39 protein-coding genes and 2 tRNA genes are annotated in these 46,115 nt (G+C 63.5%); 21 read left to right on the top strand and 20 right to left on the bottom strand.

The features are described from left to right. Positions 1 to 936: tyrosine-type recombinase/integrase (locus tag ACTXPP_RS11490; protein ID WP_443342192.1), on the top strand; the 936-nt coding region annotated here is incomplete at its 5' end. Between the two features lie 13 nt (positions 937 to 949). Here the strand turns inward: ACTXPP_RS11490 and ACTXPP_RS11485 are convergent. Next, on the bottom strand, positions 950 to 1,600 hold the full coding sequence (locus ACTXPP_RS11485) for a mycothiol-dependent nitroreductase Rv2466c family protein (RefSeq protein ID WP_301498118.1): 651 nt from the start codon (positions 1,598 to 1,600) through the stop codon (positions 950 to 952). 156 nt (positions 1,601 to 1,756) lie between these two features. Between ACTXPP_RS11485 and pepN the strand changes: the two genes are divergently transcribed. From pepN to ACTXPP_RS11470, 3 genes are all read left to right on the top strand, one after another. After that, positions 1,757 to 4,459 (top strand): aminopeptidase N, encoded by a 2,703-nt coding sequence (gene pepN / locus ACTXPP_RS11480; protein ID WP_301498116.1) that lies wholly within the window; start codon positions 1,757 to 1,759, stop codon positions 4,457 to 4,459. Positions 4,460 to 4,461: 2 nt separating this feature from the next. Beyond that, positions 4,462 to 4,857 (top strand): globin, encoded by a 396-nt coding sequence (locus ACTXPP_RS11475; RefSeq protein ID WP_301498114.1) that lies wholly within the window; start codon positions 4,462 to 4,464, stop codon positions 4,855 to 4,857. Positions 4,858 to 4,945: 88 nt separating this feature from the next. Continuing rightward, entirely contained in the window at positions 4,946 to 5,689 is a 744-nt protein-coding gene (locus ACTXPP_RS11470) for a TSUP family transporter (protein ID WP_443342194.1), read from the top strand. A gap of 59 nt (positions 5,690 to 5,748) precedes the next feature. Here the strand turns inward: ACTXPP_RS11470 and ACTXPP_RS11465 are convergent, their stop codons facing one another. The 6 genes from ACTXPP_RS11465 to ACTXPP_RS11440 form a co-directional block, all read right to left on the bottom strand. Beyond that, positions 5,749 to 6,504: a DUF8185 domain-containing protein gene (locus ACTXPP_RS11465; RefSeq protein WP_443342191.1), complete on the bottom strand. Its 756-nt coding sequence runs from the start codon at positions 6,502 to 6,504 to the stop codon at positions 5,749 to 5,751. Positions 6,505 to 6,567: 63 nt separating this feature from the next. After that, complete coding sequence (locus ACTXPP_RS11460) at positions 6,568 to 7,068, bottom strand: acyl-CoA thioesterase (protein ID WP_301499047.1); 501 nt, start codon at positions 7,066 to 7,068, stop codon at positions 6,568 to 6,570. 168 nt (positions 7,069 to 7,236) lie between these two features. Then, on the bottom strand, positions 7,237 to 8,907 hold the full coding sequence (gene ettA, locus ACTXPP_RS11455; protein WP_301524852.1) for an energy-dependent translational throttle protein EttA: 1,671 nt from the start codon (positions 8,905 to 8,907) through the stop codon (positions 7,237 to 7,239). 318 nt (positions 8,908 to 9,225) lie between these two features. After that, on the bottom strand, positions 9,226 to 10,122 hold the full coding sequence (locus tag ACTXPP_RS11450) for a hypothetical protein (protein WP_443342190.1): 897 nt from the start codon (positions 10,120 to 10,122) through the stop codon (positions 9,226 to 9,228). 159 nt (positions 10,123 to 10,281) lie between these two features. Then, entirely contained in the window at positions 10,282 to 10,812 is a 531-nt protein-coding gene (locus ACTXPP_RS11445; protein WP_301525324.1) for a single-stranded DNA-binding protein, read from the bottom strand. Positions 10,813 to 11,004: 192 nt separating this feature from the next. Continuing rightward, entirely contained in the window at positions 11,005 to 13,308 is a 2,304-nt protein-coding gene (locus tag ACTXPP_RS11440) for a bifunctional copper resistance protein CopD/cytochrome c oxidase assembly protein (RefSeq protein ID WP_443342189.1), read from the bottom strand. Positions 13,309 to 13,402: 94 nt separating this feature from the next. On the opposite strand from ACTXPP_RS11440, the gene ACTXPP_RS11435 reads away from it, so the two are divergent. Further along, positions 13,403 to 13,476: transfer RNA gene (locus ACTXPP_RS11435), tRNA-Arg, on the top strand. A gap of 100 nt (positions 13,477 to 13,576) precedes the next feature. On the opposite strand, the gene ACTXPP_RS11430 is transcribed toward ACTXPP_RS11435, so the two are convergent. Further along, positions 13,577 to 14,977, bottom strand: coding sequence for a tyrosine-type recombinase/integrase (locus ACTXPP_RS11430; RefSeq protein ID WP_443342188.1), 1,401 nt, complete (start codon positions 14,975 to 14,977; stop codon positions 13,577 to 13,579). A 321-nt stretch (positions 14,978 to 15,298) separates the two neighbouring features. Between ACTXPP_RS11430 and ACTXPP_RS11425 the strand changes: the two genes are divergently transcribed. The 6 genes from ACTXPP_RS11425 (at position 15,299) to ACTXPP_RS11400 (ending at position 21,852) form a co-directional block, all read left to right on the top strand. After that, positions 15,299 to 15,526, top strand: a complete 228-nt coding sequence (locus ACTXPP_RS11425; RefSeq protein WP_443342193.1) for a helix-turn-helix transcriptional regulator — start codon at positions 15,299 to 15,301, stop codon at positions 15,524 to 15,526. A gap of 353 nt (positions 15,527 to 15,879) precedes the next feature. Further along, positions 15,880 to 18,504: a hypothetical protein gene (locus tag ACTXPP_RS11420; protein ID WP_443342187.1), complete on the top strand. Its 2,625-nt coding sequence runs from the start codon at positions 15,880 to 15,882 to the stop codon at positions 18,502 to 18,504. A 103-nt stretch (positions 18,505 to 18,607) separates the two neighbouring features. Continuing rightward, positions 18,608 to 19,000, top strand: coding sequence for a hypothetical protein (locus tag ACTXPP_RS11415; RefSeq protein ID WP_443342186.1), 393 nt, complete (start codon positions 18,608 to 18,610; stop codon positions 18,998 to 19,000). After that, positions 18,997 to 19,332 carry a hypothetical protein gene (locus ACTXPP_RS11410; protein ID WP_443342185.1) on the top strand — a complete coding sequence of 112 codons (336 nt, stop codon included), beginning with the start codon at positions 18,997 to 18,999 and terminating at the stop codon, positions 19,330 to 19,332. The genes ACTXPP_RS11415 and ACTXPP_RS11410 overlap by 4 nt, the downstream gene beginning before the upstream one ends. A 301-nt stretch (positions 19,333 to 19,633) precedes the next feature. Continuing rightward, entirely contained in the window at positions 19,634 to 20,047 is a 414-nt protein-coding gene (gene mobC / locus ACTXPP_RS11405) for a plasmid mobilization relaxosome protein MobC (protein WP_443342184.1), read from the top strand. Beyond that, complete coding sequence (locus ACTXPP_RS11400; protein ID WP_443342183.1) at positions 20,044 to 21,852, top strand: relaxase/mobilization nuclease domain-containing protein; 1,809 nt, start codon at positions 20,044 to 20,046, stop codon at positions 21,850 to 21,852. The genes mobC and ACTXPP_RS11400 overlap by 4 nt, the downstream gene beginning before the upstream one ends. 53 nt (positions 21,853 to 21,905) lie before the next feature. On the opposite strand, the gene ACTXPP_RS11395 is transcribed toward ACTXPP_RS11400, so the two are convergent. Both ACTXPP_RS11395 and ACTXPP_RS11390 read right to left on the bottom strand, forming a co-directional pair. Further along, on the bottom strand, positions 21,906 to 22,628 hold the full coding sequence (locus tag ACTXPP_RS11395) for a hypothetical protein (protein ID WP_443342181.1): 723 nt from the start codon (positions 22,626 to 22,628) through the stop codon (positions 21,906 to 21,908). 53 nt (positions 22,629 to 22,681) lie between these two features. Beyond that, complete coding sequence (locus ACTXPP_RS11390; protein WP_443342180.1) at positions 22,682 to 23,884, bottom strand: hypothetical protein; 1,203 nt, start codon at positions 23,882 to 23,884, stop codon at positions 22,682 to 22,684. Positions 23,885 to 24,109: 225 nt separating this feature from the next. Between ACTXPP_RS11390 and ACTXPP_RS11385 the strand changes: the two genes are divergently transcribed. Next, positions 24,110 to 24,349 (top strand): helix-turn-helix domain-containing protein, encoded by a 240-nt coding sequence (locus ACTXPP_RS11385; RefSeq protein ID WP_443342178.1) that lies wholly within the window; start codon positions 24,110 to 24,112, stop codon positions 24,347 to 24,349. A gap of 251 nt (positions 24,350 to 24,600) precedes the next feature. Here the strand turns inward: ACTXPP_RS11385 and ACTXPP_RS11380 are convergent, their stop codons facing one another. Then, the gene (locus ACTXPP_RS11380; RefSeq protein WP_443342177.1) at positions 24,601 to 25,146 is read right to left on the bottom strand and encodes an antirestriction protein ArdA; all 546 of its coding nucleotides are present in this window, start codon (positions 25,144 to 25,146) and stop codon (positions 24,601 to 24,603) included. A 158-nt stretch (positions 25,147 to 25,304) separates the two neighbouring features. Beyond that, positions 25,305 to 26,189: a hypothetical protein gene (locus ACTXPP_RS11375; RefSeq protein WP_443342176.1), complete on the bottom strand. Its 885-nt coding sequence runs from the start codon at positions 26,187 to 26,189 to the stop codon at positions 25,305 to 25,307. A gap of 204 nt (positions 26,190 to 26,393) precedes the next feature. On the opposite strand from ACTXPP_RS11375, the gene ACTXPP_RS11370 reads away from it, so the two are divergent. Both ACTXPP_RS11370 and ACTXPP_RS11365 read left to right on the top strand, forming a co-directional pair. Further along, positions 26,394 to 27,011 carry an SOS response-associated peptidase family protein gene (locus ACTXPP_RS11370; RefSeq protein WP_443342175.1) on the top strand — a complete coding sequence of 206 codons (618 nt, stop codon included), beginning with the start codon at positions 26,394 to 26,396 and terminating at the stop codon, positions 27,009 to 27,011. Positions 27,012 to 27,139: 128 nt separating this feature from the next. Then, entirely contained in the window at positions 27,140 to 28,549 is a 1,410-nt protein-coding gene (locus ACTXPP_RS11365; protein WP_443342174.1) for an alpha/beta hydrolase, read from the top strand. Between the two features lie 67 nt (positions 28,550 to 28,616). Here the strand turns inward: ACTXPP_RS11365 and ACTXPP_RS11360 are convergent, their stop codons facing one another. Genes ACTXPP_RS11360 through ACTXPP_RS11350 form a run of 3 tightly spaced genes read right to left on the bottom strand, consistent with a single transcriptional unit; the run spans position 28,617 to position 34,713 of the window. After that, positions 28,617 to 31,778, bottom strand: a complete 3,162-nt coding sequence (locus tag ACTXPP_RS11360) for a type I restriction endonuclease subunit R (protein WP_443342173.1) — start codon at positions 31,776 to 31,778, stop codon at positions 28,617 to 28,619. Beyond that, positions 31,775 to 32,980, bottom strand: coding sequence for a restriction endonuclease subunit S (locus tag ACTXPP_RS11355; RefSeq protein ID WP_443342172.1), 1,206 nt, complete (start codon positions 32,978 to 32,980; stop codon positions 31,775 to 31,777). The genes ACTXPP_RS11360 and ACTXPP_RS11355 overlap by 4 nt, the downstream gene beginning before the upstream one ends. Next, positions 32,980 to 34,713, bottom strand: a complete 1,734-nt coding sequence (locus ACTXPP_RS11350; RefSeq protein WP_443342171.1) for a type I restriction-modification system subunit M — start codon at positions 34,711 to 34,713, stop codon at positions 32,980 to 32,982. Before ACTXPP_RS11350 ends, ACTXPP_RS11355 begins: the two co-directional genes overlap by 1 nt. 771 nt (positions 34,714 to 35,484) lie before the next feature. Between ACTXPP_RS11350 and ACTXPP_RS11345 the strand changes: the two genes are divergently transcribed. Continuing rightward, positions 35,485 to 36,894, top strand: coding sequence for an alkaline phosphatase (locus tag ACTXPP_RS11345; RefSeq protein WP_301520819.1), 1,410 nt, complete (start codon positions 35,485 to 35,487; stop codon positions 36,892 to 36,894). On the opposite strand, the gene ACTXPP_RS11340 is transcribed toward ACTXPP_RS11345, so the two are convergent. Beyond that, positions 36,891 to 38,549, bottom strand: a complete 1,659-nt coding sequence (locus tag ACTXPP_RS11340; RefSeq protein WP_301520818.1) for an SLC13 family permease — start codon at positions 38,547 to 38,549, stop codon at positions 36,891 to 36,893. The two genes, ACTXPP_RS11345 and ACTXPP_RS11340, sit on opposite strands and share 4 nt — an antisense overlap. Positions 38,550 to 38,898: 349 nt before the next feature. On the opposite strand from ACTXPP_RS11340, the gene cmrA reads away from it, so the two are divergent. The 3 genes from cmrA to ACTXPP_RS11325 all read left to right on the top strand — a co-directional run bounded on the left by cmrA (position 38,899) and on the right by ACTXPP_RS11325 (position 40,565). Next, positions 38,899 to 39,732, top strand: a complete 834-nt coding sequence (gene cmrA, locus ACTXPP_RS11335) for a mycolate reductase (RefSeq protein ID WP_443342170.1) — start codon at positions 38,899 to 38,901, stop codon at positions 39,730 to 39,732. Positions 39,733 to 39,759: 27 nt separating this feature from the next. Beyond that, positions 39,760 to 40,389, top strand: coding sequence for an oligoribonuclease (orn, locus tag ACTXPP_RS11330; protein WP_301520816.1), 630 nt, complete (start codon positions 39,760 to 39,762; stop codon positions 40,387 to 40,389). A gap of 100 nt (positions 40,390 to 40,489) precedes the next feature. Then, a tRNA-His gene (locus ACTXPP_RS11325) sits at positions 40,490 to 40,565 on the top strand. A 74-nt stretch (positions 40,566 to 40,639) separates the two neighbouring features. Here the strand turns inward: ACTXPP_RS11325 and ACTXPP_RS11320 are convergent. Beyond that, positions 40,640 to 41,236, bottom strand: a complete 597-nt coding sequence (locus ACTXPP_RS11320) for a DinB family protein (protein ID WP_301520815.1) — start codon at positions 41,234 to 41,236, stop codon at positions 40,640 to 40,642. Positions 41,237 to 41,346: 110 nt separating this feature from the next. On the opposite strand from ACTXPP_RS11320, the gene ACTXPP_RS11315 reads away from it, so the two are divergent. Continuing rightward, positions 41,347 to 42,345: a helix-turn-helix transcriptional regulator gene (locus ACTXPP_RS11315; protein WP_443342169.1), complete on the top strand. Its 999-nt coding sequence runs from the start codon at positions 41,347 to 41,349 to the stop codon at positions 42,343 to 42,345. Positions 42,346 to 42,373: 28 nt separating this feature from the next. Here ACTXPP_RS11315 and ACTXPP_RS11310 read toward each other — a convergent pair whose 3' ends face one another. Genes ACTXPP_RS11310 through ACTXPP_RS11300 form a run of 3 tightly spaced genes read right to left on the bottom strand, consistent with a single transcriptional unit; the run spans position 42,374 to position 43,477 of the window. Continuing rightward, positions 42,374 to 42,820 (bottom strand): MmcQ/YjbR family DNA-binding protein, encoded by a 447-nt coding sequence (locus tag ACTXPP_RS11310; protein WP_443342168.1) that lies wholly within the window; start codon positions 42,818 to 42,820, stop codon positions 42,374 to 42,376. After that, complete coding sequence (locus ACTXPP_RS11305; RefSeq protein WP_443342166.1) at positions 42,786 to 43,190, bottom strand: VOC family protein; 405 nt, start codon at positions 43,188 to 43,190, stop codon at positions 42,786 to 42,788. Before ACTXPP_RS11305 ends, ACTXPP_RS11310 begins: the two co-directional genes overlap by 35 nt. Then, positions 43,187 to 43,477, bottom strand: coding sequence for an ArsR/SmtB family transcription factor (locus tag ACTXPP_RS11300; RefSeq protein WP_301498809.1), 291 nt, complete (start codon positions 43,475 to 43,477; stop codon positions 43,187 to 43,189). Before ACTXPP_RS11300 ends, ACTXPP_RS11305 begins: the two co-directional genes overlap by 4 nt. Positions 43,478 to 43,575: 98 nt before the next feature. Between ACTXPP_RS11300 and cmtR the strand changes: the two genes are divergently transcribed. Continuing rightward, complete coding sequence (cmtR, locus tag ACTXPP_RS11295; RefSeq protein WP_301498807.1) at positions 43,576 to 43,974, top strand: Cd(II)/Pb(II)-sensing metalloregulatory transcriptional regulator CmtR; 399 nt, start codon at positions 43,576 to 43,578, stop codon at positions 43,972 to 43,974. Beyond that, positions 43,971 to 46,034 carry a heavy metal translocating P-type ATPase gene (locus ACTXPP_RS11290; RefSeq protein WP_443342165.1) on the top strand — a complete coding sequence of 688 codons (2,064 nt, stop codon included), beginning with the start codon at positions 43,971 to 43,973 and terminating at the stop codon, positions 46,032 to 46,034. The genes cmtR and ACTXPP_RS11290 overlap by 4 nt, the downstream gene beginning before the upstream one ends. Positions 46,035 to 46,115 lie beyond the last annotated feature (81 nt).

Here is a 46,115-nt window from a genome sequence, read left to right as displayed (position 1 = left end):
AACATCACCGCGTGGCGCAACATCCTGCTTGAGTGGCGTCCGTGGAAGAAGAACAAGCCGCTGTCCGAGTCCACTGTCGGGAATATGGTCGGCCAGGTGTGCGGGCTGCTGAAGCGCGCACACAATGACGGAATGATCGGGCGGGTCCCGGTCGTGAAGATCCCGAAGACCGCTCCCATGACGTCACCAACGCGCCAGGACCTCCTCACGGTCGAGGAGGTCGCCGAGATGATCTCAGCCATGCGTGACGGGCACCGCGCACCCCGGGACAAGAGCGGTAAGCGCAAGCCCGGCGCGAAAGACTACCCGCCCCGTCCTGATATCTCCCGGATGATCGAGGTCGTCGCTGGGGTTGGCTTACGTGTGTCGGAGGTGTGCGGCCTGCGGGTGTGTGACGTCGATACGATGCGGCTGACGATCACGGTGAACGGTCAGGTGAAGCCCGGTGGAAGGGAGTGGCTGCCGGTGCCGAAGTCGGAGAAGTCGCAGCGGGATATCCCCGTGCCGCAGGGCGTGATTGACGTGATCGTGCAGCAACTCCAGGAGTCACCACAGAGGGACCGGACTGGTCCGATCTTCCCGTACACGGGAGACGCCCGTGGGGAGGAGAAGCGCCTGTTGCACGACCGGGCAGATAAGGGAAATTACATGCGGCGCTTACACGACGTGCACGGTTTCAGGGAGGTCGGCATGCACGACTTCCGGCACTTCTACGCCAGCGCGCTGATTGCCGGCGGTGCGACCGTGGCAGAGGTTCAGGAGGCCCTGGGGCACGCGAGGCCGATGACGACGCTGGAGACCTACACCCACCTTTGGCCAAAGCGGGACTCGAAGCTGCGGGATGCTGCAGGAGTGCTGTTCGATCTGGTGGCGGCAGAACGGCGGCAAGGAGCCGCTGCGCCGCAACCTACCGGCGACGGCTTGAAGGCTTTGTAGCAGGTCAGCGCCACTATTCCGCGCTGGGGTCCTCGGTCCGGCTCTTCTTGATCTCGAAGAAGTGCTCGTAGCTGCCGAGGGTCACCGCGGCGTCGAACAGGACACCGGCCTGCTCGCCACGGGGCACCCGGGTCAGCACCGGGCCGAAGAAGGCACGACCATCCAGCTCGATGACCGGGGTACCCACGTCATCGCCGACCTTGGCGATCGCCGTGGACTGGTAGCTGCGCAGCGCCGGCTCCCAGGAGTCCTGTCCGTCACCACGGGAGTGGGCGGCCGCCGCGTAGTCGGCGGACAACCCGACCTCCTCGAGCGCCTCGGCGATGAGGTCGTCGTAGCCGCCCTCGCCCTTGCGTCCTCCCTGCCCGTGGTCGTGGATACGGGTGCCCAGGGCGGTGTAGAGCGCATCGACCTTCTCCGGCTCCTGGGTGGCCACCGCGGCGGCGACCAGGGCCGGGCCCCACGCCGCCTCCATGCCTGCCGCGTACTCCTCCGGCAACTCACGACCCTCATTGAGCACCGCGAGGCTCATCGGGGCGAAGGTCACCGTGATGTCTCGCACCACCTCGACCTCCTTGATCCAGCGGCTGGTGACCCAGGCGAACGGGCACGTCGCATCGAAGTACAGGGTGACGGGCGTCGGGGTTGCGGTGGATTCAGTCATGGCGGAGTCCTCTCTCAGAGACGGTTTGTCGCAGTCTTGTCGCGGTCTGGAAATTCTGTTTCCACCAGCGTACTCCGCGTGTCGGACCGGCTTCATGTGACAAGACTCTCCTCCCGAAACAACTACGTGTCCGGTGCGACCGCTAACCTGTCAACTATGAGCTCAACCAATCTGACCCGATCCGAGGCCGCCGAACGGTCGAACCTGATCACCGACACCCACTACGTCGTCGATCTCGACCTCACCGAAGGCGGCGACCTGGACCACAGGACATTCTCCTCGGTGACCACCGTGACCTTCACGGCCACCACCGCGGGCTCAACCTTCATCGACCTGCGCGCCGAGGAAATCACCAGCGTCACGCTGGACGGGGAGGACATCCTGTCCTCCGCCGTTCCCGGCGATGGGGAGGGACGCTACGACGAGACCCACGGCCTGCAGCTCACCGACCTTTCGGCAGGACGCCACGAGCTGACCATCGTCGCCGAGTCCCTGTACTCCACCACCGGCGAGGGCCTGCACCGCTTCCAGGACCCGGTGGACGACGAGGTGTACATGTACACCCAGTTCGAGGCCGCCGACGCCAAGCGTGTCTTCGCCTGCTTCGACCAACCGGACATCAAGGCCACCTACGATCTCGCCGTCCACACCCCGCCGAACTGGACGGTGGTCACCAACAACACCGTGGACACCGCGTCCGGCGCGGACCACCACGCCGGGGCGACCACCCACCGCGCGATCGTCGACTACCCGCTGTCGACCTACCTCATCGCCTTCTGCATCGGCCCATGGCACCACGTCACCGATCAGTGGACCGGCTCGCTCACCCCCACCGCCGAAACCGCGGACGTCACCGACACCCGCCTGGTCCCCGGCGGTGAGATGACCGTTCCGCTGGGCATCTTCGTCCGACAGTCGCTGGCCGAGTACCTCGACGCCGACGTCATCTTCGACGTCACCAAGCGCGGCTTCGACTACTACGCCGAGCACTTCGGGGTGGCCTACCCCTTCTACAAGTACGACCAGATCTTCTGCCCCGAGTACAACATGGGTGCCATGGAGAACGCCGGCTGCGTCACCATCCGCGACGAGTATGTCTTCCGGTCCGCCGCCAGCCACTACGAGTACGAGCGTCGCGCGGACACCATCCTCCACGAGCTGGCCCACATGTGGTTCGGCGACCTGGTGACCATGCAGTGGTGGGACGACCTGTGGCTCAACGAGTCCTTCGCCACCTGGTCCTCGGCCATGGCGCAGACCCACGCCACCGAGTACGAGACCGCCTGGGTCACCTTCAACAACAAGGAGAAGGCCTGGGCCTACGGCCAGGACCAGTTGCCGTCCACCCACCCGGTGTTCTCCGGGGCCAACGACCTCGTCGAGGTCGACGCCAACTTCGACGGCATCACCTACGCCAAGGGCGCCTCCCTGCTCAAGCAGCTGGCCGCCTACGTCGGCCTGGAGCCCTTCTTCGCCGGCATCCGCGCCCACTTCGTCAACCACGCCTTCGCCAACGCCACCTTCGACGACCTGCTCGGAGCCCTGGAGAAGGCGTCCGGACGCGACCTGTCGGACTGGGCCGCCCAGTGGCTCAAAACCACCGGCATCAACACCCTGGCCGCAGACACCGTGATCACCACCGCCGCCGACGGCGCCGACATCTACTCCGACTTCGCCATCGCCCAGTCCGGCGCACAGCCCGGTGAGGATGACACCCGCACCCACCGCCTCGCCGTGGGCCTCTACGGCCTGGACGGCGAGGAGGTCACCCTGCGCCGCCGGGTGGAGCTCGACGTCGCCGGGGAGTCGACCGACGTCCCCGACCTCGTCGGCGAGCGCACTGCCGACCTGGTGCTGGTCAATGACAATGACCTCACCTACGGTTTCATCGCCCTGGACCCGGTGTCGCTGACCACCGCGGTCGAGCACATCGCCGGGATCACCGACCCGATGGCCCGGTCGCTGATCTGGTCGGCGACCTGGCAGATGACCCGCAACGCCCAGATGCGCGCCCGTGACTTCGTGTCCCTGGTCGTCCGCGGTGCCCACGCCGAGACCCAGCTCGGTGTGCTCGAGCAGATCCTCGCCCAGGCGATCGGCGCGGTGGAGAACTACAGCGATCCGGCCTGGCGCGCCGAGGGTCGTACCCAGCTGCTCGCCGGTTTCCGCGATGGTGCCGAGTGCACCGAGGGCCAGGCCCGGCTGGCGTTCGTCCGTGCCTACGCCAACGCCGCACAGGACGCCGAGTCCACCGAGTGGATCCGCGGCCTGCTCGACCTTGATGGTGCTGCGAGCGCCGCCGAGCTGCTGCCCGGCTTCACCGTCGACCAGGACCTGCGGTGGCGACTGCTCACCGCGCTGGTCGGAGCGTCCGACACCGGTGAGGGCACCACCCTCACCGCCGAGCAGGCCGAGGAGCTCATCGCCGCCGAGGAGGCCGCCGACAAGTCGTCCTCCGGCAAGATGAACGCCGTCCAGGCCCGGGTCGCCCGACCAGACGCCGACGCCAAGCGCGCCGCCTGGGACGAGATCACCCTGCGCGGGTCCAAAATGTCCAACCTGGCGCTGCGCTACACCATGGCCGGGATCACCCACGTCGGACAGGACGCCCTGCTGGAGCCGTTCGGCGCAGAGTACGTCGAACGGGCCACCGACATGTGGGAGGCACTGAGCTCCGAAATGGCGCTGCGCACCCTCGGCGGACTGTTCCCCGCCTGGGACGGCTACGATGCGCTGGCTGGACCGCTGAAGGACCTGGCGGACGCCGAGTCCACCCCGGCCGGCCTGCGCCGTGTGCTCAGTGAGGGCATCTCGCGGGCAGACCGTGCCGTCGCCGCCCGGGCCTTCGACGCGAGCTGACAATGACCGAGCAACCTTCGAGCCTGTTCGAGGCCATTGGCGGCGAGCCGATGTTCGACCGTATCGTCACCGAGTTCTACCGCCAGATCCCTGAGGACCCGATCCTCGGCCCGATGTACCCGGCCGAGGACATGGCCGGTGCCGAGGACCGGCTGCGGTGGTTCCTCATGCAGTACTGGGGTGGACCGCAGACCTTCAATGAGCAGCGTGGTCACCCGCGTCTGCGCATGCGGCACATGCACTTCCACATCAACCCGGCCGCCCGTGAGCGCTGGCTGGTGCTGATGGGAAACGCCCTGGCGACCATTCCCGAGGACGACCTGCCGGAACCCGCCCGCGCCGCCCTCTGGGACCACATGGTGCGCGTGGCGGACATGCTGGTCAACCGACTCGACTGACGAAAGCCACCGCAGGCCAACCGTGGACGACCTGCTGAGTACCCTGGCGCCCGGCGCCGACCTGTCGACGACCGGCCTGGCCGTGCTCATGATGGGGGCACTGGTCGCCGGCGGGGTCGACGCGATCATCGGCGGCGGTGGCCTGGTGCTGATCCCCCTCATCCTCGCCGTGGCCCCGGGCATGCCAGCGCAGGTAGCCCTGGGAACCAACAAGCTGACCGCCATGGTCGGCACCGCCAGCGCGGGCTTACGCATGATCCGCACCGTGTCCGTCAACTGGCGACTCGTCCGGGTCGCCGCCCCACTGGCAGCCCTGTGTTCCGCCGGTGGTGCCGGGCTGGCCACCGCGGTGACCAGCGACGTCCTGCGTCCGATCGTGATCGTCCTGATGCTGGTCATCGGGGTCTACGTTGCACTGCGACCACAGTTCGGACGCACCGGCGACACCGGTGAGCACCCTGTCAGCCGCGGACGCCACCTCCTCGCCCTGGCCCTGGCCGGGGTGATCGGCATCTACGACGGTTTCTTCGGCCCCGGCACCGGGATGTTCCTGATCATGGTCTTCACCTCGGTGATGTCCCGGTCGCTGATCCAGTCACTGGCGACGACGAAACTCGTCAACACCGCCACCAACTTCGGCGGGCTGGTCGTCTTCGCCCTCGGCGGTCATGTGCTGTGGCTGCTGGGCATCCTGCTGGCGGTGTTCAACGTCATTGGCGCCCAGGCCGGTGCCCGACTGGTCCTGAACCGTGGGACCGGGTTCATCCGCATCGCACTGCTGGTGCTGATCGTGGTGATGTCGACGAAGCTCGTCATCGACATGGTGGGCTGAGCGCGATGTTCAGTCCTTCTACCCGGCTCAGTTCGGTGACGCCCAATTCAGTGACGGGCTCAGTTCGGGGACGGGATCCGCGCCAACCCACCCGGACGCGGCAGGTACACCGTGCCGAACAGAGCGTCCATCCTGATCCAGGAACCGGTCGTGCTGATCCGCACCATGTCGTAGTCGGACATCTCGGCCTGCTTCGGCTCCGCCGCCAACCCCAACGCCCCCACCGCGGCGACGACCCGGCCGGTGATCTCCACGATGCCGGACTCATGGCGGCTCGTCAGCCGCAGCAACGGCTGGTCCAGCAAGGACGGAGGCAGTCCGGCTGGCCCGGAGTGTGCGTCCGCCTCCTTCTCCATCTCGGCGAACAACGACCGGACGTCCGCCCCGGGCACGGTGTCGACCACGGTGAAGCCCGTGGCGGGCGGCGGCGTGCCGGTCCACAGCATGTCGGCGCGTCCGGTGAATGTCAGGACCTCCGCCCCGGCAGCAGCGTCCCCGGCAGCGGCGAGGACACCAGGCACCCCGTCGGCGAGTACCACCGCGCCGTCCTGCGACGGCACCGCGTGGACCCGCTCGGCGACGATACAGCCCAGCGGGGTCGAGAAGATGATGTCGGTCGCCTGCTCCCCCACGGCGACGAATCGTGCCATCGCCCCACTGTCCATCCGCAACACCCGGGTCGCCACCGTGGCGGTCCGATGCAGCGTCGCAGCCTGCGCCCTGGCCGGGCGGGTCAAGGTCAGAGTCACGGTATCAGCAGTGGCCCCGGGCCCGGACGTGGACGCAGGATCGCCACCAGTAAGGTTGAAAAGCATGTCCCCCAGAGTAACCGCGAAAGAGTAACCCCGAAGAAGCAGCCCTGAAGATCCGGTGGGGCTCTACAGGCCGGTGTCGGCCTGGTCGTCCTTCTTGGCCTGGGCGGCCGGACTGTTGTCCTCGTCCTCGATGGGGATCATGAACATGTTGATGACCTTCAGGTCACTGTCCGACCACTCGCGGGTCTTCCCGGAGATCGGATCCACACCGACGTTGACCGTGTCGACGACAGCGACTTCACGGTGCTGGGCATTGCGGATGACCTGGCGCATCTTGAAGGACTTCTTGCCCACCTCGTACATGAAGGACTCGACGACGACAGCAACTTCGCTGGAGGAGAGAGCCTTCTTGTAGTCCACCGAGGCCCAGCGGACGACAAACGCGGGCACGGCCATATCGATCTCGGTGACGACATCACGGACGAAGTCGATCCGGGCGTCCTGGGAGAACTCCAGGTACGCCGCATTGTTGACGTGCTGGAACTGGTCGAAATCCGCCCACCGCAGGTTGATCCTGGTGCTGTGGTACCGGTTTCCCGATTCCTCGTGGTCAACAAATGTCATCGCATACTCTCCTCACAACGGGGCCGGGCCCCAGCGTTTCGGCGCTGAGGCCCGTGCCCCCGGCGCAGCCCCTCCGGAGCTCCGGAGCTCCGGAGCTCCGGACATCCGGGCACCCGGACATCCGCGAAGCGACCACACACCTAGAATTTTTGTCTGGTAACAGACATACTATCGCGAAAGTCGGCGATGCGTTACCCGGGACGGCTTCGCGGCCTCGGCGCCGAGACGCTCGACCTTGTTCTTCTCGTAGTCCTCGAAGTTGCCCTCGAACCAGAACCACTGGCCCTCGGCGACGTTGCCCTCCCACGCCAGGATGTGGGTACAGGTGCGGTCCAGGAACCAGCGGTCGTGCGAAATGACCACCGCGCAACCCGGGAACTGCTGCAGGGCGTTCTCCAGGGAACCGAGGGTCTCGACGTCGAGGTCGTTGGTCGGCTCATCGAGCAGGATCAGGTTGCCGCCCTGCTTGAGCGTCAGCGCCAGGTTCAGGCGGTTGCGCTCACCACCGGAGAGCACCTTCGCCGGCTTCTGCTGGTCAGCGCCCTTGAAGCCGAAGGCCGAGAGGTATGCACGCGACGGCATCTCGTTCTGGCCGACGATGATGTAGTCCAGGCCGTCGGAGACGACCTCCCACACCGTCTTCTCCGGGTCGATGTTCGCGCGGTTCTGGTCGACGTAGCTCAGCTGCACGGTCTTGCCGACCTGCACCTCGCCGGCATCCGGCTCCTCCAGACCGACAATGGTCTTGAACAGCGTGGTCTTACCGACACCGTTCGGGCCGATGACACCGACGATGCCGTTACGCGGCAGGGTGAAGGACAGGTCCTTGATCAAGGTACGGCCGTCGAAGCCCTTGGTGAGGTTCTTGACGTCGACCACCTGGTTACCCAGACGCGGCGGGGTCGGGATCTGGATCTCCTCGAAGTCGAGCTTCTTGTACTGCTCGGCTTCGGCGGCCATCTCCTCGTAGCGCTGCAGACGGGCCTTGTTCTTGGCCTGACGGGCCTTGGCACCGGAACGCACCCAGGCCAGCTCCTCCTTCAGGCGCTTCTGCAGCTTCTGGTCCTTCTTGCCGGCGACTGCGAGGCGCTCGGCCTTGGTCTCCAGGTAGACGGAGTAGTTGCCCTCGTAGGCGTGCAGCTTGCCGCGGTCGACCTCACAGATCCACTGGGCCACGTGGTCCAGGAAGTAACGGTCGTGGGTGACGGCCAGGACGGCACCCGGGTAGTTGGCCAGGTGCTTCTCCAGCCACAGGACGCTCTCCGCGTCCAGGTGGTTGGTGGGCTCATCGAGCAGCAGCAGGTCGGGCTCGCTGAGCAGCAGCTTCGCCATCGCCACGCGGCGACGCTCACCACCGGAGAGGTGGGTGACCATCTCCTCCGGCGGCGGGCAACGCAGGGCGTCCATCGCCTGCTCGATCTTGGAGTCGATCTCCCAGGCGTCGGCGGCGTCGATCTTCTCCTGGAGTTCGGTCATCTCCTCCATGAGCTCATCGGTGTAGTTCGTGGCCATCTCCTCGGCGATGGCCTCGTAACGGGTCTTGACCTCGAATATCTCGCCGAGCCCCTCCTCGACGTTGCCGCGGACGGTCTTCTCCTCGTTCAGCGGCGGCTCCTGCAGCAGGATGCCGACGGTGGCGCCCGGGTCGATGAAGGCCTCGCCGTTGGACGGCTGGTCGATGCCTGCCATGATCTTCAGCAGCGAGGACTTGCCGGCACCGTTGGGCCCCACGACGCCGATCTTGGCGCCCGGGTAGAAGGCCATGGTGACGTTGTCGAGGACAACCTTCTCGCCATGTGCCTTACGAACGTTCTTCATCGTGTAGATGAACTCGGCCAATGTGTTCCCTCCGGGTAGCTCGGCTGCGTCAGCGACGGTGCGCAGCCCTAGACATATTCGACTGACGAGCCTACCCCACTGCGGGCGCGCCGCCAGAAGCCGCCGCGTCCTGCCCGCCCCCCCCCGGCGCGCGCGGCGGCGGTGCGCTGCTGCCGGAGTCAGCGGCGCCGGTGCGTCCTGAAAGACAACCGCGGCGCCGGTGCGTCCTGAACAATTGCGACAACTGCGAACAACCACTCTCGATCGAGAATCTCGTGAAGCGCTTCGCTCGCAGGATTCTCGATCGAGAGTGGTTGTTCGCGGCACGCAGCTCTCACGCTACAACGCAGGGTGCCGCGCCCAGATGCCCTTCCCCTGTGGCCCGGGGACACTGACATTCTGCCGACTCATCCTGGACAGCACGACAGCACGAAGGTCCTCGGCGATCAGGTGCGGCGCCTGCTCCACGCAATCACCGGTGTAGGTCCTCAGTACCCACTCCAGGTGAGTCAGGTCGTCACGTTTCCAGGTGTCCTTGATGAAGTTGCCACGGCGCGAACCCGATCCGCCGGGGGCATGGTAGGTGTAACTGTCGATCTCCACCGCGACCTTGGCCTCCGGTATCACCAGGTCATAGCAGTAGTCGCCGACCTTCACATTGGTCAGCAGGGTCACCGGCAGGTCGGCCAGCGCCTCCCGGATGATGTGGAACGCCTGTTTCTCCAAGGCACTTGCGACACCAACACCCGCCCCGGCGATCAGTTCTCTCGCCCGTTCCCGTCCCGAGTTCAGCGCCGCCACATCGCGTTCAAGTTCTTCACCGACACCAATTCCGGCATACATGCCGCCCAGGAACTCCCCGAGTTCCGCTGTTGAAACGTCTGCGTCCACAGCCGCTTGGATCGGAGTGACCAGTGCAAACTCTTGCCGGTATCTGAGCAGATCAGGCACTCCCGCAATGACGATGGATTCTGCGGTCCGTCGGCTTCCCGTGCGGTGTCGGGCATGTACCGGCCACTGCACCTCCCGGCTCTCGTAGATCTGCACCGCCGTCGCTCCGGTGTAGACCAGCCCTCGAACTGTCGCCAACGCTTTCAGTCGCAACTCACTGTCGGGTTCAGTGCCGCTGTAGATTCCCCAAGCCAACTGGAAGAGTTCGCGTTTGTCGACTCGTGTGCGGACTTGTGCCCGGGTGCAGTCCCGTAGCAGCTCCTTCGAGGTCCACATTCTTGCCATGTTTCCCCTCCTTACCGGCGGTGATGGTGCGGTGCGACGCATACTGTGGACTCACGGCCGTCCCTGAACAACCACTTTCGATCGAGCATCCCGTGAAGCGCTTCGCTCGCAGGATTCTCGATCGAAAGTGGTTGTACGACGGTGGCTGTGTGGCCCCGCTCAGAACGGGGCGAGGGCGTCCTCGTTGTCGGACGCACCGTTGGACGCCGCGGCACCGTCAGTGCCGACGCTGTCGAAGCCGCCGATGTTCGCGGACGCCTCGGTGTTTTCGGCGCCGTCAGCAGCGTCGGCATCGGCGGCGTCGACCTCCTTCACCGGACGCTGCCACTTCGACTGCGAGTGGCTGAGGTCCAGGCCGACGTTGGTCGCCCGGACCCGCCAGATTTCCTCGAAGTACGGCTCCCCCTTCGCGTTCTTCCGCGGGTTGTCGGGCTTGAAGCTGTAGCTGGTCATCCGACCGGCGATGACCAGCGGCGCCCCTTTGACGACGCAGGACAGGACGTTGTCACCGAGCTTGCCCCAGCACTGGACGTTGATGAACAGGGGCGACCCCTCCTTCCAGACACCGTTGCTGTTCCAGCTTGGCGTGGACGCCATGCGGAACGTCACCAAATCCTCGGTACCATCGCTGCGGCTCGGGTGTGATGCGGCGAATCCCGTCATCGTGACGGACATCTGCTGCTGTGCCATGTGAAATCCTCCCCCCAGGTTCCCCCGGGACTCATCCCCGGCGATCGGTGGAGATGGTCCCCACCTCATGTCTCCCCCGGGTCCACCTATCGTCCCCCGCCCTGAACGTGCAGGTCAACACCCCTGTTTCCAATGTGGACAACCCTGGCGAAACTCGCTGCCGGTTATCCACACGACGCGCTGACCTGCGGTCTACGACTCCTCGTCGGTCGTTTCCGTGGGATTCGACGTTTCCGCACCTTCCGCACCGTCGGCACCGTCGGCACCTTCCGCACCGTCAGCGGCATCCGTGGGGCCCTGCGACTTCGCGCGCTGCCGCTGGCTACGGTGCGCCTGCTGCTTGGACCGCTCCGAGTGGAGGTACCCCTGCACCTCACCCTCCCGGTACTCGGCGCCGTAGTACGCCTCGGCGGCGTCGTCGCGTCCTACCTCCAGGCCGGCGAGCATCGCATTGTAGGACGCCAGGTCGGCGTCGTCATCGCGCTCCGCCTTGCGGTCGAAACGGGCGGCCTCCTTGCGGTCCTGCCGCAGCCACTGCACCGCATGCGCGGTACTGACCAGGAGCAGCGGCAGCTCACTGAGCCCCCAGGCAACCGCACCACCGGTGTGCTGCTGCTCCATGAGGTCCACCTCGAACGGCAGCTGCAGCGACAGGTAGTAGTCCTCGGCAAGCGGGGCCTGCATCTGCATCATCGCGATGCCGAACCAGGCGTGGAACGCCATCGCCGCCAAGGTCATCAGCAGCTTCATGAACGGACTGAGCTGGCGCGGGGCGGCGTCCACACCGATGACCACCCAGTAGAAGATGTAACCGGAGATCAGGAAGTGCAGGATCATGAACACGTGCCCGGCGTGGTTCGACGCCAGGTCACTGAACAAGTCCGACAGGTAGAAGGCGTAGAAACCGAGGACGAACTGCAGCGCGGCGACGATCGGGTTCGTCAGGAACCGTGACAACGGGTTGTTGATGAACACCACCAGCCACTCGCGCGGGCCGGGCAGGCCGTTGCGTCCTGCCGGTTTGAAGGCGCGCAGCAGCAACGTCATCGGCCCACCGAGCACCCAGAACACCGGGATGAGCATGGTCAACGCCATATGCTGCAGCATGTGCGGGGTGAACATCGCCATCGCGTACATGCCCAGCCCGGAGCTGGTGACGAAGATCAGCGTAAGGTTACCGACTGTCCACCACACCAGCCGGGAGGTCTTCCACTCCACGCCGCGGCGTTTCACGGAGAAGAACGCCCACATGTACACCGCCTGCAGCAGCAGGGCGATGGTGCCGAAGACCAGGTCGAAACGCCAGTTCGTCAGGACGGCGACCAGGCTGAAGGGTTCGGAGATGTCGAAGCCCATGATCAACTCCGCCTGGCTGATGTCGGCGACGGCCTCCACCGGTGGCGGGATACGGGTCAGCGACAGCGCCACGCCCACCGTCGCCGCCATGACGAACACCTCGACCAGGGCGATCCGGATGAACGGTCGACGCCACCAGGCGTCCTGTCCCCCAGCGTCGAGCTTCGGGATCGTCCAGCGGCGGTGGGCGAAACCGAACCACGCCAGGATCAGGGTGAGCACCGTCTTGACCACGATGATCCGGCCGTAGTCGGTGGTGAACCACTCGGTGAACGACAGTCGGATTCCGGCGTTGATCAGCCCGGAGACCGCAATCCCGATGATCGAGCACAATGCCAGGAAACTGTAGCGTCGGGTGATCCCCGCCAGGTGCGGGCCGCGGCGGGCGGCGTGGGCGACCAGGGCCATCAGGCCGCCGATCCACAGGCAGGCGAGGATGATGTGCCACAGCAGCGAGTTCACACCGTAGTCGTGGTTGCCGCCGGACGCCGAGTGCCCCTCGAGCGCAATCGGCACCAGCGACGCCACCGAGATGGCGAAGAACACCGGCTGCCAGATCCACTTGCGGGTCAGCAGCGATGCCAGGCCGGCGAGTCCCGCGATGATGGCGATCCACATCATCGCCTTCGCCACGGAGACCTGCTGGACCGCCACGCTCCACATGTCCGGTGCCAGGGCGTCCCGCAGCGGGTAGCCCGAGACGTCCGACAGGTACAGCGGGATCAGCAGCAGGGCGCAGACGGCCCAGGCGAGCATCGCCCAGGTTCCGGTGCGGGACGCCCGGAAGCCGTCGAGGTCCAGGTAGCCGTCCTTGCGGGGAGCCGCGCCGAAGGCGCTCATCAGGAAGGAACCGATGCCGAGGCAGGCCAGAATCGTGCCGATGCCGCGGACCAGCGGCACGCCCCAGGTCGTGGCCTTGCCGGGGTCGGGCACGCCGAGGGCGGCGAGGGAGTCGCCGCGGTAGGCGTCGCCGATGAGTGCGGCGATCAGACCCGCCATCACTGCGGCGATCAGGTAGATCCCGACCGGGGATCCGAGACGCCGGCGGGATTGCGCGGCATCCCGGGGGGACGGGTCAGACGGGTCGTTCGGGGACGGGGAGGACGGTGAAACTGGCGTGTCTACAGCCGCATCGGACATGCACGTCACCCTACCCGCCGGTGGCCTGTTACCCCGATTCGTTCCCCCGCCCAGGTGGTGCACTACGATGAATGACCGCACACCATGCGTGCATGCCTCCGTAGCTCAGTGGATGAGAGCAACCGGTTTCTACCCGGTCGGTCGCGGGTTCGAATCCTGCCGGGGGCACCGAGAAAGCCATCTACCAGGCCCTACACTGTCGGAGATGACCTTCACCACTCCCAAATGCGGGCATCTTGTACTTGAACTTGTATTTGGAGTTCAGGAATCACTTCACTGCGCGGGGCCGGGGGCGCTCGATACGAGCGCTCGCGGCCTTGGAGGTCAACTGCGAGTAGTCGGTGTAGTGCTTCGCCGCGACTGCCGCGCCGTGACCGAGTTGTGCAGTACGGGTCTCAACGTCCATCCCTGCGAGGATCATCATCGTCTCCCGAGTGCGCCGCCACAGATGCAGTCCATGGTCGTCCAACTTGCGGATGCCGGTGGCTGTCGCGGCTCGGTCATAGAGATCACGGACAACCTTGGCGGAGTTCGATGCATCCCAGATACGCGTCGGATTGGCGGGGGCACCGATGACATAGTCGTTCGGGTCAGGGGTGCGCTCGAGATGAAGTTCCGCGAGGTAGTCCTCGACGCGATAATCGCTCACGAGGACGTCACGCGGGATCATCTGTCCGGCGACGCGCTTCGTGTGGGCCAGGTGCACCACCGTGCCGTCGTCGGTGTCGGTGATGTCCGCCCACCGGAGGTGCTGCAACTCAGTCTTACGGGCACCCGTGCCAGCGGCGAGGACGGTGAGGGTGATGGCGTTGCGAATCTTGGCGATACGATCGGCAGCACGGTACGGGCCGCGCTTCGGCTCCTTGACTCCCTCCTTGGGATCGAGGGCCAGGAACCAGGCCAGGGCCGTCTCGTACTCATCGCGAGTCAGGGCCTCCTGGGACTTGCCCCGATCAACGCGCTTGTGCCCGGTGATCTTGAGCTGACGGGTGAAGGTCTTCGAGTCCATCGGATTCGGGTAGCCGCGCAACTCGAGAGGTCCGTAGACGTGGTTCATCAACGCGTTCTTGGTCTGGCGGGCCCGCTCCGAGCCGTGGAGCCGTGCAACCTCTTCGAGGCAGTCCTTCAGGGTCACACGGGCACCGATCTCCGGCGAGACATCGGTGATGTCGCGGATGTTGAGGCCGTCGAGACTATTCGGGTGCCCTGGACAGGCCTTGTCATTGCAGGCGCCGAGGGCGAGGTTCAAGACGTCCGAGTAGGTGCGCACCGTGCTGGGTGCATAGTCCTCAGCTTCAACCTTTGGGATCGAGACGGACTCGATGAAATCAGCGACTGGGTCGTCAGGCTTCCAGCGTCCCGTGACCTTACCGGGGCGTGTGGCCTGCTGCTTCGCCGCCGTGATCGCTTCACGAGCGTCGGCGATACGCCGCTCTGCCTCCTTGGCGGCGTTGAAGTGCGCCTCCGACTTCGTGCGCCCGGTCTTGACGATCCGGATGGCTTGCCCCTGATCCTTGGGCAGCTTCTCATCGTCGTCAGCCAGCGGGACCTTCGCCTTGCAGGCGACCTGCCAGGTGCCGGATGCGGTGCGAGTCTCCCCCACCCGGTACGCGGTGTGTTCTCCAACGGGGATCGGTGCTCGGGATGCGGTCTTCTTATGCTCTGCCATACACAAATACTAGTTGGTATCAGGTTTGAATGCCACCGACCAGCAGGATTGAGCTGCTGCAGGGCTTGACGGGCTTCAATGAGCTGCTATAGTTGCATGCAGATGGCCTCCCGTTACGATGCGAGTCTCGTTTGTCGGCAACCTCGTTGTCGGCGATGATCCCGCATCGGCAGCCACCATCGCATAGGGAAATGCGCTGGGTGGCGAAATCGAATCCCGGGGGATACACCGGCGGTACAGATTACCGTGCGGACGAAGGTAACGCGCCACGATGAAGATCCCTTCCCAGGGAGATTTGTCGTGCGTAAAACGCGTACCGCAATGCGGGAAGCCCGCACCACCATCATGTCCTCCGATGGTCTTGAGCGACTGTCGCTGAGGCCCAGCGAGGCAGCACGCGTAATCGGGGTGACGCCGAAAACCCTGAGCAATTGGCGCGGACGAGGTAAAGGCCCCTCCTACGTCAGAGTCGGTCAACGCGGGATCTTCTACCGCATTGAAGACCTCGACGCATGGCTGTCATCTCAGGTCGTCGGGGGTGCAGCATGAGTCGCCGTCGCTGGCCGTTCACCGCCCAGATCGGCCAGCCCGCACCGGACCCGACGGAACATCCCGGGTGGGACAGCAGGCTCGTCGACGACAACCCTCGCGGGACCGAACGGGCTGAGTTTGTCGTCCTGGATCGACGGGTCTGCAGGAGCACCAAAACGGCCCCACAGGCCCCGAAATCTGGGACGCTAGGAAATAGCGTCCCAACAATCTGCGACGTTTCCGCAGGTCAGGATACGGGGTCAAGTTCCACCTGGGGAACCCCAGAATGCGATCTTGACCCCGACCCCGCCGAGACGGGTGCGTCAGCACCCGTCGTGGGTGGGTCGGGTGCCTCTGGTGTCGGTGCTGTCGTGTTCTCAGAGCTGCCCTCGGTCGCGGCGATGGTGTCGGGTCGTCGGGTCCCGATGGTGGGGTTCGACACGGAGTTCGCCACGGTCAACGGTGAGCGCGTCATCGCCAGCTATCAGTTCTGCGTGGTCGATCCCGAGGACCGGGACCTCATGGTCCAGATCGTGATCCTGCCGCTCTCGGGACGACGCATCCGGTTGAGCACTGCCCTCCACCAGGTGTGGCTGTCGGCGCGTCTGTGGGAGCATCCGGCAGTGAAGGCCAAGGGGGTCGGTGTCGATGGTGTGCCGGTCTCGCCCGTCAGTGGTCCTGGTGACACGGTTGGTCAGGCGTTCCTCGACAAGATCTACAGTCACGGCAGCGTCCCGTTCGTGCTGGTCAGTCATTACGGCAGCGCTGACATGACGACGTTCTGGGACGGCCGCAACGAGCAGGACATCCTGACTCGCTTGACCAGCGCTGCGGGTGGTCTGGTCACCCTGCAGCCCGTGCGGGTTCCCCGCTACGACGCAAAGCGTCGCAAGTGCGTGCCTTTCACGCTCTCTGTCATCGACACGATGGCTCAGGCTCCCGCAGGTCAGAAGTCTCTGGCGGCGTTGGGAATGAACTGCGGTGTGCCAAAGCTGGAGGTACCGGGTGACTGGATCTCCCGGATGCACGAGTACAGGTCGGAGAACCTGGCCGCCTTCCTCGACTACGGCATCAACGATGCGGTGATCTGTGTGGAGTACCTGGCGCGTGTCTACGGTGATGATGTCCTTCCGCCGGTGACGCTGTCCTCCGGCGGGGCCAAGGCGATGGTCGCCTCTGCCAGCGAGTACTGGGGCATCACGAAACAGGAGTTCAAGCTGCGGTTCGGTGGTCTGGTCAAGACCGAGGAAGCCTCTGAGGTCGTTGACGTTGGTGAGGGGTTGTCGTACTACGTCAAGCGTGGTCTGCAACCCGTCGACGGTCAGGCGAGCTCGTACTTGAATTACGCTGCTCAGGCGTACCACGGTGGGTTGAACAGTTGCCCGACGCCGGGGTACTACACCGGGCACACCGTCGACGTTGATGCACAGAACGCCTACCCGACCGCGATGGGCGCTGTGCTCGACCTGGACTTCTCCCCCGGTAATGGGCTGGGTGTCGTTGAGGAGGTCTGGAAGGACCGTGAGTTGACCCTGGCTGACGTGCCGGACCCGACGGTGCCAGTCACCGCGTACGTGCGATGGGAGTTCCCCGACGACGTGGTGTACCCGTGCATCCCGGTGCTGGCTGACTCGACGATCCTGTATCCCCGCACCTCAGAAGGCATCAATGGTGCATACGTCATGGGACCGGAGTTGTGGCTGGCGCTGAAGCTCGGTGCCACGGTGTACTGCTCGATGGGGTACAAGGCACGCGTGCTCGCCGGACCCACCGGCGGGGCGTCCCGGGTGCTGCGTCACGGCGTCGCCCAGCTGATCACCGACCGCAACCTGGCGAAGAAGGTGTTCGGGAAGAAGTCTCTGGAGGAGACAACGCTGAAGAACGTCGTGAACAGCATCTACGGCAAGACCGCGCAGGACATCAGCGAGCACGCCGGGTGGAACGCCATGGCGCAGGTGATGGAGTCTGTGGGCGGTTCCTCGATCTCATCGCCGCACCACGCTGCCACGACGACGTCGCTGGTCCGGGCACAGCTGCACGCCGTGATGAACCAGATCACCAACGCCGGGTGCCGGGTGTTCTCGGTGACCACCGACGGCTTCATCACGGACATGCCTGTCGACCAGGTCGAGGGCTTGGACCTGTACGGGCTGGCTCCGGTGCTCCGCGACTCCCGCGTCGCGTTGACGGGTGACCCGACGATCTGGGAGGCGAAGCATGAGCAGGAACGTCTGCTGAACTTCACGACCCGCGGGAACACCAGCCTCGATCCGACCGGGGTCAACGCCCACAACGGGTACAAGATCCCTCGTGATGTGGTCGAGGACTCGATGGCGGACCGTCAGCTCATGCATGACCTGGTCGTCACCCGCGAGGGTCGCATCCCGAATCCGGGCACACAGTTTCCGAGCTTCCAGCAGCTCAGCGACCGGTACGACCGGCGCGACTTCCTGCCCTTCCCCCGGGGCCGCAACCTGTCGATGGACTACGACTTGAAGCGCCGGCCAGCGATGGCGTCGATGGCGGGCGTGGTCGTGGCCGACAGTGACGGCGACGGCCAGTACGAGGTGGCGTCCTTCGACACCGAGCCGTGGAGGACAGTCGCTGAGGCCACTCGCGGACGTGAGGTCGGTAAAGAGATCGGTCGTGAAGGATGCCTGCGGACGGTCGAGCAGTGGGAGCACTGGGACCTCCAGCGGCGACACGGTGCCCGTGGCCGGTCGCTCAGGCACCCGGCGCAGGCTATCCTGCGCTCGATCCTGATCGGGTACCGGCACGGGATGATCGACATCCCCGCGCTCGACCGGCTCGGGACCGTCGCTGAGCGTTGTGCATGGCTGTCTGGCTGGGGACTGGGCCGGGTTACCGAGAGCCAGTGGAAGAACGCCCGGCGGCCTGAGCGGGTTTCCACGATGCTCCCCATTGAGGATCTCGGGGACTGGCCTGAGCGTCTCCGCAGTGCGCCAGTCGACTACGACACACAGGACGTCGCATGAGCGCCGTGGCTGGTTTGCCCCGTGGGCCGCCGAGCGGCCCTGCAAGACCAGAGACACAACATCAAGACGTGCGGATGCTCCGCACAGAGAGGATCGCAGAGACATGCTGCGTAACACGATTAACACCGACGTCGACCACGAGTCCGACGAGGCGAGCTGCGTCAACTGCGGACACCCCGCCGGTGATCACGCAAACGGCGACTTCGGCAGCCTGCCCGTTGCCGCCGGGGAAGTTCAGTGCAGTCAGTGTAGGAGCACGACTGACAACGCTGTGGAACTGTGGGGTGGTGAGTGGGTCGACGGTGATCCTGACGCGTGGCTTGAGGGGTACGCGTGCAGTCCCGAGTGCTTCGTCGCGCTGTTGTCAAATGCCGTCGATCCCGGCTATAGAAGGGCCCGTCTGGCCCTCTTGAAGGGCTGCAAGGCTGACGGAGATGACGGTCTCCCGCGCCCGTTCGGATTGACCAACAACACAACCGAGAAGGAGAAGTCATGACGAAGAAGTTGACCAAAAAGCAGCGCATCAAGGCGCTGACCGACAGTGGCATGACCCGCGTTGAGGCGGAGTTTCAGATCGCTGAGGAGGATCTTGCAGAGCAGAACCAGCGGATCGAAGATACAGCGCTCGGCATCATCAAGCGCGACCACGCAGAGGTCTGGGAGCTGGTTGTTGAAGAAGCCCGTGATGTCGTCGTGAGGCCTTCTCGGCGCCGCAAGAAGGAGTCGGAGGGTGCCTCACACGACACTGCAACCGGTGCCTCGGTACCGGTGTCAACGGATGCTGAAACCTCTCCGACGTACCCGCAGCAGAGCGATTTCAGCATGTAGACGTAGCGCATAAAACAAACCCCGCGGTCATCGCCGCGGGGTCTTTTTGTGCGCCCAGACGAGGCTGCGAGGCGGGGTCCAGGGGCGCAGGACGCCGAGCGCAGCGAGGTGTCCGAGAGCCCTTGGCCGGGGTCTCCAGGGGGCGGAGCCCCTTGGGCCAGATGCCGAAGTGAGCGTCAGCGAGCGAGGGAACCTACTTGGCTCGAAACGAAGTGTAGAGACAAGTAGGCAGCTGGCCCTGTCGTTGTTGGTGTGATAGCGTGGAACACAGCACCAACAATGACAGGTAGGGGGCGCCGAGATGGCCGACGCGAAGCGGCGGACACCGCGCAAGCGCAAGGCTGAATCTGACGTGCGGAGCACGACGGTTCAGACGCGCTGGAGCGAGGCGGAACTGGGGCAGCTCGACCGCGTCTGCGGGCGACTGAACCAGGGCCGATCCTCGGTGATTCGTCGTGCTGTGGACGCGCTCGACGCGTCCGCAGATGGACGCCGTGAAGCGGTGTTCGGGAGCGGCGATGCGGCGCTAGTAAACGCGCTCGCGAGAGTGCGGGGAGAGCTGAATCGCATCGGCGTGAATGTGAACCAACTCGCCCGCCGTGCGAACGCTGGAGACCACGTCGACAGCGCGGATTTGATCGGTATTGAACTCGGCCTCGAAGAGATTCGAGAGGTTCTGCACCAGCGTCTCGGTCCGACCGGACAGACGCTGTGAGTACGCTTGTCGGTTCGCACCTGCGACGCCCCGGCGTGCCTGGATGGGTGCGCTACTGCGGTCGTCTTGAGCTTCCCGCGGACGAGCGAAAACGAGCCGTGCCGGTCACGATCTCCGACATGGGCGAACCGTGGGACGCCGCCCGTAACATCGAGACGTTGCTTAAGGGGACACCGCGAACCAACGGTGGTGAGTCGTTGGTGATGTCGTTCCCTGAGTACGAGATGGACGTCAACAATCCGGAGCACCAGCAATGGGTGGGGCAGCTCGCGTACGAGCACGCGAAGCGTGCTGCGCCCCACTCCCCTGCCATGGTTTTCGTCCACACTGACAGCCATGGGAAGAAGCTGCACGCCCACGTCCTGATCGTCAATCACGACGTGGAAACCGGACTGAGCAATCAGTCCAAGATGGACATCAAGCACCTGCGCAAGATCAACGACGGCCTCATGCGCGAAGAGGGTCTGGAGGTCTGCAGCGAGCGTGATCTGTCGGTCTCGCGGTCCTGGGCGGAGATCATCGCGAACCGAGAAGCTGAGCTAGATGGTGCCGATGAATTGGTCAAAGCGAACCCGTCTGCGAAGGTCGACAAGAACGCCACGCCGCTCACTGTTGACGATGCACTGACCCGCGAAACGACGCGTCAGTACCTCGCTCAGGAGATCAACGCAGAACTTACCGATCAGGCTTCGCAGAGCGCGAATGTCACGCCCGAGACGCTGTCGAAGGGTCTTTACGAGAATCGCCACGTCAGCATGACAATCCTGCCGGATAACGGTTACGGGCACACCATCACATATGGTGCCGTCGACGAGGACGGAAAGACAGTACGCAACAGCACCGTGAGCAAGACGGGCAAGACCCGCAGCATGAAGGTGGCGGCCAAAGACAAGCAAATGGGTGCCGCGTATTCCTACGAGGGCATGGAGAAGCTGATCTCGCAGCGTGTTGAGTATTACGACCGCGTCCGTGAAGAGGAAGCCACGAAGGCGGCGCCGAAGCTCCGCATGCCGGAGACCACGGCGGAGCAGCGAGCTCGTGCTCAGCGTGTCAGGGACGCGCTTGCTGAGAAGCGCGGGGCGACGCCGCAGCGCAAGAGTTCACAGCAGTTGTTGGACGCACAGCGGGAGACGAACGAGGAGCGAGCAGCGACACAGCCGACGCCGATGAGCCCGAAGAATGCCGTGCCGAGTCCGGCGACAGAGTCGGTCGACGCTGTCGGTGAACCGCGACAGGAGGCGGATGCACAGGTCGCCGTCGATGCCGGCGAGGCTGCACGACGGCACCGCAAGAAGGCGCAGAACGAGAGCGAGGCCCATGAGCAGAACCAGCCTGTAGCACCGGACCAGGACCACGACGAGGCGATGCGTGTGGCGCTTCGCCGCACCCCGGCTGAGTTGGTGCACGCGGCGCAAGGTGTGCGGGTGACGAAGGCGGGTAAGACGGTGAGCGCCCACGCCAGCATCAAGGGGGTGCTGCGTGGATGGTCTGAGCGAGGGAAGCTGCAGGACGTGCCGCCGGGTCAGGCATACATGAGCGCGGTGGCAGCGCACGAGCAGACGGGCGTCAGTCCGGACCTCGGCAAGATGATCCGCAGGCAGATGAAGCGCAACTACTCGGATCAGTTCGGGGCGCTGAGCGGACACGCCGGGGAGAAGGACTTCAAGGAGTTCTGCCGTCCTCGGTACGACGGTCCTGACACGCGCTCGCCGTCTCAGAAGACAGCCGCTGATAAGCGACGGGACCGATTCACCAAGGCGCAGAAAACCCGGGCGAAGGACACCGGCCGCGGTCTCGGAGACTGACCTCGCTCACAGAAAAACACCCGGACCCCGTGACGGGTCCGGGTGTTCGTTGGTTAGAAGACCTGCACGCCTTCACGCGCTATCGCAGCACCATGGGTCGAGTTGACGTCCTCGCAGATCAGCATCGCCTCGGTGGAGGTGCAGGCGAAGTCGCCGTAGCTGACACTCTCGCCGTAACCGATGACCTGCGGCGACGTACCTCCGAGGGTGACTTCGGCGTACGGCCCCGCGTCGTTGGTGACACGGAAGTCCGCCGCACCGTTCTCGATCACCACCGAGGACGGATCACGCGGGTTCTCCTTCTTCATACTGATGACGTCGCACCGCAGCGTCGTTCCTGCAGCGCAGGTGATGTTTTCGCTTGGCGTGGTGAACACCGCCATATCTTCGCCGCCCAGGGAGCCGACAGAGGTCGCGGGCTTGGCACCGGCAACATCGACACCGGTGTCGTGGGAGCGGTTGTTAGGGTCGCGTTCGACGCGGTCAGCCCGGTCATCACTGTCGCTAGCTCCGGCACCTGCGGCAGGATCACCGCCGGAGCTACCGGAGTCGCTGTCGGGGCTTCCCGTTGGATTCGGGCCGCTCGGACCTTCGGAGTCATCCGGTCCGGGTGTTTCCGTGCTGGTGACCTCGCCGTCGTCACTGGACGCGCTGGCGTTGAAGTCACCGCCGTCCGCGGCCTGGTCGCTGTCGTCGCTACCGCAGGCGGTCAGCGAGACAGCCAGGGCGGCTGCGGCGAGACCTGCGGTGATACGGGAAATGCGTGTCGTGATCATAGTGAAGTCCTGTGGGTGTGCGAGCCGTCAGAAACAGCGGGGATGGGTGGTTCTCAGTCCTTGTAGGGCGCGTCGAACCGCCACCCTCTCGGCTCAGGATCGTTTTCGATGTCAGCGGAGCTGCCGACCTCAGTGGACAACACGTAGCCCGTGAAGTCGTCGAAGTCGGCGGTGTCGACGTCTACGGAGCGACAGGCGGAGACCGTTGTCGAGCGGTCCGACACGCTCAGATCGGCATACCCACCACCCTCCCTCACTGCCTGTGAGGGGTCGGTCGCCCGAATGACTCGTTCCATGGAATTCTGGATCTCATCGATCTCGTCGAGAGTCCCGGCCCCGACAGGTATCATGACCTGGTTAGTTGAGATGGTGGGGCCGAGGTGGCCACCGTCGATAATGGGGTTCAGGTCAAGTTCTGGCTGCCCGAGGGCATCGATGAGCATGGACTCCAGGTAGTCCTGAGGGTCGTCCGGCCTGTTGGTTGGTTCTTCGGGTTCTTCAATGACCTTCGCCGTCATGTCGTAGCAGAACAACACGGACGAGAGGTTGCGCTCAGCATCTGGGTGGCCCTCTGGAGCGTTCGGGTCCGAGTCCCCCATAACATCCATGGTTCGCGGGTTGTCGACGGTCACCGTGTACCGGCCGCCGTCCTTGCCTCGTTGGGTCGATCCATCGTCAAACTCGTACTCGGTCCCTGTGCGGATTTCCAGATCGCCCCCAGCGGACAGGAAGTTGTACTCTGCGAAGCCGTCTCGGGCCGAATCCACCGCAGGATTCTCGCCGTTGTCGTCCTCCGTGGACACTCTGGTGCCACCACCACCGGTGGCGCTGGTGTTGCCGTCATCATCGTTACCGCAGGATGCCACCCCTGCACCGACTAGGCCGAGGACAGCAACGCCAGCCACAGCGGTCCCGGCGACCTTCGGCTTCCGATCTGTTCGGTAGAAGCGCCTCACCTTGTCGACAGCAACCGTGCTGACAGCGCTCAGCGAAGCCGGAGGCTGCTTGACGTCCTGATAGGCGAGCCCCCGCAGCTGGTCGATGTCGATGCTGGCACTCGGGTTGGCCAGGCGCTGGTCATACATCTGGCGTCGGGTCGGGTTTCCGAGGATGCGTCGTGCCACCGTGAGCTGCTCGTGAGTCGCCTTGTCGTCCCAGGACACGCCACGGAGACGGTGATCCAGCTCGGCAGCCAGCTCGGACGGTGTTTTCGAGCGGTCAAGGTCAAGGTCGTGATAAAGGTCGATAGAAAACATGAAAACGCTCGCTCTTCGTGCGTAGTGGGTGATTCTGATACGTTCTTGTGGTGTGACAGTAATTGCATCACAAAGTTGCCGCAAAGCCTGTGAGGAAAACTCCCTACGGTGGGTGTATTTCGTGCCGTCTTTCAGTACCGGCACCCGTCGGGCAGAATGGTCTGCGTGCCACAGTCGCCCCGCTTCCTTACACAGGAGCAGCTGGCTCGACAGGAGCTCCGACGCGTGACTCTCGGAGCGACCATCGCCAGGCTGCGGCGCGAGCGTGGGCTGACACAGGCCCAGCTCGCAGAGGCTGTCCGCATCCACAAACGCGGAATTATCCGTGTTGAGCAGGGGTCGACAAGCCTGACGGTCGACGTCTTATCCCGGATGGCTGATGCGCTCGGCATCCAACTGTCGGAGTTGTTCCGTCTCGTCGAACTCGAGGAGAACGAGAGCATGACCGACTCCGGGGACGCGTAGTAGCGGCGCTGAGTATCGACGCAACTTTGCAACCGGGGGCCTTGGGGCGAGCCTGAAGTGTTTCACGAGTACGTTTCTCCAAATCGCTGGACATAACGACACTCCGCACATTAGCTGGTCGGGGCACGTTTCTGCGTCCCTGGCTTGACGGGTATGGTAGGAATATCATGAGTGCACAGATACACGTATGTGGGTGATATTGGCCTCCGGGGAAAGGTCGAGAATCACCCACAGATGGGGGATAAAATGGGTCAGTGATTGTGGAAGACCCAGACGTCGTAGTCGGGGGTGTCGATGACGGTGTAGTCGGCTTCGAGGTCGCGGGCGTACGACTCCCAGTCGAAGTAGGTCACAGCCGCGTCCGGCGCACCGTAGAGCAGGTCGATGTCACCGGCGATCATCTCGGCGTAGTCGCGAAACGACTCGAACTCACCAGCGAAAAGCTCGTTGAACTGCTGCTGGTTGGGGGCGTCCTGCGGGTCTTGGATCCACTGGTTCTCGATCCACGCGAGATACGCAGCGCGCCACTGCGGGTCGATGGCCTCGACGGCCTGGCCCCACAGGCTAGCGTGGTACGGGTCGATCTCGCCCCTGATCGGCAGGTTCTCGTGGTCCATCACCCACATTTCCTCGTGCTCGTCTGAACACGGCACGCCGTGGAGATGGTGCGGACGGACGTTGCCGGCATCGACGGCGTCGTACCAGCGTCCAACCAACTCCCCATCGCCATAACAAAATAAGCAGCCTATCCACACTCGTGGCGTGATGGTCATAGTGTCGGCGTTGAACGTCTTCATGGTTAGACCTCCCAGGTCTACGGGTTCCTGTTGGGCAACCCTGATCCCGGGGACCGGCCCCCGCCGTGTCCGACCCAAATACTAAATGTCAACTAGTGACGAGGCACCTTTTTAGCGAGCATTCCACTCGTTAGGGAGTGGATTAAAATGCAGATTAGTCATTCCCAATTAGGCGTCCACTGTGGCTTCCCTACGAACCGACAGGGGATAACTGCAACGAAGCACTTATAGGGGCCGCTAATGAGGTCTTCCTCTTCCTCCTCATCATCCTCGTCGTCATCGAAGATGTCGTCTTCAATATCAAAATCATCCTCGCCCCCGAACTCGTCTTCCCATATTTCTCGTTCACTCGACTCTGTGAAGTGCTTGGGTCGCTGAGTCATGTCGGGGTCGTCACCCAGCCATGATATTGTCCAGGTGCCGTAGACCTCGAAACCTTCATTCATTGCTGAACGCGTCTCATGGTCCAGCGTGTGCTCAAAGGCATTGAAATCATCGCTGGTAATCACCCCACCCAGGTCTTTTATCACCCGACCGCGGGAATCTACCACGTTCGACATTTCTCGCAGATCACTGTCGAATGTCACCTTAAGGTACCTGTCACTGCGGGGGGCATCCGCGAACTCGACACTATTGAAACGGTAGTGAGTAGGCCAGTTGTTACTAGGATTACGCCTCGCATCGCTAAGATCTAATTCCCACATCGTCTGATTGTTATTTGATATTTCCGGCTCTTGTTCGGCAGCCTTCATGACCTCAATCAGTTCCAAATGACCAAAACGCCTCTCATCCGGAAAGACTATATTTATCGGGAACTTCGCCTTCTTCGTATTGACCGACGAGGTAATCGATACATCCTCAGACCGGAAGTCGACGTCGATTCGCACCTTGCCTTGCTCTTTCGTGCCCATGCTAGTTGTATCCGTTTCATCTGAAAGTTGCATTTTTGTCGAGGGCTTTCCATATTGAATGAACCCTCTCGGCCGCAAGGTCGCGAGGCGTTCCCGCGCTTCCTGCGTTACCAGGTCGCGACGTAAGGTCACGACTTCCCTCAGGTTTTGTTACCTCTTCGGATCGTACTCGAATAATGCTCAGCTCGGTGAGGTGTTGCTGAAATTATCTACGGGTGCCACCCGGCCGGTCCCACTGGACCTGGTGATCATTCTCGACCCGAGCGTGCCAAGAGGTTTGCGCGTTGGTGACCGGAAGCGCTATCTATATGACTTCTTCCGGGCTACGCTTGGCTTATGTGCGCCTCGTACGGACTCGCCCCACTCAGCCACTACGGCCTCGAACCGCTCGATGAACGTGAGGCCCGCGACGCCCTGGAGCGTTGGATCGAACAGCGCGGCGGCAACGCCAAGATCACCGGCAAGAAGGCGTTGAACCTGAACCCGCTGATCACCTCGGACGAGACCGGGCACCGGGAACTGAACCTGGCCTGGTGGTGGATACATGTCGGCAACGAACCGGCGCAGTTCTCGGCGTTCAACGCAAGGGACGACAAGTTGCTGTCGTCGAGGGTGTGGAAGGGACCGTTCCGGGAGCACCGGGCGCTGGCACCGGCCACTTGGTACGTCGAGAAGGGGCGGAAGTTCGCACTGCCGGCTGGGGAGGCGTTCGGCATCGCGTCGATCACCACCACGGCCCGTCGGGGCGACGAGGAGATTTTGACCTACGCTCTGGTGACCCGTGACGCCGTCGCGCAGGCGGCCACGGTCCATCCGAGGATGCCGTTGGTCCTCCCCCGCGAGCTGCACGATGACTGGCTGGACCTGTCACTTAGGGGTGACGGTGACCTGCTGGCCGAGGCCCTGTCGGCGTCGGAGTCGCTGAGCCGGTCGATGGAGATCGTCGGCGGTTGAGCGAGCTGCGACTCTGGCTGGATGTGCAGTTAAGGTCACGTATCCTGTTAGTATCCTCATGAAACCCACTTGTCGTGTCCGACCTTCCACGAATCGCGGACACTCACTGACCTTTCTCGAGGATTTCTATGACCCGCCGTGCTTACCCGCGTGTGGCTGCCGCCGCCGTGGCCGCTGCCCTGCCTCTGTCCCTCATCAGCGTGATCGGCGCTGGACCCGCATTCGGTGGCGAAGCTCAACCGGTGGCCTCCGCGGTCGGCGGTGAGACGTCCGCGGTGCCGGGGTCGCAGTTCAGCGGGACAGCCACGATCAACGGGCCGTTCCCGACCCGTGCCGAGGCCGAAGCCGACGGCTACGTCGACGAGAGCAACGCAGGGTGGCGAGACTCCGTCTACCAGGCCGAGGACGGTGAGAACGCCGAGGAAAACACCTCCTGGTCCGCCGGGGACCGCTACACCCGCATGGAGGAGTTGAAGGTCACCTCGCAGGCGATGGGCGGCCGGGAGATCCCCGTGGTCACTATCCGAGCCAAGAATCCCGATGCCCCGACGATCTACCTGCTCAACGGTGCCGACGGCGGCGAAGGTAGCGCCAACTGGTTGAAGCAGACCAGCGCGGTCGACTTCTACGGCAACCGGATCGGCAACGTGAACGTGGTCATCCCGATGGCCGGTGCATTCTCGTACTACACCGACTGGCAGTTACCAGCCACCAGCCTGGACACCGACGCGCACGGTGTCGGCACCACACAGAAGTGGGAGACCTTCCTGACCCAGGAGCTGCCCGGACCGATGGAGGACCACCTGGGCACCAGCAGTGACAAGCGGGCGATCATCGGCATGTCGATGACCGGGTCGACCTCCCTGATCTACGCCGAGAAGTACCCCGGCTTCTACGACGCCGTCGGGTCGTACTCCGGGTGCGCGGCGACCTCGCGGGAGGCCTCGCAGATCACGCAGTTGATCCTGGACCGGGGCGGCGCGAGCTTCGAGCAGATGTGGGGTGACCCCTACGGTCAGGTTGCCCGCGACAACGACGCGCTACTCAACGTCGACAAGCTGGCTGATCAGCACAACATCTACGTGTCCTCGGCGACGGGACTGCTCGGTGAGCACGACGTGTCCTCCGGTGACGTGCTCAACGGCAACGTGTTCGGCATGATCACCCCGATGACCGATGGTCTGGCCATCGAGGCTGGCAGCAACGTCTGCACTCACTTGTTGAAGTCGACCACGGATGATCTGGGCATCACCGAGGCGTCGAACAACCTGGTGTACAACATGCGAAACGCAGGCACGCACCAGTGGGCCTACTGGCAGGACGACATGTGGGAGTCCTGGCCGGTCATCGCCCGGGGCCTGGGTCTCGACGTGGCCGAGGCACAGCTTCAGACCTCGGAGGCACAGGCAGACCACCTGGAGGCGAACCCGGGCATGGGCGCTGAGGGATCGACACCGGTGTCGTCACTCCTGCCGGTCTTCGACGCCGCGGAGCAGGGATCGGCAGACCTGGCGGAACTGAACAACGCCGAGCAGTAGCCCCTCCCCCACACGGACTACAGGCCGGTCGGTGTCGTCAGACACCGAAGCGGAACCCGACGGGAGATCACGCGGCCTGCGACCGATAGAAAGCACGTGCAATGAGCTGCCTGGCACGTTCTGCATCTGCATCGCCTGCGAAGATGACCTCGCTGACGCGACTCAGGACGTCGCCTGCACCGAGTACAGCCTCATCGGTACTTGCCTGGAGGTCCGGGCTCTCTTCGAACTGCGACTCACTGTTCGACTTCGCCTGCTGCACCAGAGTCTCGTCCTCGCTGAGCTTGGAGAGGATCGTCGCCACCGCACCGTGCGTGGTCTCCTCGGATTCGCCGAGCATCGTCGAGAGCTCGCGGACGACCTCAAGAAGCGCAACCATCTTCGGATCACGTGGCTCACCACTCGCCACAGCGCTTGTCCCCGTGACGACTCCCCCGGCAGAAATATCGATGTCGACAGGCTGCTCCCCGACGAGTTGAAGGCGGGTGAGCTCGACATCCGTGAGGTCGATGGTCTCGGAGACCTCTGTATCCCGCAGATGCGGCACCAGCAGGCGCAGGTAGATTGCCTTCTTCGCCAGGTCCGTGTCCCCATAGTCGACGACCTGAGTCATGAAATCGTAGAAGTTCAGGAACGAGGTCGTGTTCTTGCGGAAGAGTTCGAGCTCATTGCGTTCTATGCGGTCCTCGATCAGCTGCGCATGCTTCCATCGATCACGGAACCTCTTCTTCGCCGGCCCCAGGCCTTTGGCGATCTTGCCGTTGACCTTCGATCCCGTCCCGGTTCCCTCTGTCACGAACACGGTCGCGACGTCCTGGACCTCGTCGGCTTCGTAAATATCAGCACCGTCGAGCTTATCCACGATGTCCCAGATGAGGTTCGGATCCGTTACCTCGTCGACGTTGGCGTCATTGAAGTAGGGCTCGAACGATTCCTGGATTTCCGCAGGCTCGTTGACGAAGTCAACGACCTGCGTCATCGCCGCGGTCTTCTTCGTCCCCTTCGCTGTCGTGTGCGTCCGATTCAGTCGGGAGAGGGTCTGCACGGCGGTGATACCGGAGAGCTTCTTGTCGACATACATCGCGCACAGCAGCGGCTGATCGAAGCCGGTCTGAAACTTGTTGGCCACGATCATCACACGGTACTGATCACTCTTGAACTCCTGACGCAGATCACGGGTACCAGGGTTCATCGTCGCTTCAGTCAGGCTCTCCAGCCCGAGCTCCGCACTGGTGTCCGCGTCCTCGACAGTGCCAGAGAAAGCAACGAGAGTTCCATAGCCGAGTCCCCTCGACTTGATGTACCGGTCGATCTCACGCTTGTACCGTACGGCACCAAGGCGGTTGGGAGAGACAACCATGGCTTTCGCCGCACCGTCGAGCAGGTGCGCGACATTTTCGCGGAAGTGCTCGACGATGATCGCCGCCTTCTGCGCAATCGTTTTCGGATTGACCTTCACCCACTGCATCACCTCCTTCTTCGCCTTGGTCTCATCGACCTGGGCATTCAGTGAACCTTCGACCTTCTCGCCCAGATCGAAGTACATCTTGTAGGTGCGGTAGCCACGCAGCACGTCGAGGATGAACCCCTCCTCGATCGCCTGCTTCATCGAGTACAAGTGGAACGGTCTGGGTTCGCCCTCATCGCTGTCACGGTGGCCGAACAGTTCAAGGGTCTTCTTTTTGGGAGTCGCTGTGAAGGCGAAGAACGAGATGCCCTCGTGGGAGGCCCTTGCCGCCATCTCGTGGCTGAGCATCCTGTTGATCATCATCTGCTCGGCATCGACCTCAACCTCACCGGTCTCGTCGAGCTCTTCTTGCTGCTCTGCTGTGAGCACGCTCTTGAGCTGTGCCGCGGTGTTGCCCGACTGTGAGGAGTGCGCCTCATCGGCGATGATGGCGAACTTCTTCGCCTTGAGCTCGGAAGCGTTCTGAATCTTGTCGAGAATGAACGGGAACGTCTGGATCGTGACGACCACGATGAGCTTGCCCGACTCGATGGCGTGACCGAGCGCCCCGGACTTCGACGCCGTGTTCCCCTCGTTGAGGTTGGCGTACTCCCGGATCGCCTTGTCATCGATGGTGGCGACGATCGACTGGTTGTCCGCATCGATCTGCTTGATCGCCTCCTGCAGCTGCGCATCCAGCACGTTGCGGTCAGTGACGACAATGACCGTGTCAAAGATCTTCCCGTTGTTGACCTGCAGGCGTGCCAGGCGGTGGGCCAGCCAGGCAATCGAGTTGGTCTTGCCCGAGCCGGCCGAGTGTTGGATGAGGAAGCGCTTGTCGGGCTCAGGGGCGGTGACTGCTCGTTCGAGCTTCTCGACGACGTCCCACTGGTGGAAGCGGGGAAAGATGAGCGTGTATGTGCGCTTCTGCCGACCGGTCTTGTCAAGAGTCCGGGACTCAGAGATCCAGATAAAGCGCGAGAGGATTGCCAGCCATGCATCGCGCTGGAGTACCTGCTCCCAGAAGTAGGCGGTCCTCTGCCCGTTCGGGTTCAGCGGGTTACCTTCCCCACCGTCTTCTGTGCCACGGTTGAATGGCAGGAAGCGTGTCTTGGCCCCGTCAAGCTTCGTTGTCATCCAGACCTGGTCTTCGGACACGGCGAAGTGCACCAGCGCCCTTGTACCGTTGCCGAGCATCGCGAAAGGCTTCTTCCCCTTGGGCTGGATGATGCGTTCACGGTATTGCTGCTTGGCGTTCTCGACAGTCTGCGTGTTCTCGGTCTTCACCTCTGCTGTCGCCACGGGGACTCCGTTGAGGAAGAACACGAGGTCAATGGACTTGTTGCCGTCGCCGTAGTGAACCTGTCGCATCACGCGTAGCCGGTTAGCTTCGTACTTCGCCTGTGTGGTCGGGTTGAGCGAGGTCTCAGGCCTGGCCTGCATCATGTCGAACTTCGCTGACCCGGCACCGAGGCCGGCGACGTTGAAGCCCTTGCGCACGGTGCGTAGAGCGCCCTCGCGGTCGGTCATCGGCTTGTCGAGGCTCGTGACGAGGCGGTCGAGCAACATGCGACGACGCTTGGCCTCATCGGCAGAGCCTGGCTTGACGAACTTCTCGAATGCGGTCTTCTGAGTTTCTTGGAGCCACGAGAAGACGTCCTCAGGCACTAGTGCACGTTCGACGTCGTAGAGGTCGTCGTTGTCCGAGTACAGCCACCCATGCGCTTCGAGGTACTCGGCGAGCTCGCGCTCGAACTCGATCTCCTTGTGCTGGCCTGTCATGCTGTCGTCCTCACGTCGATCTGCCCGGTCACTGCTGCGGTGATGAGCGCAGCACGGCGCTCCTCCGATAGTGCGATGAGGTCTTCCGACTCGGCAATGAGTCCGTCGATTCGAGAGGTTGCATGGTCTAGATCAGCGGCGATCTCATTCTGCTCCCGAATCGAAGGCACAGGAACGCGAAGGCCACGAAGCTTCTCCGCTGTAAAGTGCGCGATCGTTGACTTATTGGCCAGGATATCCAAAATCCCTCGTTCCCTATAAGCCAAAAGCACATATCTGTAGTACCTAGGATTCCAATCCTTAGTCCCACGGAGACGGTTGACTGTCTTTTGAAAACACACCCCAGCTAAATCCTCCTCAAGCACAACGGAAGTGCCAATTGCACCACCTTCTACCACCAACAGATCGTTGCACTCAAGATTGAACTTGAGTTCTTCTTCTCGCGTGAATGGCATAGAATTCAAATTCCCGATATCAAGCCCAGAATCTTGAATGTTTCCGGCTCGAATGTATGGAAGGTTGCGCGCCATATCATCGCGGACCTTTCCACTATCAAGCATCTTTCCGAGCTTTACCTCGAAGCCATACCCGAGGGCAGAACTTGACCATGACAAGTTTTTCTGCGGATCTAGTGGATCCATCCCACCTAAAGACTTGGCGTCAATCACCGCCCGCCGTCGCTCCCTGAGTGTTTCGATGAGGCCGCGCTGCTCGGTGATCAGCTCGTCGATCTTCTGCGTCTCACGGTCCAGATAGTCAGAAATAGAGTTTTGAACTTCGATTGGCGGCACCGCAAATGGCATGTCAGTGATCATCCATCGACGAACTGAATCGACCGTGGTTCGAGCCTCGCCACCCTTCGCCATGTGCCGAAAATGCGAGGAGAAGAAGTAGTAAAAATATCGAGGTGTCACTCTCTTAAAACCGCTAATTACATAAACGCGCTGATGTGCATGGAATTTACCCTTGATGTGATGGAATATCTCGCCGACATTGCCGTCCCCGGCAGTAAGGACAGCCTCGGTGTCGTAACTAAATTCTGCGCTGGCCATGGGACTGGGTGAACGGACAATGAATGGGTACTGTCCATCTGGGTCGGCGTCTTGAGTGTCGCCGCTACCAGTCTCGACGTTCGCCAAATATCGGAGCGCGGCAGTGTCCCAACCGGACGGGAGGTCGAGATTGTACGGCTGAACAAGCATTACGCCTCCACCGCCTTCAGCAGGGTCATAATCCTGGCAACCTTCGCCCTAAGATCTTTGTCAATCTCCTCGAGTGCCCGTGGGGGGGCATACGTGTAGAAGATTCGGGTGAAGGGGATCTCGTAGCCGACCTTGGTCTTCTTGTGGTCAATCCAAGCATCAGGCACATGCGGAGCGACCTCTGCATCGAAGTACGCATCGATGGTCGCGTCCTTGCCGTCAACACCTTCAGTGTTGCCGCCGTAGGTGAACGGCACGTTCTCGGTGTCGCGCTTCTTGGCATCCGGCTTGGGGTTGCCCTTGCGGTCTCGCACGACCTCACCGTCATCATCCAGCAACGGCCGCTCGACGGTGATCGTCCAGTAGCCGAACTCGCTAGTGGGCAGGATCTTCGAGTGCGCGCCGTCCTCATGGGCGTCGTAGATGCCGACGATCTCGTCGCGTTGGGCAATGGAGATCTCCCTACGCTTGGACCCCATACCCTTGCGCATCTTCGTCCACCTGCCACTGGCGTCGATGAGTTGGACGGTGCCGCGACGTTCGGGCTGCTTGTCGTTGTCAAGGATCCAGACGTAAGTGGCAATGCCGGTGTTGAAGAACATGTCGGTCGGCAGCGCAATGATGGCATCCACGAGGTCTTCCTCGAGCAGCCACTGTCGGATCTTGCTGGGTCCCGACTCGGCAGCACCGGTGAACAAGGGTGAGCCATTGAGGACGATGCCGGCACGGCCACCGCCGTCATGCGCGGGACGCATCTTTGACACCAGGTGCTGCAGGAACAGCATCTGCCCGTCGCTGACAGGCGGTAGCCCAGCATTGAACCGACTAAGCCGACCTTCCCGGTGCTCCTGCTTCACCGACTCCGCAGCGGCCTTCCAGTCGACTCCGTAAGGCGGGTTGGACAGGCAGAAGTCGAAGGTGCGGCGGGAGAACTCATCCCTGATGAGAGTGTCGCCCTTGCGAATGTTTCCGATGTCCTGGCCCTTGGAAATCATGTCCGACTTGCAGATCGCGTAAGACTGGCCATTGATCTCCTGACCGTAGAGCGTCAGTCGAGCGCTGGGATTGCGCTCATGCAGTCGCTCCTCCGCAACTGAGAGCATGCCGCCGGTGCCGGCGGTGGGGTCGTAGACGGTGCGAACGACGCCCTCACCGGTCAGTGACTCCTGCTCCTCGGCGAAGAGCAGGTCGACCATCAGGCGTATCGCGTCACGAGGTGTGTAGTGCTCCCCGGCCTCCTCGTTCGAGGCCTCAGCGAACTTGTAGATGAGGTGCTCATACAGCTCGCCCATCTCGGCGTTGGTGATCGCATTGGGGTGCAGGTTAACACCGGCGAACTTCTCGACGACGAGGTAGAGGCGGTTGTTGTCATCGAGGGTGTTAATGACCTGCTCGAAGCCGAACTGTTCGAAGACGTCAATGTTGGACGAGAAGCTCGTGACGTACTCGATAAGATTCTCACGAAGCTGGTCCGGGTCGTCGAGCAGCCGATTGAAGTCGTACTGGCTTGTGTTATAGAAAGACAGGCCCGTCGCCCGACGCATCTGCGCATCAAGAACGCCGCCGCTGTGTAGGGTCGCCGTTGACCGCATCAGGTCGCGCCTCGATGCCATGAGCGCATCGAGGCGGCGCAGGATGGTGAACGGCAGGACGATGCTGCCGTACTGGTGCGGCTTGTACACACCACGGAGTTGGTCGGCGATCGACCAGACGAAGGGCCCGAGATTACTCATTCACATTCCTGCCTCAGTTGAGCGGTACGACATAGGTGATCGTACTTGCCCTACCAGCGACCGGTGGGCAGGTGGTCGAGCCGTGTCACGTGTGGTCGTAGCTTCGGACATGTACGTTCAACACGATCTCAAGGAGGCGATGCTGGCGAAACAGCAAGACACCGCTCCATGACGACATTCAGGCCGCCCGGTCTCGGTCATCGACCGTGACGGAACCGCCGTAGAGGGTGCGTAACGCAACCAGGTCTCCTTCCCTAAGGCATGGCAAGCCCTCCCCGACTCTCGGTACCGGAGAGTCGGGGAAGTAGTTGAGCGTCGGAGGGGTAACCGTCAACCACGACGCCGCCCTACCCACTAGAGAGTCGCCATTTTTACTTATCTATTCGAAAACAACACGGGACGAGGTCGGTCGGCTACGTCAGGTGCCAGAGCGGAACCCGACGGGAACCAATCTTGTATTTGAACTTGTATTTGCGCGTGGGAACCAGCGGGAACGCCCGGGCACTGTCGGGAATCACCGGCGGACAAGAAATGCCCTCTACCAGTGTATTTACCACCTCTTACCTGCAGTAGAGGGTAACTATCAACTAGACCCGGTCGGTCGCGGGTTCGAATCCTGCCGGGGGCGCTTTTCATGCCCGGACCAGCCCCGGTGACCAACGTACACTTTCGGTCGTCCGGGCATTCATCTTCGACTCCTACGGTGCGTTGTGGTCGCTGCCAAGCCAGCGCTTGCCTGACGTTTCCCCACACCGCCCACAAGGAACCTTGATGTCCCACCGTCGCCGAACCACAGCCTCACTCTGCGCGATCGCCAGCACCGTCTCACTTACCGCTGTCTTCCTGCCTGCTGCCGCAGCGCAGGACCTCCCGGCACCCGGCTCGTCCGATGTCGCGTCCTCCATCGAGTCGTCGCTGCCCGGCTCGCACGTCCCCGACCTCACCGGCACCGACGGCCCAAAGAACATCATCTACCTCGTCGGCGACGGCATGGGTTACAACCACATCGCCGCCACCAACCTCTTCGAGACCGGGCAGACCAAGCACCAGGTCGAGGGCGAGGCCGGGGACGTCTCGCCGGTCGAAGGTGGCGAGGCCGCACAGGTCTACGAGGGCGACGAGTGGAATGAGCTGGCCATGTCCACCTTCCAGGAGGGCAACTCCTACGACCCGGAGAAGGCCTGGAACGACCACGACTACGTCAACGAGGACTACACGGACTCAGCTGCGGCCGGCACCGCCATGGCCACCAGTTCCAAGACCGAGAACGGCATGATCGGTGTCACCTCCGACGGTGCCACGGTGCAGAACACCTCCGAGCACGCCATCGACAACGGCAAGTCCGCCGGTGTAGTCTCCAGCGTCCCGTTCAACCACGCCACCCCGGCCGCCTGGGCCGCGCACAACGATGACCGTAACGACTTCCATGCCATGGCCGACGAGATGATCGGCGGCGACCTGGACGTCATCATGGGTGCCGGCCACCCGCTGTACGACGAGGACAACCAGCCCGTCGACGAGCCGAACTACGAGTGGATCTCCGAAGAGAGCTTCACCGAACTCTCCGCCGGCGAGACCGACTTCACCTACCTGGAGGAGGACGCCGACTTCCAGACGCTCGCCGACGGTGACGTCGAGGCCGGTGAGAAGTACTTCGGCCTTCCCCAGGTCGCCTCCACCCTGCAGCACAACCGTTCCGGCGACTCCGCGGTCCCCTACGACACCGAGCTCAACGATGTCGTGGACATGTCGACCATGGCCGAGGGCGCGCTGAACATCCTGGACCAGAACGACGAGGGATTCCACGTGATGATCGAGGGCGGGGTCATCGACTGGGCCGGTCACGCCAACGACGCCGGCCCGACGGACGACCCGTCCTGGTCGGCGATGACCGGCCAGGCCGGTGAGATGCCGGAGCACTCCTGGCACTCCGAGAACCACACCAATCAGTTGGTGCCGGTGTTCTTCCGCGGGGGGGGGCAGCAAGGACATCACCACTGCGGCGACCGGGGTCGACCCGGTGCGCGGCAACTACATCGACAACGTCGACATCGCCAACCTCACCCTGAACACCTGGTGGGGAAACCAACGTCGATTCCGACAGAGAAAACGGCCCGATGTGTGGAATACCCACATCGGGCCGTTCGACCGGCGAGTAGCCGGGAGGCTACCTACAGTTAGCCGAAGGTCAGTCCGAACACCGGCACGGCAAGTGCGAAGACGGTGATGGTGATGAGGAAGACGGCGATGACGTTCAGCCAGATACCACCCTTGAGCATGACCCCGGCCTTGACGTAGCCGGAGCCATAGGCGATGGCGTTCGGCGGGGTGGCCACCGGCAGCATGAAGGCACAGGTTGCGGCCAGGGCGGTGGGAATGACCAGGATCAGGACGTTGATCAGGCCGTCGCCTGTCAGACCGATACCGGTGGCGACACCACCCATGATCGGGATGAAGGTCGCCGCGGAGGCGGTGTTCGAGGTGAACTCCGTCAGGAACAGGACGACGGCGGCGATCGCGAAGACCAGCAGGACGATCGGCAGACCGCCCATGCCCTTGGCCATCTCACCGATCCACAGGGACAGACCGGAGGCGGTGACCATCGAGGACAGTGCCAGGCCACCACCGAACAGGATCAGGACGTCCCACGGGATTTCCTTGGAGTGCTCCCAATCCATCACGCGGGTACCGCGGTCGTTAACCGGAATGACGTACATGAGCACAGCTGCGGTCATGGCGATCGTGGAGTCGTCAATGGTGATGTTCCACCAGTCAGCGTAACTGGCCAGCAGCGGGAAGCTGATCCAGGCGACCGCGGTGCAGACGAAGATGATGCCGGCGGTGATCTCCGCGCGGGAGATCTTGCCCATATTCGCGATCTCCTGCTTGATCAGTTCCTTACCACCAGGGATCTCCTTCATCTCCGGCTTGAACACCGTGATCAGCACAAGCCAGGCCAGGACAGTGAAGACGATGGCGATGGGCATGCCCACCAACATCCACTTTCCGAATCCGATTTCGATGCCGTGTGTGTTGTTCATGTAGGCAGCCATCAAAGCGTTCGGCGGGGTACCGATAAGGGTTCCCAGCGAACCGATGGAAGCTGCGTAGGCGATCGCCAACATCAGGGCGGTGGCAAACTTCTTCTGGTTCTTGTGTCCGCCGACCTTCTCGGCGGTCAGCGCCAGCACGGAGACACCGATCGGCAACATCACCACGGCGGTAGCGGTGTTCGACACCCACATCGAGACGAATCCGGTCGCCACCATGAAGCCGAGGACGAGCTGCTTCGGCTTGGTACCGACGGCGAGAACCACCAGCAATGCGACACGGCGGTGGAGGCCCCACCGCTGGATACCGAGCGCGAGGACGAATCCACCGAGGAACAGGAAGATGATGGAGTCCGCGTACGAGCTTGACACGTCCCCGAAGCCTGCGATCTGGAAGACCGGGAAAGCGACCAGGGGGATGAACGCCGTCGCCGCCAGCGGCAGTGCCCCGGTCATCCACAGAGCACCCATGAGAACCATGATGGCAGCGGTAATCCGGATCGCTTCCAGATCGAAGGGGCCGACCCTCTCCGCGTCATCCTGCAAATTGGCAAGCTCAGCACTATCGGCCAGTTCGGCGGCATTGTCGGGGAAGATGAAGTAGACGAGCACGGCCAGTGCCAGGCCGACACCCAGGCCGATGAACTTCTTCTTGTTGTTGGCCCGCTCGACACCGGCTTCACCGCGGACGAGTTCGCCCTCCTGCTCCTTGGTTGCCAGCGCCGCTGCGGCGTCTGTGTCTTCCGCGACGTCGGGCGGCGCTGTGTTGCCGTCCTTGTCAGACATGTTCTGTCCTCTCCTTGGATCGTGAACGTCAACCCCCGGTAGGGGAACGAGGGGCCAGGCTACTCGTAGGTGGTCGCCCGCCTGTCATCCTCGCAACTAATATAACCCCCAAAAGTGTTGTGTTTCATCTCACAGAGTGAACCACCCTCCCCAATCCTGGGGTCCGGAACGGACATCGCACCCCCTTTGCGCTGACTGCACCCCACCGAACAGCCAACCCGGTGACCCCGATACCGCGACTGCCATGTTGCTGTCCGACCCACCGGGTAGCCTGAGTGGAGCTCGCACGTCTTCATCCCGCGAGCATCAGCCATAGCCCTGACCACTGCTACGACAGGAGCCCCACAACGTGTTCTTCCGCGGCCGTTCCACCACCGCCCTCCCCGCACCCGGCCCCGACCGCATCGCCGTGGTCACCGGAGCGTCCTCCGGTATCGGGGCCGCGATCGCACGGGAGCTCGGCCAGCGCGGCCACAACCTCCTGCTCGTCGCCCGCACCGCGGGGCCGATGGAGGAGATCCGCGAGGAACTCGCCGCGTCCCACCCGGAGGTCACCGTCGAGATCCGGCCGTGCGACCTCGCCGACGCCGACGCTCGCGGCGTCCTAATCGAGGAACTGGAAGGACGGGACGTCCACATCATCATCAACTCCGCCGGTGTGGCGACCTTCGGCGAGTTCCGAAAGCTCGACCCCGCCTACGAACGCACCCAGTTCGAGCTGAACGCCACGGCCCTCTTCGAGCTCACGGCCGCCGTCCTGCCGGGCATGGTGGTCAGCGGGGACGCCGGGATCGTCAACGTCGGCTCCGTCGCCGGCAACGCCGCGATCCCCAACAACGCCACCTACGTCGGCACCAAGGCGATGGTGAACACCTTCACCGAGTCGCTGCACTACGAACTCAAGGGCACCGGCGTGCGCTGCACCCTGCTCGCCCCCGGGCCGGTGCGCGAGGAGGTCAAGGAGGACGCTGCGCGTACCATCGTGGACCGGGCCACCCCCGACTTCGTGTGGACGACCTACCCGGACTGCGCCACCGAGACGCTCGACGCCCTGGCGGCGAACAAGCTGCGCGTCGTGCCCGGCGGACTGTCGAAGGTGGCGAACGTGATCTCCACGTACCTGCCGCGGCGGATGACCGCGCCCGTGATGGGCGCGGCGTACTCGCGGATGGCCGAAGACTAGGGCCAGAGAACAGAAAGAAGAATGCAGATGACACCGAACCAGACCGCCAAGAACGACCGCATCGTCTGGGCCGACTGCGAGATGACCGGCCTTGATCCGTCGCGCCACGTGCTCGTCGAGATCGCGGTGGTGGTCACCGATGCCGAGCTCAACGTGTTGGACGAGGGCATCGACATCGTCATCCATGCCACTGAGGAGGAACTCGGTGAGATGGACGACGTGGTGGTGAAGATGCACGGCGGCTCCGGCCTGACTGAACAGATCCGGGAGTCCTCCGTGTCCGTCGCCGAGGCGGAGGCGCAGGTCGTGGAGTACCTGAAGAAGTATGTGCCGGTCGCCGGTGTTGCACCGCTGGCCGGGAACTCGATCGCCAGCGACCGCAAGTTCATCGTGAAGTACATGCCTGCACTGGACGAGTTCCTGCACTACCGGATGATCGACGTCTCCTCGATCAAGGAGCTGGCGCGGCGCTGGTACCCGCGTACCTACAGCAGCCAGCCGGCGAAGGGCCTGGCCCACCGCGCACTGGCGGACATCCGCGAGTCGATCCGCGAACTCGACTTCTACCGGCGCGCCATCTTCGTCGAGCAGCCCGGCCCGACCAACGGCGAGGCGAAGGTCCTGGCCGAGCAGTCCAGCCAGGCGTACCCGATCTGAGCGGCCCGTTTGGCACCGGTGTCAGCGGTGGTCTAGTATGAATTCCGCTGCCGCAAGGTACTCCTGCACGTCATGTGACAGGTTCCCGTGTGGGCGAATGGTGGCTGTAGTTCAGCTGGTAGAGCACCAGGTTGTGATCCTGGGTGTCGCGGGTTCGAGTCCCGTCAGCCACCCCAACGACGAACCCCGGTTCCTTCTTCGTGAAGGAGCCGGGGTTCTGTCATGTGTTCCCCCAAGACTTGTCCGTCGATCACCCCATGCTCTTCGCCCCATCCAGGGCCTCCCGAATGATGTCGGCGTGACCGGCATGCCGGGAGGTCTCCATGATGATGTGCATCAGCACCCGGCGCGCCGACCAGGTCTCCTCCGTGAACCACGGTGCCTTGGGTAGCTCATGGGCCACATCGAACGACGGCAGGCTGCGGACGATCTCTTCGGTGCGCTCCCCCTCAGCACCGTAGGCCGCCAGCACGCTTTCGAGGGTCTCCCCCGGCAGGAGCTCAAACTCGCTCCGCATCTCCTGCCATTCTTCCTCGGTGTAATCCGTGAAGTTCTTCGTCTCCGAGTCCTTACCGGTCACCATGAAGTCGACCCAGCCACGCTCGACGCCGGTGACATGCTTGATGAGTCCGCCGATGGTCAGTTCGCTGGCGGTGGAGCGGGTCGATGCCTGCTCGGTGGTCAGTTCCCGGGCGGTGAACTGCAGGAAGAAGGGGGCGTGCGCGAGGCACTCCAGCAGGTTGTCCCGCTCGCTTGCGGCGGAATCGTTCTGGTTGGTCGAGTCAGTCTGGACGGTCGTGGCGCTCTCTTGCGCCTCTGTCGCATTCATGACATTCACGGCATTCATGGCGATGTCCTCTCTGGTGGATTTCGGGTCACTTCTCACGCTAACGTCACTAGGTGACAGGTTCTGTCACTTATTACGCAGCGACTCTCGTCGAGCCTTGAGGAGCACTGATGACCGGTACAAGTTCACGGACGTTGCAGCTGCTCGGACTGCTGCAGAGTCGTCGTCACTGGATTGGGACGGACCTCGCCGACAGGCTCGATGTGTCACTCAGGACGCTGCGAAGGGACGTCGACCGACTCCGCGAACTGGGCTATCCGGTTCAGGCCGACCGCGGAGTGGGTGGCGGCTACCAACTGGCCCACGGGGCCTCGCTACCTCCCCTGGTGCTCGACCATGACGAGGCGGTCTCGGTCACCATCGGCCTTCTGAACTGCGCACACACCCCGGTCGCCGGCGTGGCTGAAGCCTCGGCGCGGGCACTGGCGAAGGTCATCCCGGTGATGCCACCACGATTGTGCCACGAAGTCACCGCGCTGCAGGCCGCCACGGCCCCGACCACCTCCCCCTGGTCAGGCACGGACATCAACCCCGATGACATGGTCACCGTTGCACAGGCCTGCCGGGACTCGGAGAGACTCCGGTTCAACTACACGGCGGCCGACGGTGCCCAAAGCCACCGTCGTATCGAACCGGCGCAGCTGGTGACCTTGGGCCGCCACTGGTACCTCGTGGGATTCGACCTGGACCGGGACGACTGGCGGACCTTCAGGCTCGACCGGTTGTCGGACGCGACCTCGACCCGCCAGATCGTCCAACCACGGGAAGTCCCGGGCGGCGACGCCGCCGCTTTTGTCGAGGCGGGCCTCCGTCACGATGGTGTCACGGTGACCGCGGAGTTGGACGCCCCCGCGGACGAGGTCAGGGAGCGGACCGGGTTGAGGGGGACGTCCGGCACGCGAAACGGCGGTGCGGTCACCGAAATCGACAATTCCCGCTGCCGGATCACCCTGGAGAGGTCGACCCTGGACTGGGCCGCGTTCATCCTCGGCAACGCCGGTGCCCGGGTACTCACGGCCGATCCGCCGGAGCTCGTCGACCTGCTCCACGACCTATCCGCACGGTTCGCCGGGGCCGTTCCCGGCGACACCGCCAGCACCGAAGAATGACCGGTCAGCGCTGGCCGGACTGCTCGTGTTAGCCCTGTTGACCCTGCTGACTGAAGGTCCGCGGGTTCACCGGCCACTGCGACTTCGGCAGGTTCCTCTCAATCACCGAAAGGTAGGAATCGGTGACGAGGTCTTCGACCAACTGCCGGTCAAGGTCACCGCCAGGGTGCAGCGAGATCCAGTGCTTCTTGTTCATGTGGTAGCCCGTTGTGATCTCAGGATGACTTGCCCGAAGCATCACGCTCTCCTCCGGATCCACCTTCACGGTGACCAGCGGCTCGCCCGTGACCTGCGCCTGCAGCATGAACACCTTGCCCCGTACCTTGTAGACACCCCACTCCGGGCCGAACGGGTGGTCCAGGTACGCCCCGGGGGAGCTCGTTCGTCCGGGCGGCGGCCTGTTGCTGGATCGAGGTATCCATACACCCAAGCTACAGGCCCTATCCCTGGCGGATGATCTGGATGAGGTTGCCACAGGTGTCGTCGAGGACGGCCGTGGTCACCCCACCTGCTTCCAACGGCGGTTGGGTGAACTGCACGCCGAGGTCCACCAGACGGTCGTACTCGGTCTGCACGTCGTCGACGGTGCACTGCGTCCAGGGGATCCCATCGGTGTACAACGCCTCCTTGAACGGAGCTGCAGCCGGATGCCCGGAGGGTTCCAGAAGCAACTCTGTGCCGTCCGGGTCGAGCGGCGACACCACGGTCAGCCATCGGTTGTCCGGCTCCTCACCGAGGGGCACGTTGTGTCGGACGACGAACCCTAACTTCTCGGTGTAGAAAGCCTCGGCTTTCTGTGTGTCGTCAACGATGACGCTGGTCAAGGTGATGCGGAAGGTGCTCATGGCTGGTCCTCTTTCTCTGTGTCGTCCGGGGTATTCCACCGGGTGACGATCTCGGCAAGTGGAGCCGGGTCGATGGTGTGGAGGTTGCGCCGTCCTTCCTTGCGGACGATGACCAGGCCGGCGTCCTGCAGCACCGCGATATGCTGCGACACCGCCTGACGAGACATCGGGCGACTCTCGGTCAGGCGGGTGCAGATCTCGAAGAGTGTCTGATCCTCCCGCCGGGAAAGGCTGTCGAGGATCATCCGTCGTGCCGGGTCAGCGATTGCCTTGTAGATGTCACCCATACACGCACAATAGGCAAGTGCCTACTTGCATGTCAAGAACGAAAGTCCACACTGAACACCGGTGGTCAATAGGTCAGCAATCAATGTATAGTCACCATATGCTGACCATTGCTCCACAGATCGACGTCATGAACCGTCTCGGGCGTGCCCTGGCCGACCCCAGCCGGTCGCGGATCCTACTCTCGCTGCTGAAGGAACCCGGCTACCCGGCCCAGCTTTCCCGCGACCTCGAGCTGAGCCGCACGAACGTCTCCAACCACCTGGCCTGTCTGCGTGGATGCGGCATCGTCGTCGCCGTCCCCGAAGGACGTCGCACCCGCTACGAGATCGCCGATCCTCATCTCACCCGGGCCCTGGAGTCGCTGGTCAACGTCGTCCTCGCCGTCGACGAGGGGGACGAGCCCTGTACCGACGAGAACTGCGACGTGCCCGTATGCTGCGCCGACTGCGCGGATACCGTCGACGACGACCACGCCGATAAGGAGGTACACCGGTGAGCGACGAATGCTGCGGCCCGATCACCCCCGCAGGCAGCACACCTCCTGAGCCGCTGGTCCACGAGGATCTGCCACCCTGGTGGCGCGACCGGGCACTGGCACTGCCGTTGGCGTCCGGTGTCCTGTGGATCAGCGGCCTGATCCTGGAATGGACCGGCGGGGAAAGCTCCACAGCCTCCATCACCGCCACCATCCTCTTCGCGCTCGGCCTCGCCGCCGGTGCGTGGACCTTCGTCCCCGGCACCATCGAGCGCCTCATCAAGGGGAGAGGACGCTCCCGCCTGGGCGTCGGCCTGCTGATGACCATCGCCGCCATCGGCGCCGTCCTCCTCGGACACGTGGGCGAAGCCGCCGCGCTGGCCTTCCTGTTCTCCATCGCCGAGACACTCGAGGACCGCGCCATGGACCGCGCGAAACACGGCCTGCGCGCCCTGCTCTCGCTGGTCCCGGAAACCGCCCGCGTACGTCGTGGCAGCGACTGCACCGACGGCTGTTGCGACTACACCGACCAGACCATCCCTGCGTCCGACGTCCGCATCGGTGACACCCTGCTGATCGGCGCCGGTGAACGCATCCCCACCGACGGGACCGTCGCCACCGGCCAGTCCTGGGTGGACACCTCAGCAATCACCGGCGAGTCGATCCCGGTGGGTGTCGACGAGGGCAACGAGGTCCTCGCCGGCTCCGTCAACGGCTCCGGCACCCTGACCGTCACCGCCACCGCCGACGGGGGTGACAACTCACTGACCCAGATCGTCCGGCTCGTCGAACAAGCCCACGCCACCAAGGGTGAGCGCGCCCGCCTGGCCGACCGGATCGCCCGACCCCTGGTCCCGCTGGTCCTCGTTGCTGCCGCCCTGATCGCCGGCATCGGCGCACTGCTCGGCGACCCGGGCGTGTGGGTGGAACGGGCGCTGGTCGTGCTCGTCGCCGCATCCCCGTGCGCACTGGCCATCGCCGTGCCGGTGACCGTGATCTCAGCGATCGGCTCAGCCAGCAAATTCGGTGTGGTCATCAAGTCCGGCGAAGCTCTCGAGCAGTTCGGTATGATCCGCACGGTCGCCTTCGACAAGACCGGTACGCTGACCCGCAACGAGCCGCGCGTCGTCGAGGTCCGCAGCAGTGGCAACCGCTCCGAACTGGACGTCCTGACCCTCGCCGCCGCGCTGGAAGCATCGAGCAGTCACCCGCTCGCCCAGGCCGTGACCACTGCCGTGCCGGTGACCGTCGGCGCGCGGGAGTTCCCCCAGGTCACCACCGTGCACGAGGAACCGGGCCACGGGATGTCCGGGATCCTGCATCCGACTCTGGCAGGACACCCGGACGACCTGGATGGCGACGACTCAGGGCTGCCCGTCCGTGTCGGCGGACCACGATGGATCGACCCGGCCGACATGGCCACAGACACCGAAGAGATGGCCCGTCAGGGTATGAGCCTGATCGTCGTCGAGGTCGACGGCGAGGTGCACGGCGTGATCGGGATCCGCGACGAACTTCGTCCCGAAGCCGCCGAAACGATCGCCGCGCTTCACGCGCAGGACGTCACCACGATGATGCTCACCGGTGACAACGAACGCACCGCCACCGCCCTCGCCACCGACGCCGGCATCGACCGCATCCATGCCGACCAGCTCCCCAGCGACAAGGCCCGCCATGTGCAGGAGTCCGCGGCCCACATCCCCACCGCCATGATCGGCGACGGCATCAACGATGCCCCGGCGCTCGCCACGGCCACCGTCGGCATCGCCATGGGTGCTTCCGGTTCGGCCGCCGCCATCGAATCAGCCGATATCGCCTTCACCGGCAACGACCTGCGCCTGATCCCCGCAGCACTGGCTCACGCCTCTCGCGGGCGACGGATCATGACCGGCAACATCATCCTGGCCCTAGCGATCATCGTGGTCCTTTTCCCGCTGGCACTGTTCGGGGTCCTCGGCCTCGCCGCCGTGGTCCTGGTCCACGAGATCGCCGAGGTCGTGGTCATCGGCAACGGCCTGCGCGCCGCCCGGTCCAGCGATGTCGTCCGGTCCCCCACCACTCAGGCCACCAGCCCAGCCTGAGTCGAGACCACACTGACACACCTACATGTGAGAAGGGTGGGATGAATCGGGGGGGGACAGGGGGGCGCTGGGGGGTGCCCG

It is taken from the genome of Candidatus Corynebacterium faecigallinarum (assembly GCF_052264515.1).
GTDB lineage: Bacteria > Actinomycetota > Actinomycetes > Mycobacteriales > Mycobacteriaceae > Corynebacterium > Corynebacterium faecigallinarum.
Note: the sequence above shows the minus strand (reverse complement) of the source record. Positions and strands in the feature narration are given on the sequence as shown.

Excerpts from the sequence above, each read along its gene's own strand:
- ACTXPP_RS11320 (WP_301520815.1), bottom strand. The coding sequence starts at position 41,236 with ATGAATGCCGTGAATGTCATGAATGCGACAGAGGCGCAAGAGAGCGCC.
- ACTXPP_RS11365 (WP_443342174.1), top strand. The coding sequence starts at position 27,140 with ATGACCCGCCGTGCTTACCCGCGTGTGGCTGCCGCCGCCGTGGCCGCT.
- ACTXPP_RS11390 (WP_443342180.1), bottom strand. The coding sequence starts at position 23,884 with ATGTTTTCTATCGACCTTTATCACGACCTTGACCTTGACCGCTCGAAA.
- ACTXPP_RS11475 (WP_301498114.1), top strand. The coding sequence starts at position 4,462 with ATGACCGAGCAACCTTCGAGCCTGTTCGAGGCCATTGGCGGCGAGCCG.
- ACTXPP_RS11300 (WP_301498809.1), bottom strand. The coding sequence starts at position 43,477 with ATGGGTGACATCTACAAGGCAATCGCTGACCCGGCACGACGGATGATC.
- ACTXPP_RS11425 (WP_443342193.1), top strand. The coding sequence starts at position 15,299 with ATGCGGGAAGCCCGCACCACCATCATGTCCTCCGATGGTCTTGAGCGA.
- ACTXPP_RS11460 (WP_301499047.1), bottom strand. The coding sequence starts at position 7,068 with ATGACATTTGTTGACCACGAGGAATCGGGAAACCGGTACCACAGCACC.
- ACTXPP_RS11430 (WP_443342188.1), bottom strand. The coding sequence starts at position 14,977 with ATGGCAGAGCATAAGAAGACCGCATCCCGAGCACCGATCCCCGTTGGA.
- ACTXPP_RS11360 (WP_443342173.1), bottom strand. The coding sequence starts at position 31,778 with ATGACAGGCCAGCACAAGGAGATCGAGTTCGAGCGCGAGCTCGCCGAG.
- mobC (WP_443342184.1), top strand. The coding sequence starts at position 19,634 with ATGGCCGACGCGAAGCGGCGGACACCGCGCAAGCGCAAGGCTGAATCT.
- ACTXPP_RS11410 (WP_443342185.1), top strand. The coding sequence starts at position 18,997 with ATGACGAAGAAGTTGACCAAAAAGCAGCGCATCAAGGCGCTGACCGAC.
- ACTXPP_RS11470 (WP_443342194.1), top strand. The coding sequence starts at position 4,946 with ATGATGGGGGCACTGGTCGCCGGCGGGGTCGACGCGATCATCGGCGGC.
- ACTXPP_RS11340 (WP_301520818.1), bottom strand. The coding sequence starts at position 38,549 with ATGTCTGACAAGGACGGCAACACAGCGCCGCCCGACGTCGCGGAAGAC.
- ACTXPP_RS11370 (WP_443342175.1), top strand. The coding sequence starts at position 26,394 with ATGTGCGCCTCGTACGGACTCGCCCCACTCAGCCACTACGGCCTCGAA.
- cmtR (WP_301498807.1), top strand. The coding sequence starts at position 43,576 with ATGCTGACCATTGCTCCACAGATCGACGTCATGAACCGTCTCGGGCGT.
- orn (WP_301520816.1), top strand. The coding sequence starts at position 39,760 with ATGACACCGAACCAGACCGCCAAGAACGACCGCATCGTCTGGGCCGAC.
- ACTXPP_RS11445 (WP_301525324.1), bottom strand. The coding sequence starts at position 10,812 with ATGGCACAGCAGCAGATGTCCGTCACGATGACGGGATTCGCCGCATCA.
- ACTXPP_RS11450 (WP_443342190.1), bottom strand. The coding sequence starts at position 10,122 with ATGGCAAGAATGTGGACCTCGAAGGAGCTGCTACGGGACTGCACCCGG.
- pepN (WP_301498116.1), top strand. The coding sequence starts at position 1,757 with ATGAGCTCAACCAATCTGACCCGATCCGAGGCCGCCGAACGGTCGAAC.
- ACTXPP_RS11315 (WP_443342169.1), top strand. The coding sequence starts at position 41,347 with ATGACCGGTACAAGTTCACGGACGTTGCAGCTGCTCGGACTGCTGCAG.
- ACTXPP_RS11345 (WP_301520819.1), top strand. The coding sequence starts at position 35,485 with ATGTCCCACCGTCGCCGAACCACAGCCTCACTCTGCGCGATCGCCAGC.
- ACTXPP_RS11355 (WP_443342172.1), bottom strand. The coding sequence starts at position 32,980 with ATGCTTGTTCAGCCGTACAATCTCGACCTCCCGTCCGGTTGGGACACT.
- ACTXPP_RS11465 (WP_443342191.1), bottom strand. The coding sequence starts at position 6,504 with ATGCTTTTCAACCTTACTGGTGGCGATCCTGCGTCCACGTCCGGGCCC.
- ACTXPP_RS11415 (WP_443342186.1), top strand. The coding sequence starts at position 18,608 with ATGCTGCGTAACACGATTAACACCGACGTCGACCACGAGTCCGACGAG.
- ACTXPP_RS11380 (WP_443342177.1), bottom strand. The coding sequence starts at position 25,146 with ATGAAGACGTTCAACGCCGACACTATGACCATCACGCCACGAGTGTGG.
- ACTXPP_RS11440 (WP_443342189.1), bottom strand. The coding sequence starts at position 13,308 with ATGTCCGATGCGGCTGTAGACACGCCAGTTTCACCGTCCTCCCCGTCC.
- ACTXPP_RS11305 (WP_443342166.1), bottom strand. The coding sequence starts at position 43,190 with ATGAGCACCTTCCGCATCACCTTGACCAGCGTCATCGTTGACGACACA.
- ACTXPP_RS11350 (WP_443342171.1), bottom strand. The coding sequence starts at position 34,713 with ATGAGTAATCTCGGGCCCTTCGTCTGGTCGATCGCCGACCAACTCCGT.
- ACTXPP_RS11395 (WP_443342181.1), bottom strand. The coding sequence starts at position 22,628 with ATGATCACGACACGCATTTCCCGTATCACCGCAGGTCTCGCCGCAGCC.
- ACTXPP_RS11485 (WP_301498118.1), bottom strand. The coding sequence starts at position 1,600 with ATGACTGAATCCACCGCAACCCCGACGCCCGTCACCCTGTACTTCGAT.